The 50,916-nt window shown below is 68.7% G+C and carries 50 protein-coding genes; 20 read left to right on the plus strand and 30 right to left on the minus strand.

Features of this window, described 5'->3' with window-relative positions:
• Positions 1–90 precede the first annotated feature (90 nt).
• Together ACT6XY_RS07650 and ACT6XY_RS07655 are read left to right on the plus strand one after the other, a co-directional pair.
• Entirely contained in the window at positions 91–870 is a 780-nt protein-coding gene (locus ACT6XY_RS07650; RefSeq protein WP_444747741.1) for a WecB/TagA/CpsF family glycosyltransferase, read from the plus strand.
• A 72-nt stretch (positions 871–942) separates the two neighbouring features.
• Complete coding sequence (locus ACT6XY_RS07655) at positions 943–2,121, plus strand: hypothetical protein (protein ID WP_444747742.1); 1,179 nt, start codon at positions 943–945, stop codon at positions 2,119–2,121.
• A gap of 34 nt (positions 2,122–2,155) precedes the next feature.
• Here ACT6XY_RS07655 and ACT6XY_RS07660 read toward each other — a convergent pair whose 3' ends face one another.
• Complete coding sequence (locus ACT6XY_RS07660) at positions 2,156–3,583, minus strand: lipopolysaccharide biosynthesis protein (protein WP_444747743.1); 1,428 nt, start codon at positions 3,581–3,583, stop codon at positions 2,156–2,158.
• The gene (locus ACT6XY_RS07665) at positions 3,583–4,680 is read right to left on the minus strand and encodes an endo-1,4-beta-xylanase (protein ID WP_444747744.1); all 1,098 of its coding nucleotides are present in this window, start codon (positions 4,678–4,680) and stop codon (positions 3,583–3,585) included. The genes ACT6XY_RS07660 and ACT6XY_RS07665 overlap by 1 nt, the downstream gene beginning before the upstream one ends.
• A gap of 186 nt (positions 4,681–4,866) precedes the next feature.
• Here ACT6XY_RS07665 and ACT6XY_RS07670 point away from each other — a divergent pair, with 186 nt between their 5' ends.
• Positions 4,867–5,841, plus strand: coding sequence for a quinone oxidoreductase family protein (locus ACT6XY_RS07670; RefSeq protein WP_444747789.1), 975 nt, complete (start codon positions 4,867–4,869; stop codon positions 5,839–5,841).
• Positions 5,842–5,912: 71 nt separating this feature from the next.
• On the opposite strand, the gene ACT6XY_RS07675 is transcribed toward ACT6XY_RS07670, so the two are convergent.
• The 3 genes from ACT6XY_RS07675 to ACT6XY_RS07685 form a co-directional block, all read right to left on the minus strand.
• A complete protein-coding gene (locus ACT6XY_RS07675) occupies positions 5,913–7,427 on the minus strand; it encodes a TMEM43 family protein (RefSeq protein ID WP_444747745.1) in 1,515 nt (504 codons plus the stop codon).
• Between the two features lie 92 nt (positions 7,428–7,519).
• Positions 7,520–8,239, minus strand: a complete 720-nt coding sequence (locus ACT6XY_RS07680) for a response regulator (RefSeq protein WP_444747746.1) — start codon at positions 8,237–8,239, stop codon at positions 7,520–7,522.
• Positions 8,240–8,243: 4 nt separating this feature from the next.
• A complete protein-coding gene (locus ACT6XY_RS07685) occupies positions 8,244–8,801 on the minus strand; it encodes a MarR family winged helix-turn-helix transcriptional regulator (protein WP_444747747.1) in 558 nt (185 codons plus the stop codon).
• A 190-nt stretch (positions 8,802–8,991) separates the two neighbouring features.
• On the opposite strand from ACT6XY_RS07685, the gene ACT6XY_RS07690 reads away from it, so the two are divergent.
• Together ACT6XY_RS07690 and ACT6XY_RS07695 are read left to right on the plus strand one after the other, a co-directional pair.
• The gene (locus ACT6XY_RS07690) at positions 8,992–9,879 is read left to right on the plus strand and encodes a branched-chain amino acid aminotransferase (RefSeq protein ID WP_444747748.1); all 888 of its coding nucleotides are present in this window, start codon (positions 8,992–8,994) and stop codon (positions 9,877–9,879) included.
• Between the two features lie 184 nt (positions 9,880–10,063).
• A complete protein-coding gene (locus ACT6XY_RS07695) occupies positions 10,064–11,098 on the plus strand; it encodes an amino acid ABC transporter substrate-binding protein (RefSeq protein ID WP_444747749.1) in 1,035 nt (344 codons plus the stop codon).
• 22 nt (positions 11,099–11,120) lie between these two features.
• Here the strand turns inward: ACT6XY_RS07695 and ACT6XY_RS07700 are convergent, their stop codons facing one another.
• From ACT6XY_RS07700 to ACT6XY_RS07725, 6 genes are all read right to left on the minus strand, one after another.
• On the minus strand, positions 11,121–11,477 hold the full coding sequence (locus ACT6XY_RS07700; protein WP_444747750.1) for a tRNA-binding protein: 357 nt from the start codon (positions 11,475–11,477) through the stop codon (positions 11,121–11,123).
• A gap of 86 nt (positions 11,478–11,563) precedes the next feature.
• Entirely contained in the window at positions 11,564–12,313 is a 750-nt protein-coding gene (locus ACT6XY_RS07705; RefSeq protein ID WP_444747751.1) for a TetR/AcrR family transcriptional regulator, read from the minus strand.
• 50 nt (positions 12,314–12,363) lie between these two features.
• Entirely contained in the window at positions 12,364–13,206 is an 843-nt protein-coding gene (proC, locus tag ACT6XY_RS07710; RefSeq protein WP_444747752.1) for a pyrroline-5-carboxylate reductase, read from the minus strand.
• A gap of 53 nt (positions 13,207–13,259) precedes the next feature.
• Positions 13,260–13,763 (minus strand): YbjN domain-containing protein, encoded by a 504-nt coding sequence (locus ACT6XY_RS07715; RefSeq protein WP_444747753.1) that lies wholly within the window; start codon positions 13,761–13,763, stop codon positions 13,260–13,262.
• A 559-nt stretch (positions 13,764–14,322) separates the two neighbouring features.
• Positions 14,323–16,368: an elongation factor G gene (locus ACT6XY_RS07720; RefSeq protein ID WP_444747754.1), complete on the minus strand. Its 2,046-nt coding sequence runs from the start codon at positions 16,366–16,368 to the stop codon at positions 14,323–14,325.
• A 171-nt stretch (positions 16,369–16,539) separates the two neighbouring features.
• Entirely contained in the window at positions 16,540–16,704 is a 165-nt protein-coding gene (locus ACT6XY_RS07725) for a hypothetical protein (RefSeq protein ID WP_444747755.1), read from the minus strand.
• Between the two features lie 254 nt (positions 16,705–16,958).
• Here ACT6XY_RS07725 and ACT6XY_RS07730 point away from each other — a divergent pair, with 254 nt between their 5' ends.
• On the plus strand, positions 16,959–17,273 hold the full coding sequence (locus ACT6XY_RS07730; protein ID WP_444747756.1) for a hypothetical protein: 315 nt from the start codon (positions 16,959–16,961) through the stop codon (positions 17,271–17,273).
• Between the two features lie 11 nt (positions 17,274–17,284).
• Positions 17,285–18,454, plus strand: a complete 1,170-nt coding sequence (locus tag ACT6XY_RS07735) for a PQQ-dependent sugar dehydrogenase (RefSeq protein WP_444747757.1) — start codon at positions 17,285–17,287, stop codon at positions 18,452–18,454.
• A gap of 3 nt (positions 18,455–18,457) precedes the next feature.
• Here ACT6XY_RS07735 and ACT6XY_RS07740 read toward each other — a convergent pair whose 3' ends face one another.
• The 4 genes from ACT6XY_RS07740 to ACT6XY_RS07755 form a co-directional block, all read right to left on the minus strand.
• The gene (locus ACT6XY_RS07740; RefSeq protein ID WP_444747758.1) at positions 18,458–19,216 is read right to left on the minus strand and encodes a class I SAM-dependent methyltransferase; all 759 of its coding nucleotides are present in this window, start codon (positions 19,214–19,216) and stop codon (positions 18,458–18,460) included.
• Entirely contained in the window at positions 19,213–19,572 is a 360-nt protein-coding gene (locus tag ACT6XY_RS07745; protein ID WP_444747759.1) for a DMT family protein, read from the minus strand. The genes ACT6XY_RS07740 and ACT6XY_RS07745 overlap by 4 nt, the downstream gene beginning before the upstream one ends.
• A gap of 67 nt (positions 19,573–19,639) precedes the next feature.
• Complete coding sequence (locus ACT6XY_RS07750) at positions 19,640–20,047, minus strand: hypothetical protein (protein WP_444747760.1); 408 nt, start codon at positions 20,045–20,047, stop codon at positions 19,640–19,642.
• Positions 20,048–20,108: 61 nt separating this feature from the next.
• Positions 20,109–20,372, minus strand: coding sequence for a SemiSWEET family sugar transporter (locus ACT6XY_RS07755; protein WP_444747761.1), 264 nt, complete (start codon positions 20,370–20,372; stop codon positions 20,109–20,111).
• Between the two features lie 95 nt (positions 20,373–20,467).
• Between ACT6XY_RS07755 and msrP the strand changes: the two genes are divergently transcribed.
• Positions 20,468–21,421: a protein-methionine-sulfoxide reductase catalytic subunit MsrP gene (msrP, locus tag ACT6XY_RS07760; protein ID WP_444747762.1), complete on the plus strand. Its 954-nt coding sequence runs from the start codon at positions 20,468–20,470 to the stop codon at positions 21,419–21,421.
• A gap of 4 nt (positions 21,422–21,425) precedes the next feature.
• On the opposite strand, the gene ACT6XY_RS07765 is transcribed toward msrP, so the two are convergent.
• Positions 21,426–22,304: an MBL fold metallo-hydrolase gene (locus ACT6XY_RS07765; protein WP_444747763.1), complete on the minus strand. Its 879-nt coding sequence runs from the start codon at positions 22,302–22,304 to the stop codon at positions 21,426–21,428.
• Between the two features lie 243 nt (positions 22,305–22,547).
• Here ACT6XY_RS07765 and ACT6XY_RS07770 point away from each other — a divergent pair, with 243 nt between their 5' ends.
• Positions 22,548–22,901, plus strand: coding sequence for a septal ring lytic transglycosylase RlpA family protein (locus tag ACT6XY_RS07770; RefSeq protein WP_444747764.1), 354 nt, complete (start codon positions 22,548–22,550; stop codon positions 22,899–22,901).
• 146 nt (positions 22,902–23,047) lie between these two features.
• Here the strand turns inward: ACT6XY_RS07770 and carA are convergent, their stop codons facing one another.
• On the minus strand, positions 23,048–24,247 hold the full coding sequence (carA, locus tag ACT6XY_RS07775; RefSeq protein ID WP_444747765.1) for a glutamine-hydrolyzing carbamoyl-phosphate synthase small subunit: 1,200 nt from the start codon (positions 24,245–24,247) through the stop codon (positions 23,048–23,050).
• Positions 24,248–24,407: 160 nt separating this feature from the next.
• Between carA and ACT6XY_RS07780 the strand changes: the two genes are divergently transcribed.
• Both ACT6XY_RS07780 and ACT6XY_RS07785 read left to right on the plus strand, forming a co-directional pair.
• Entirely contained in the window at positions 24,408–24,860 is a 453-nt protein-coding gene (locus ACT6XY_RS07780) for a GatB/YqeY domain-containing protein (RefSeq protein WP_444747766.1), read from the plus strand.
• Positions 24,861–24,865: 5 nt separating this feature from the next.
• Positions 24,866–25,333, plus strand: coding sequence for a DUF6644 family protein (locus tag ACT6XY_RS07785; protein WP_444747767.1), 468 nt, complete (start codon positions 24,866–24,868; stop codon positions 25,331–25,333).
• Here ACT6XY_RS07785 and ACT6XY_RS07790 read toward each other — a convergent pair.
• The 5 genes from ACT6XY_RS07790 to ACT6XY_RS07810 form a co-directional block, all read right to left on the minus strand.
• Positions 25,326–25,688 (minus strand): DUF6152 family protein, encoded by a 363-nt coding sequence (locus ACT6XY_RS07790; RefSeq protein ID WP_444747768.1) that lies wholly within the window; start codon positions 25,686–25,688, stop codon positions 25,326–25,328. The genes ACT6XY_RS07785 and ACT6XY_RS07790 overlap by 8 nt on opposite strands.
• A gap of 101 nt (positions 25,689–25,789) precedes the next feature.
• Entirely contained in the window at positions 25,790–26,740 is a 951-nt protein-coding gene (locus ACT6XY_RS07795) for a YiiG family protein (protein ID WP_444747769.1), read from the minus strand.
• Between the two features lie 147 nt (positions 26,741–26,887).
• Positions 26,888–27,364: a transcription elongation factor GreA gene (greA, locus tag ACT6XY_RS07800; protein WP_444747790.1), complete on the minus strand. Its 477-nt coding sequence runs from the start codon at positions 27,362–27,364 to the stop codon at positions 26,888–26,890.
• 104 nt (positions 27,365–27,468) lie between these two features.
• Positions 27,469–30,798 (minus strand): carbamoyl-phosphate synthase large subunit, encoded by a 3,330-nt coding sequence (gene carB / locus ACT6XY_RS07805; RefSeq protein WP_444747770.1) that lies wholly within the window; start codon positions 30,796–30,798, stop codon positions 27,469–27,471.
• A 243-nt stretch (positions 30,799–31,041) separates the two neighbouring features.
• Complete coding sequence (locus tag ACT6XY_RS07810; RefSeq protein WP_444747771.1) at positions 31,042–31,608, minus strand: hypothetical protein; 567 nt, start codon at positions 31,606–31,608, stop codon at positions 31,042–31,044.
• A gap of 182 nt (positions 31,609–31,790) precedes the next feature.
• Here ACT6XY_RS07810 and ACT6XY_RS07815 point away from each other — a divergent pair, with 182 nt between their 5' ends.
• Together ACT6XY_RS07815 and ACT6XY_RS07820 are read left to right on the plus strand one after the other, a co-directional pair.
• Positions 31,791–32,510, plus strand: a complete 720-nt coding sequence (locus tag ACT6XY_RS07815; protein WP_444747772.1) for a response regulator — start codon at positions 31,791–31,793, stop codon at positions 32,508–32,510.
• On the plus strand, positions 32,510–33,841 hold the full coding sequence (locus ACT6XY_RS07820) for an ATP-binding protein (RefSeq protein WP_444747773.1): 1,332 nt from the start codon (positions 32,510–32,512) through the stop codon (positions 33,839–33,841). Before ACT6XY_RS07815 ends, ACT6XY_RS07820 begins: the two co-directional genes overlap by 1 nt.
• A 6-nt stretch (positions 33,842–33,847) precedes the next feature.
• Here ACT6XY_RS07820 and ACT6XY_RS07825 read toward each other — a convergent pair whose 3' ends face one another.
• The 4 genes from ACT6XY_RS07825 to ACT6XY_RS07840 form a co-directional block, all read right to left on the minus strand.
• Complete coding sequence (locus ACT6XY_RS07825) at positions 33,848–34,543, minus strand: SGNH/GDSL hydrolase family protein (protein WP_444747774.1); 696 nt, start codon at positions 34,541–34,543, stop codon at positions 33,848–33,850.
• A gap of 86 nt (positions 34,544–34,629) precedes the next feature.
• On the minus strand, positions 34,630–35,859 hold the full coding sequence (locus ACT6XY_RS07830; RefSeq protein WP_444747775.1) for an OpgC family protein: 1,230 nt from the start codon (positions 35,857–35,859) through the stop codon (positions 34,630–34,632).
• A gap of 91 nt (positions 35,860–35,950) precedes the next feature.
• Positions 35,951–36,850 carry an alpha/beta fold hydrolase gene (locus ACT6XY_RS07835; RefSeq protein WP_444747776.1) on the minus strand — a complete coding sequence of 300 codons (900 nt, stop codon included), beginning with the start codon at positions 36,848–36,850 and terminating at the stop codon, positions 35,951–35,953.
• A gap of 46 nt (positions 36,851–36,896) precedes the next feature.
• Positions 36,897–37,376, minus strand: a complete 480-nt coding sequence (locus tag ACT6XY_RS07840) for an Lrp/AsnC family transcriptional regulator (RefSeq protein ID WP_444747777.1) — start codon at positions 37,374–37,376, stop codon at positions 36,897–36,899.
• Between the two features lie 204 nt (positions 37,377–37,580).
• On the opposite strand from ACT6XY_RS07840, the gene ACT6XY_RS07845 reads away from it, so the two are divergent.
• From ACT6XY_RS07845 to ACT6XY_RS07855, 3 genes are all read left to right on the plus strand, one after another.
• Entirely contained in the window at positions 37,581–38,219 is a 639-nt protein-coding gene (locus ACT6XY_RS07845; protein WP_444747778.1) for a 2OG-Fe(II) oxygenase, read from the plus strand.
• Between the two features lie 201 nt (positions 38,220–38,420).
• Positions 38,421–39,383 (plus strand): thioredoxin-disulfide reductase, encoded by a 963-nt coding sequence (gene trxB / locus ACT6XY_RS07850; RefSeq protein ID WP_444747779.1) that lies wholly within the window; start codon positions 38,421–38,423, stop codon positions 39,381–39,383.
• Between the two features lie 33 nt (positions 39,384–39,416).
• Complete coding sequence (locus ACT6XY_RS07855) at positions 39,417–40,307, plus strand: LysR family transcriptional regulator (protein ID WP_444747780.1); 891 nt, start codon at positions 39,417–39,419, stop codon at positions 40,305–40,307.
• Positions 40,308–40,392: 85 nt separating this feature from the next.
• On the opposite strand, the gene ACT6XY_RS07860 is transcribed toward ACT6XY_RS07855, so the two are convergent.
• The 3 genes from ACT6XY_RS07860 to ACT6XY_RS07870 are packed head-to-tail and all read right to left on the minus strand — an operon-like array spanning position 40,393 to position 43,935.
• Positions 40,393–41,559 carry a M20 aminoacylase family protein gene (locus ACT6XY_RS07860; protein ID WP_444747781.1) on the minus strand — a complete coding sequence of 389 codons (1,167 nt, stop codon included), beginning with the start codon at positions 41,557–41,559 and terminating at the stop codon, positions 40,393–40,395.
• Between the two features lie 26 nt (positions 41,560–41,585).
• Complete coding sequence (locus ACT6XY_RS07865) at positions 41,586–42,749, minus strand: M20 aminoacylase family protein (protein WP_444747782.1); 1,164 nt, start codon at positions 42,747–42,749, stop codon at positions 41,586–41,588.
• A 22-nt stretch (positions 42,750–42,771) separates the two neighbouring features.
• On the minus strand, positions 42,772–43,935 hold the full coding sequence (locus tag ACT6XY_RS07870; RefSeq protein WP_444747783.1) for a M20 aminoacylase family protein: 1,164 nt from the start codon (positions 43,933–43,935) through the stop codon (positions 42,772–42,774).
• 118 nt (positions 43,936–44,053) lie between these two features.
• On the opposite strand from ACT6XY_RS07870, the gene argE reads away from it, so the two are divergent.
• Positions 44,054–45,217, plus strand: a complete 1,164-nt coding sequence (argE, locus tag ACT6XY_RS07875) for an acetylornithine deacetylase (RefSeq protein ID WP_444747784.1) — start codon at positions 44,054–44,056, stop codon at positions 45,215–45,217.
• 152 nt (positions 45,218–45,369) lie between these two features.
• On the opposite strand, the gene ACT6XY_RS07880 is transcribed toward argE, so the two are convergent.
• Positions 45,370–45,696 carry a ComEA family DNA-binding protein gene (locus ACT6XY_RS07880; protein WP_444747785.1) on the minus strand — a complete coding sequence of 109 codons (327 nt, stop codon included), beginning with the start codon at positions 45,694–45,696 and terminating at the stop codon, positions 45,370–45,372.
• Positions 45,697–45,988: 292 nt separating this feature from the next.
• Here ACT6XY_RS07880 and ACT6XY_RS07885 point away from each other — a divergent pair, with 292 nt between their 5' ends.
• From ACT6XY_RS07885 to ACT6XY_RS07895, 3 genes are all read left to right on the plus strand, one after another.
• Positions 45,989–46,615, plus strand: a complete 627-nt coding sequence (locus tag ACT6XY_RS07885; RefSeq protein ID WP_444747786.1) for a TetR/AcrR family transcriptional regulator — start codon at positions 45,989–45,991, stop codon at positions 46,613–46,615.
• Positions 46,612–47,760 (plus strand): efflux RND transporter periplasmic adaptor subunit, encoded by a 1,149-nt coding sequence (locus ACT6XY_RS07890; protein WP_444747787.1) that lies wholly within the window; start codon positions 46,612–46,614, stop codon positions 47,758–47,760. Before ACT6XY_RS07885 ends, ACT6XY_RS07890 begins: the two co-directional genes overlap by 4 nt.
• Before the next feature lie 12 nt (positions 47,761–47,772).
• Positions 47,773–50,916 (plus strand): efflux RND transporter permease subunit (locus ACT6XY_RS07895; protein ID WP_444747788.1); only part of this gene is annotated, 3,144 nt, incomplete at its 3' end.

Raw genomic sequence — 50,916 nt, forward strand, 5'->3', positions numbered from 1 at the left:
GCTGGGCCGTCGGCGGGCCGCGCCCGGCGACCGCCCCCGCGACGCGCCAGATCGCCAGCCGCCCGCCACTCGCCCGCCTGGTGCACTGACATGAGCGAGGCTTTCGATGCGGCCTTCGCCGCCATCCCCAAAGTGACGGTGGGCGGGCTGCCCATCGCCGTGCTCGACCGCGCAGAAACCGCCGACTGGATGATCCGGGCGGCGCGTGAACGGCAGCGGGGCCGGCCACCGCTCTATCTCACCTCGGCCAATGGCGAAGTCCTGGCACGGGTCGCGGCCGAGCCGGAGCTGGCCGCCCTCGTGCGGTCCGCAGACCAGATCGTCGCCGACGGCCAGCCGCTGGTCGTCGCCTCGCGGCTGAGGTGTCGCACGCCCCTGCCGGAGCGGGTCGCGACCACCGACCTCTTCCACGACGTCGCCCGCAGGGCGGAGCAGACCGGCACGACCTTCTACCTCTACGGCGCCACGGCGGAAGAAAACGCCCGTGCCGTCGCCAACGTCCGGCGCGCCTATCCGCGCCTCGTCATCGCCGGCCACAGCCACGGCTTCCTCGCCGGCGCAGCGCTGGAGGCGAAGATCGCCGAGATCGACGCCCTCGCTCCCGACATCCTCTGGCTCGCCATGGGCGTGCCGCACGAGCAGCGCTTCGTCGCCCGCCACGGCGACCGACTGACCCATGTCGGCATGATCAAGACGTCCGGCGGCCTGTTCAATTTCCTCTCCGGTACCAACAGGCGCGCGCCCACGTGGATGCAGCGCGCCTCTCTGGAGTGGGCCTACCGCATCTGGCTGGAGCCGCGCCGCCTGTTCTGGCGCTACGCGGTGACCAATCCGAAGGCCATCTACCTGATGGCCCGGCGATCGGCCTGACCCATGGGCGCACCCGGTTTGACAGCTCCCTTCGAGGCCCCTCATGGTCCCGCCCCCGCCGGGACCCGCACAGTGACGCCGAAGCAAGCCGACATCGCCATCGTCAGCCCCTCCCCGACCCTGCTGACGGATTTCAGCACGGCGCGCCGGCTCTCCGTGCGCCCCATGGAGGGACGTGAGGACGACTACGACCAGAAGTTCGACGCCGAGACGCTGTTCTTCGACGCCTTCATCGGTATCCGCGGCCGCATCGTCCTCGTCGGCCCGCCCTTCCTCAACCTGAAGGCGGCGTTCGAGGCGGCGACCATCGAGGCGAGGCCCTCGGGACGGACCTGTCCCTTCGAGCTGCGCGAGCTCGACCGTCACGGCCAGATCCATGTCGACGCGCCCGACGGCACCGAGACCCTCGTGGTCACCTCGGCGCTCGGACGTGTCGAGGTCGCGGTACAGCCGAGCGAGGTCGATATCTTCGCCGGCCGCAGGGTCATCTTCACCCAGTCGCGCAACAACGATCTCGCCTGGATCCAGGACTGGGTGCGCTATGCGCGCGACGCCCACGGCGCCGACGCCGTGCTGATCTACGACAACGCCTCGACCCGCTACGACGCCGCCGCCATCGCGGAGGCCCTCTCTGCCGTCTCCGGCATCGCCGCGGCGCGGGTGGTCGAGTGGCCGTTCAAGTATGGGCCGCAGGGGCTGGACGCGCGCCGCTTCTGGGATTCCGACTTCTGCCAGCACGGCGCCTGGGAACATGCGCGGCGCCGCTTCCTCGAGGCCGCGCGCTCCGTCCAGAACGCAGACGTGGACGAGCTCGTCGTCTCGACCGGCGGCCAGAGCGTTTTCGCCGCGGCCGAGGCCGACCCGTTCGGCATCCTGCGCTATCGCGGGCGCTGGGTGGTGGGAACCGGCGAACGGGCCGATGGTCCGGTGCGGCACGCCGACTTCGACACGGTGCAGCGCGAGAAGATCGCGCGGCGCTTCGGCGTGCTCCCCATGAACGTTCTCGCCTGCCCGCCGAAATGGACGCTGGTGCCCTGGCGCTGCCCCGACCGGGCGCAGTGGCGGGTTCACACGGTCGGACACTGGCCGGCTGCCCTCCGCACGACGTCGGATTTCGGCTACCGGCACTTCCGCGAGATCAACGACAACTGGAAGTACCAGCGCACCAGCGCCGACCGGTTCGATCCTGCCATCCATGAGATCGACGCGCCCCTGAAGGCGCAGCTCGCCCGCGTCGACTGGTCCGCCTGACGCTGCGGTCCCCGCAGCCGTCCATCCGTTCCGATCAGGACGCCCCGCCGCTCCAGCCCACCCGCTGCATCATCGCCGAACGGACGCCCGCGATGTCGAGGGCGAGTGCCGCGGCGGCATAGGTGACGATGCCGGTAACGACGGCGGTCGCGAAGACGGCGATGTCACCCGTTGCACCGGTCCGGGCGACCAGGGCGGTGGGCGCCGCCATGATGAGCACGGCAGCCACGACCTTGACGAGGGGCCGCCAGGCGAAGGGCAAGGGATGGGCCCACCGCGACAGCACATAGCCGGCGACGACGCCCGCCGCCTCCGCGATGACCAGCGACCAGGCCGCCCCCTTGAGGCCGAAGGGCGGCACGAGCAGGGCCATGGCCACCACGTTGACGACGAGGCTCGATAGGCCATGCGCCACCATAAGGAAGGGCTTCTTGGCGAGGTGGAAGCTGATCTGGACGAACTGCTGGGAGACCGTCTGGAACAGCCAGGAGAAGACGAGGATCGGGATGAGAAGCGCCGCCGTGTCGCGAAATTCCGGGCCGAGGATCAAGGCGGCGAAATGCGGCGCGACGATCGCCAGACCCACGACGGCGGGCATGACGACGGCGAGGAGAAGCTCGCCGCTGCGCGTCAGATGGATGTCCGCCGCGGCGGCTCCCTCCTCTGCCAGGGCGCGGATAGCCAGCGGCACCACCGCGGCGGCCACGGACAGTGCGGGGAACAGGATGATCTGCCGGACGAGATCGGCCGCCGCGCCATAGACGCCCGCGGCGGCGTCGCCCAGCAGGGCGGCGACGAGCAGCCGGTCGAGCGCGGCGTGAAGGGCGAAGACACCGCCCGACAGGGCCATGGGCACGCCGAAGCCGAGCATCGTCCGGAACGTGACGGCGTCGAAGGGCTTTCTCGGGCCCTTCCAGATGACGGGAGAAAAGGCGAGTGCCGCGATCACATAGGCGCCGGCGACGCCGGCGACGAGGCCGAAGCCGCCCCACCCCGCGTGAACGAGAGCAAAGGAAATCCCGATGGCCGCGAAGGCGCGCACCACGGTGGCGCGCATGTACGTGGTCGACTGCAGGCGAGCCCTGAGGATCTCCTGGCCGAGCTCGAAGAGGCCGAGCGCCGCGGCCAGGACGAGGGCTGCGAGGGCCTTGTCGAGCGGCACGGCGAGCGCCCAGACCGTGACGCCGAGGGCGAGCGGCAGGGTCGCGACGGACAGCGCATAGGCGGCGAGCGCCGTCAGGCGGATATCCGTCGCCTCGCCCTCCGACTCGAAGCGCAGCACCGACAGGCGGACCCAGGTGAAGAGCAGCGAGGAGACGATGCCGGCAACCGAGAGCGCCACGACATAGACGCCGTATTCGGCCGGCGTGAGCAGCCGCGTGAACAGGATCACCGACAGGAATCCGAGCGCCGACGAGGTGCCATGCGCAACCATGTAGGTGGAGGTCTGCCGGATCAGCATCAGCGGCGGTCCCGCAGGAAGTGCGCGATGACCCGCGCCAGGGGCTTCACCCGGTAGCCGGCGTCGAGCGGCAAGGGCCGGTTGGGCAGGCCGTCGGTGCGCCTGAAATAGGTCGGAACCCAGGTGTGCCTGTCGGTGATGCCCCAGGTGAGGATGGAATCGATGGGCGAGCCGGCGCGGACGGCGTCGAGGAACTCGTAGGCCTTCGCGGCGACGAGAATGTCGCGCACGTCGGGCGGGCCGGGCAGCTTGTCGTCGATGACGTCCAGCTCGGTGACGAGCACGGCGAGGCCCATGGCCCGGCACTCCGCGGTGAAGGCGGCGACGCCCTCGCGGTCGATCGCCAGGTCACCGCGCAGGTGGCCCTGCAGGCCGACGGCGTGCAGCGGCACGTTGCGCAGCTTCAGGTCGCGGATGAGACGCAGGAAGGCCTCCCGCCGGCGGCGATAGCGGTCCCCGACGAATTCCACGTCGTATTCGTTGATGACGAGCTGCGCGTCAGGATCGACGCGCGCCGCGGTGCGCAGGGCGAGCGCAAGATGGGCTTCCCCGAGGCGCTGCTGCCAGATGGAGGGGCGAATGTCGGAGCGACTGGCGGGATCGTCGGGGATCGCCTCGTTGATGACGTCCCAGCTCTTGATGCGGCCGCGGTAGCGGCCCATCACCGCCTCGATATGGCCGACGAGCAGCCGCTCGGCGTCCGAGGCGGACGCAATGGTCTTGGTCCAGTCGGGCATGGCGCCGTACCAGACGAGGGTGTGGCCCCGCAGCGTCATGCCGTTGGCGGTGGCGAAGGCCATCTGCTTGTCGGGCGAGTCGTAGACGAACTGCTCGCGGGTCGGCCGGATGTCGAACCATTTGAGGCCGCCCTCGCCGACGATCTGGCGGCAATGGCGGGCGATCGCCGCCCGGAACTCGGGCTCGACGGCGAGTGGCACGTCTCGGACCGCCGCGCCGTAACGCAGGCCCGCCAGGGGCGAGGCCTCGTCGGCGGCGGCAGTGCCAGCCAGCAGAGTCCCCAATGGGGACGCCGAGGCCAGGCCGAATCCGGCGGCGGCCTTCAGGGCGGTCAGGATCGTTTCGCGGCGGGACAGCATGGGGCCTCCTCGACCCGCCCTCGCAAGGGCCGTTCCGGACCCGGCCGAGAACAGTTCGCCGGCAAGGCTGGCAGGTGACGGAAGGGGTTGGAACGCACTACAACGAATCGTAACACGGTGGTGGCGTTGGAACGCATGGATCCGGCTGGCAACGGCGTGATCCGGCAGGACGAAGGGACAGGCGACATGGTGAAGGCGATCCGCATCCACAAGACCGGGGGACCGGATGCGATGGTCTACGAGGACGTGCAGGTGAAGCCGCCCGGTCCGGGCGAGGCCTATATCCGGCAGACCGCCATCGGCGTGAACTTCATCGACGTCTATTACCGCAGCGGGCTCTACAAGTTTCCCTCGCTGCCGCACGGGATCGGCATGGAGGCGGCCGGCGTGGTGGAGGCCATCGGGCCGGGCGTCACCGAAGTCGCCTTCGGCGATAGGGTCGCCTATGCCGGCGGACCGCCCGGCGCCTATGCGGAGAAGCGGATGATCCCGGCGGCGCAGCTCGTCAAGCTGCCCAAGGCGATCGACGACAAGGTGGCCGCCGCCATCATGCTGCAGGGCATGACGGCGCGCTACCTGCTGAAGGAAACCCACCCGGTGAAGAAGGGCGACACGATCCTCGTCCACGCCGCGGCGGGCGGCATGGGGCTCTGGCTCTGTCAGTGGGCGAAGGCGCTCGGCGCCACCGTCATCGGCACCACGTCCAGCGCGGAGAAGGCGGCGCTCGCCAAGAAGAACGGTTGCAAGTTCCCGATCATCTACACCGAGGAGGACTTCGTCGCGCGCGTGATGGAGATCACCGGCGGCAAGGGCGTGCAGGTGGTCTATGACGGCGTCGGCAAGGACACGTTCCTGAAATCGCTCGAATGCCTCGCCGTGCGCGGGCACCTCGTGCTGTTCGGCACTGCGTCCGGCGTTCCGGACCCGGTCTCGCCCGCAGTGCTCTCCGCGAAGTCGGCGACGCTGACCCGGCCCGGGCTCTACCACTACATCGCCACCCGCAAGGACCTCCTGGCCAATGCCAAGGACGTGTTCGACGTGGTGAAGGACGGCACGGTGATCGTCCAGAAGCCGCAGGAATATGCGCTGAAGGACGCCGTCAAGGCGCACAAGGACCTCGCCGGCCGCAAGACGACAGGGTCGATCATCCTCATCCCCTGACGGCAAGGGCCGCCCGATGCACGAACGCCCGGCCGCAAGGACCGGGCGCTCGCCATTTCAGGAAGGCGAGGTCAGCCGCCCTGCCCCGGCCTCAGGCCCGGGGGCACGTTGAGGAAGCCACCCTGCTGCTGCTGCTGCGGCGGCGCCGGCTGCGGCCAGCCCTGCGGGGGATGGCCGGGCTGCGGGGGATAACCGGGCTGCGGAGGATAACCGGCCTGCGGAGGATAGCCGGGCTGCTGCGAGTAAGCGGCCTGCGGAGGATAGCCGGGTTGGGCGGGATAGCCGGCGGGCGCGGCCTCGGCCGGCCAGCCCGCGGGCTGGGGCCCCGCCATCGGGTTCGCGACCATGGGGCCCCCCATCACCTGGCCGCCAGCGGGCGGCGCGGCGGCGCGGCGGCGCTCGCCGAGGAGCTTCAGGCCATAGGCGCCCGCGATCCCCGCTGCGATCAGCGCGATGGACATGACCGGGCGGTGCCAGAACCAGGCAATGGCGAAGGTCGGCAGCGCCACCACCAGGGTCAGCGCCAGGGCGACGATGCCGGCACCGGCCGCCATGGCCGAGCCGAAGAGCGGAATGACGTCGGCCAGGACCACGAAGGGCCGCAGGACGAGGTTGAAGCCGATCCACATGACGATCAGCGCGACCACACGGAGCACCCAGGTCAGGATCCGGTTGGACTCGTGGGCGTGGGCATAGAGCTCCTGCGCCGCCTTGGTCCCGGTCTCGCCGAGGAAGACCTCGCGGCCATTGGAGGCCTGGTAGGGACCGAAGCCCTGCGCGACCTGCTTCGCCACCACGGTCACCGGCCCCTCGGGGAGCACGGTGTAGGAGATGCGGACGTCACCGACGGCCGGGCTGCCTGCGTCGTAGCCGACATAGACGTTGCCGTCGGCGAGGCGCGCCTGGGAGCCGAAGCGCGTCTGGAAGGCGCGCAGCTGGGCGTCGGTCACCTCGAGGCGGCGCTCGGCCGAACTGCCGAACAGGCCGACGACGCGGCTCTCGGCGCGGAAGGCGCCGATGGTGGCGTTGGGCGCTGTCTGGCTGCGGCCGGTCACCGGCATGGCCGGGTTCTCGTGGCCGCCAGGACGGCGGAAGCGGCTCGAATCGATCGGCCTGTCAGACCAGACGCGGGTGTATTCGTACGTCGTGGTGCGCGTCTGCGAGCCGCCGGCATTGCTGCGCGTCTCGGTGCGCTGGTCTTCCTTCCACTGGTACATCTCGACCTTGCGGACCAGGCGCACGGCGTCAGTGGTGATCTGGAAGTCGGCGTCGGTCAGCCGGCCGCCGGAGCGCAGGTCGCCGGAGACGTGGACGAGCTTGCCCTCATTGGCGGGATCGACCCGCGTCGGCGGCACCGTGACGGTGATCCCGGCGCCCTCGTTCAGCGCCCGAGTCGTGCCGATCGCACGTCCCTCGTTCCAGAAGATGCCCCAGATGGTGGCGGCGACCAGGCCGAGCCCGATCAGGATGCCTGTGATCGACTGCCAGAGCCTCTCCAGGAAGCCGACATGTTCGGTCGTCGAGTCGCCCCCGACTTCGCCGCTCTCCGCCGGTCCCGCGCTCCAGCCGTCCTGATCCATGCTCATCCTGATTCCCCCTCACGTAAGGTGAGGGTAATCCGCCACGGCCGTGTTTCAACGCGCCCGCGCAGCCACGCACGACTGTTTCAGGCGCGCAATCAGGGCGTGGCGATAAGCCGGTAGCCGATGCCGCGCACCGTCTGCAGGTGCAAGGGATTGGCGGGGTCGACCTCGATCTTGCGGCGCAGGCGGTTGACCTGGACGTCGACGGTGCGCTCGTTGATGTCGCCGCCGGGCGCCGCGAGGTCGTAGCGCGGCACGGTCTCGCCGGGCTTCACGGAGAGGACGCGCAACATTTCCTTCTCACGGTCGGTGAGGCGCACGACCTCCTCGCCCTTCTTCAGTTCCAGCCGGCTGATGTGGAAGTGGAAGTCGCCGAACTTGACGGCCTCCACCACGGGCTGCGGCGAGGGCATGGCGCGGCGCAGGATGCCGCCGATGCGCAGCAAGAGCTCGCGCGGCTCGAAGGGTTTGGGCAGATAGTCGTCGGCGCCGATCTCGAGGCCTGTCAGGCGGTCGGAGAGGTCGGCCCGGGCGGTGAGCATGAGAATGGGGATGTCGCGCGGTCCCGCGGTGCCCGCGCGGATCGCCTTGGCCAGATCGAAGCCCGTCTCGCCCGGCATCATCACGTCGAGAATCAGGAGGTCGAAAGTCAGGCCGTCGAGCTTCTTGCGCGCCGCGGCGGCGTGGCCGGCGGTGGTGATCCGGTAGCCGTTGTTGGTGAGGTAGCGGGCGAGCGTCTGGCGGATGACGCGGTCGTCGTCGACGATCAGGAGGTGCGGCGCGTCGTCGGCCGGCGGTTTCAACGACGTCGACATCGCGTCAGCGCTCCTTGCCGCGCTGGAGGGCGCGATCGGCCTGGGTGATCATCCGGGTCACGTCCTCGCGCCCTTCCGGATCGATCATCGCATAGAGGAACCGCACCGCCTGGTCGCGGGTGGTGCCGGACTGGGCGATGGCGCGGGCGAAGCGCTCGGTCTGCAGCTTGGCGAGTTCAAGGGCCAGCACCCTGCCCTTCTCCGTCACCGCGAGCAGCCGCTGGCGGCGGTCGACCTGGCCCTCCTTCTGCAGGATGAAGCCCTGCTCGACCAGTTCCTTGAGCACCCGCGCCAGGCTCTGCTTGGTGATCTTCAGGATGTCGAGGAGGTCGGCCACCCGGATCTCCGGATGGCGGAAGACGAAATGCAGCACGCGGTGATGGGCGCGGCCGAACTGATAGCGCTCCAGAACGTGGTCCGGATCGCCGACGAAGTCGCGATAGGCGAAGAACATCAGCTCGATGAGTTCATAGGCGGGGTCGCGGCCGGTCGGCTCCGCACCCGCCGCCGCGGTGCCGGACGTGGTGCGGCGCTGGGCCGGAGAGACATTTATGTCAGCCATGTTGACATATTCGATGCCGATTGTTACTCATCTGCCCGCATTCACGAAACGATCGTACCCAAAGGCTGCTCACCCCGTCGGGAATCGCCGCTCAGCGCCGGCTCTCGCATGACAAGGTTAGCCGGACCCGGCCCAGTTCGCAAAACGCGATGTGGACGCCCGAGAAGCCCGGAGAGTACAGGAGGAAGACATGTCTCTGGTCCCGTTCCACGACCGCGATGGCTTTATCTGGATGGACGGCAAGCTCGTCCCCTGGCGCGACGCGCAGGTGCACGTGCTCACCCACGGCCTGCACTACGCTTCGGCGGTGTTCGAGGGCGAGCGGGCCTATGGCGGCGCCATCTACAAGTGCACCGAGCATTCGGCCCGCCTGCGCAAGTCGGCCGAGCTCCTCGACTTCGAGATCCCCTTCTCGGTGGCCGAGATCGACGCGGCGAAGATGGCGACGCTGAAGGCCAACGGCCAGACCGATGCCTATGTGCGCCCCGTCGCCTGGCGCGGCTCGGAAATGATGGGCGTCTCGGCCCAGCACAACAAGATCCACCTCGCCATCGCCACCTGGGAATGGCCGAGCTATTTCGATCCGGCGACCAAGATGAAGGGCATCCGCCTCGACATCGCCGAGTATCGTCGCCCCGATCCGGCGACCGCGCCCTCGACCTCGAAGGCGGCGGGTCTGTACATGATCTGCACCATCTCCAAGCACAAGGCGGAGAAGAAGGGCTATGCCGACGCCCTGATGTTCGACTGGCAGGGCCGGGTCGCCGAGTGCACAGGCGCCAACGTCTTCTTCATCAAGGACGGCCAGGTGCACACGCCCATCGCCGACTGCTTCCTCGACGGCATCACGCGGCGCACCGTCATCGACCTCTGCCGCAAGCGCGGCTTCGAGGTGATCGAGCGCCGGATCATGCCGGAGGAGCTGTCGAGCTTCAACGAGTGCTTCATCACCGGCACGGCCGCCGAGGTGACGCCGGTCTCCGAGATCGGCCCCTACCGCTACACGCCGGGCAACATGTCGAAGACGATCATGGACGACTACACGGTCGAGGTGACGCCGAAGGCCGCCGCCGCCTGAGCCGCACCGCCCTCACCGACTGCCGCGAAGGCCGGGCTCGCCCCGGCCTTCTTGCTTTCCGGATCGGTGATGCGCCCGACCTGTCGCTTTCCGCCGGGTCCCTGCTAGGCTGCTCAGGAGCGGCGTCCGTACGGATGGCGGGCGTCGCAACCAGACAACATCCAGAGCGGAAAGCACCACCACCATGAAACGGATCGTCTCGTCCCTCGCGCTCGCCGCTGCTCTCGGCATGGGAGCGGCCAGCGGCACGGCGCTCGCCCAGAGCGGCGGCGCAACGCTGCGCAACATCCAGAGCGCCGGCGCGGTCAAATGCGGCGTCAGCCCCAGCCTCGCAGGTTTCTCGCAACCCGACAGCGCCGGCACGTGGACCGGGCTCGACGTCGACCTCTGCCGCGCTGTGGCCGCCGCCATCTTCAACGACCCGACCAAGGTGCGGTTCTCGCCGCTCTCGGCGAAGGACCGCTTCACGGCGCTGCAGTCGGGGGAGGTCGACCTCCTGTCCCGCGTCACCACCTGGACGCTGCAGCGCGACACGGCGCTCGGCCTGAACTTCGCCGGCGTGAACTACTATGACGGCCAGGGCTTCATGGTGCGCAAGTCGCTCAACGTGAAGACGGCGCGCGAACTCTCCGGTGCCTCGGTCTGCGTGCAGACGGGAACCACGACCGAGCTGAACGTCGCCGACTATTTCCGCACCAACGGGATGCGCTACGAGCCGGTCGTGTTCGCCACCGCCGACGAGACGCTGAAAGCCTATGAATCGGGCCGCTGCGACGTCTTCACCACCGACGCGTCGGGCGTCTATTCGCAGCGCCTCAGCCTCGCCAAGCCCGACGACCACCTCGTCCTGCCGGACATCATCTCGAAGGAGCCGCTCGGGCCGGTCGTGCGCCACGGCGACGACCAGTGGTTCGACATCGTCAAGTGGACCCACTTCGCCATGGTCACCGCCGAGGAGCTCGGCATCAACCGCGGCAATCTCGACCAGATGCTGCAGTCGACCAATCCGGAGATCCGGCGCGTGCTCGGCGTCGAGGGCAATGGCGGCGAGGCCCTGGGCCTGACCAAGGACTGGGTCGTGCGCATCGTCCGCCACGTCGGCAACTATGGCGAGAGCTTCGACCGCAACCTCGGCGCCGGCTCGCGCCTCGGCATCGCCCGCGGGCTGAACGGCCTGTGGAACGCCGGCGGCCTGCAATACGCGCCGCCCATCCGCTGAACCGCGCGGACGGCGGGCGCCTTCAGAAGAGGCGCCCGCCGATCGGCACCTGATGGCCCGGGCCGATCAGCACGACCTCGCCGTCGGCGTCGGGGACGCCGAGGGTGAGCACCTCCGACATGAACTTGCCGATCTGCCGCGGCGGGAAGTTGACCACCGCCAGCACCTGTCGGCCGACGAGTGCGGCCGGCTCGTAGTGGCGGGTGATCTGGGCCGATGACTTCTTCCGGCCGATCGTCCCCCCGAAGTCGATGACGAGCTTGATGGCGGGCTTGCGCGCTTCCGGAAACGGCTGGGCCTCGACGATCTCGCCGACGCGGATGTCGACCTTCAGAAAATCGTCGTAACCGATGATCGGGCTGGGCTCGGCTGGCAGCATGACGCACTCGCGCTCAGGAAAAAGGCCGGGACGGGACCCGGCCTTTCTCGCCTATCGGCGCGTGAGGTCAAGCGGTCTGCCGATCCTCAGACCGGGGTGACCTTGGGGTCGCGGAAATCATCCCCCCGCCAGCCGCGCTGCGGCGCGTCGCGGTCCTCCGCGTCCGGGCCCCAGGAGGATGACCGGCGACGCCACCCGAACGGGGCGCACAAGAGGCTCTTCAGCGGTGCGGTGAGCTGCTCGACCGATTTCAGGGTCTTTGCCGCACGGCCGGCCTTGGCGAGTTCCTCGTCCAGCACCCGCATGGTGCGGGCGAGCGCGGGATCATCGTCGTCGAGCCAGGCACGCACCACCTTGGCGAAGGCTATGGCGAGCCCCTGGGCGCGGATCATGCCGCCGGCGCCAGGGACCTCGACGCCGGCTGCCGCCAGCATCCAGCGCTGCGACCGCCGCGCCACGCCGTTGAGCGCGATGGCGAGGCCCGGATCGCGCATGGCGGCACGCGACAGGTTGCGGATGGCGGGCTTGTGGGGCGCGAGGAGGTCGAGCCGCCGCATCAGCACGTCGAAGAGCTTCTCCTTCGTGTCCTGGTCGGCGAGATCGGCGTCGATGCCGTCGAGAACCGCCTTGTCGATGCCGGCGACGAAGGCGTCGACGATGGCGAAGCGCGACTCGAAGAGTGCGCGAATGTCGCCGAGGGAGACGCCTGACCGCATGGCGATGTCGGACAGCGTCACCGCCTCGAAGTCGCGTTCGGCCAGCAGGGCCATGAAGGCCGCGACCACGGCCTCGCGGCGGCCGGTGGTTGAGGTGGTGGTCTCGGTCGCATCGGTCATGGCCGTCTCCATCGGTGGAATGCCCCGCCCCGAGAGATAGGTCGTTCCGCTCAGCCCGCCAGTTCCCGCGAGCGTTTCGTCGCAGCCGCGATGGCGGCGACGAAGGCGGAGTCGATCCCGTCCGCTCCCATCAGCACCTGAAGCGCCGCGTGGGTGGTGCCATTGGGCGAGGTGACGTTCTGCCGGAGCGTCGCCGGCTCGACGTCGGGCGAGCGATACATGAGTTCGCCGGCCCCCTCGACGGTGGCGCGGGCGAGGCGCGCGGCGAGGTCTGCCGGCAGGCCGGCGGCGGCCCCCGCCCTGGCCAGCACCTCGGCGAGGAGGAAGACATAGGCCGGGCCGGAGCCGGAGACGGCGGTGACGATGTCGATCCAGTTCTCCTGGAACAGCCACTCGACCCGGCCGACGGCGGAGAGCAGGGTTTCCACCGCGGCACGCTGGGCCGGGGAGACGTGATCGTTGCCGGCGGCGCCCGTGATGCCGCGGCCGACGGCCGCGGGCGTGTTGGGGATGGTGCGGACGACGGCCGTCCCGGCGCCGAAGATTTCCTCCAGCCGGGCGATGGTCTTGCCGGCCATGACGGAGACGACGACCGTGCGCGGACCGACGAGGTGGCGCACGAGCGGCATGACGTCCTCGGCGATCTGCGGCTTGACGGCGAGGATCAGCACGTCGGCGACGGCGGGCGCAGGCGGATCAAGGGCGATGCCGTGCGCGTCGATGATCGCTTGGACATTGGCCGGCGGGCGCGGGTCGACCACGGTGATGCGGGCCGGCGCGAGCCCGTGGCCGAGCCAGCCGCGCAGCAGTGCCCCGCCCATCTGGCCGGCGCCGACCAGCACGACGTGTCCGGCGAAGGCGGCGAGGGATCGGGGGGCGGTGGCGTCGGTCATGGCGTCCTCGGGAAGCTGGGTGCCCCCACGGATAGCCGCACCGCCCTGCCCTGTCACGCCTCTCCGGCGGTCTCGAACAGCGCCGAATCCATCGCCTCACGCGCCGACTTGCCGGCCCAGACGACGAACTGGAAGGCCTGGTAGTAGCGGTCGCAGGCTTCCATGGCCGCGTCGAGCTGGGCCTCGCACTGGCGGCCGGAGGCCTCCGCCCCACCGGCGAGCAGCAGGGCGTGGCGGAACATCACCACGCCTTCCTGCGGCCAGAGGTCGAAATGGCCGAGCCAGAGCTGCTCGTTGATGAGCTGAATGAGCTCCTTGACCTCCGACCTCCGGCGGTCGGGCACCTTCAGGTCGAAGGCGCAGGCCAGATGCAGCGACTCGATGTCGTCCATCCAGGTGAAGGAGGCGTGGTAGTCGGACCACCGGCCGGTGACGGAGAGGGTGATCTCGTCATCCCCCGAACGGTCGAATGACCACTCGTTGAGAGACGCCAGGTTCTCCACCAGATCGACGGGATTGACCTGCCGGTCCGTGCTTTCAATATCGATCAAGGACATTCCGCCCCCGTGCGGTTCGCTCGGTTGTCGGACAGACGCGACGGGACGCAACTGGACGCGAGACCGGCGGGCGGCAGGCTTTCTGAAGCCGGCTGCAAGCTTTTGATTCGACTGTTCGAATCGATCTCTGACCCAGACCCTAACGCAGGATGGCGGCGCTGCCTACTGACCCCACCAGCGATCTTGGATTCGCGTTCCGGCCGCAATCGCACGGGCCTCCTTATCCACACGGGAAGGGCCGCGGCGAGCCCGTCCTCCACCGTTTGCCGCCGCGAACGGCGGAGCGGTGTTCCGCCGCATTTTGCTCAAAATGCGGGCATGCTGCCGAGGCGTGCGGCAGGTGAAATCCAGCCATGCAGGCACTCCGGTTGTGCGCTGCACACGAACACGCCATCTTCGGGTGGTCGATAGCATTTTTTGGGTCACGTCCTCCCTGTGACCCTCGCGTCGCTGTCGGCGTTCCCCTCTGGAAGGCGGCTTCCTGGTGTTCGTCATCGGAAGCCGAAACTCAAAAGGCCGGGCTCGTCGAGCCCGGCCCTTTTTTTGTCGTTCGCAGTCGTCAGGCGGCGCGGCTCTGCACGATCTTCTCAGCATCGCGACCCGTCAGCTCGGCGAGATGGTCGAATTCCGACGTGAAGGAGCCGACCCCCGCCGTCGCCGAGCGGATCTCCACGATGAGTTCGCCGATCTCCGCCTCCGGCATGAGGGCGCTCACGAGGTCCCAGCCAGGCCAGCGGTCGCGGGCATCGAAGCCGAGAATCTGGCCGCGCCGCGCCGAGACGATGGCATTGACCCTCGCTGTGGCCTCGGCGGGCACCGCCACCTGGATGCGCAGGACCGGTTCCAGCAGCACCGGCTGGCAGGCTGCGAGCGCCTCCTGGATGGCGATCCGGCCGGCCTGCTGGAAGGCCATGTCGGAACTGTCCACCGTGTGGAAGCTGCCGTCGGTGAGGGTGACCGCGAGGTCGACCACGGGAAAGCCGAGCGGCCCCTTGCGCAGGGCGTCGGCGACGCCGTCACGCACCGCCGGGATGTACTGCTTCGGCACCACGCCGCCCGTGATCCGGTCATCGAAGACGAAGCCGCTGCCGCGGGGTGACGGCCTGACGTCGATGACCACGTCGCCGAACTGGCCGTGGCCGCCGGATTGCTTGCGGTGTCGACCACGCACGCCGGTCACCGCCTTGCGGATCGTCTCGCGGTAGCCGATCGCCGGGCGTGCCTGGTTCACCGCCACGCCGTAGCGGTTGGCGAGCCTGGCGATGGCGACGCGCAGGTGCATCTCCCCCTGCCCCGCCAGGATGATCTCGCCCGTCTGCGCATCGTGGGTGACGGCGAGCGAGGGGTCCTCGTCGACGAGCTTGCCCAAGGCGAGGCCGAGGCGGACGTCGTCCTTCCGGTCGCGGGCCGCGAGTGCGGCCGAGAGGACGGGCTGCGGGGCCGCGACCGCAACCAGCGGCGCGGGCGCGGCGCGGCCGGTGGTGATCGACTCGCCGGTCGCGACATGGTCGAGCTTGCCGAGCGCGACGGTATCCCCGGCCCGGGCCTCCCGCATCTTCTCGACGCCCGGGCCGAAGAGCCGGAACAGGCCCGAGGTGCGTTCGGCCACACCCGCCGGCCCCGTGAGCACGGCGCCTTCCGCGAGCGAGCCGGCCAGCACCCGCGCGACGGAGATCTTGCCGCCGTGGGGGGTGTGGATGGTCTTCATCACCTGCGCCACCGCCTCGCCTGGCGCCGTGCCAAGGCGATCGGCCGCGGCGGCCACCGTCGGCACATCGTGGCGGAGCGCCTTGAGCAGACGCAGGACGCCGTGGGTCTGCAGCGCCGAGCCGAAGAGCACGGGCACGACGAGCCCTGCAGCGAGTTCGCGGCCGAGGTCGTCGAAGACGCGGTCGCGTGGCGGCTCGAGGTCGGAGAGCAGGGTCTCCATCAGTTCGTCGTCATGGTCGGCGAGCGTCTCCAGCATGGAGAAGCGCGCCTCCTTCTCGCGGTCGAGATCGGCGCCGTCGAGGGGAATGACCTCGGACGCCGCGTGCTCGCGATAGACGAAGGCCCGCTCCAGGGCGAGGTCGACGAAACCGGAGACGATGCCGTTCCTCCAGATCGGGATCTGCCGCAACAGCAGGGGCACCCGCGAGGCCGGCCGCAGCACTTCCAGCGTCTCGCGCAGGCGGCGGCTGGCCTTGTCGATCTTGTTGATGAAGAGGATGCGGGGAATGCCGCGATCCTCGAGCTCGCGCAGGATGACCCCGAGCGCCGGCACCTTCTTCTCGTCGGCTTCGCAGATGACCACCGCCGCGTCGACGGCGGGGATGACGGTGCGCATGTCGTGCAGGAAATCGACCGATCCGGGGCAGTCGACGAAGGTGTAGTCGTCACCCATGAAGGTGGTCGTGGCGAAGCCGGCCTCGACGCTCATCTTGAACTGCCGGGATTCGGCACTGGAATCGGACACCGTTGTGCCGCTGTCCGTGGCGCCCATCCGGGCGATGGCGCCGGTCCGTTCCAGCACCGCCTCCAGCAATGTGGTCTTGCCGCTCTGGAACGGGCCCACCAGCGCAATGCACCGGGGACCCGACTGTCTTCTGCCGGCTCGATCGCCCATGTCTGCAACCCATCGTGTCGGGGCCCGGGCGAGAAGGTCGACCCGGAAGTGACAGGCCAAACGGAGGATCTTGTTCGGGGACCTCGCGTGGGAGGCATGGTCCTCCCGCAGGAGGCCGGGCGCAAGGGTGCCGTCTCGCGCTGCAACGTCGCTATGTGACTCTGCCGCGCCTCAGCGCTGCGGCGGGCGGCGGACCGAACCGGTGCGGATATCGTCGTCGGAGACCGGCGCACGCGCCGTCTGCAGGCCTTCGGCGAGGTCCTTGGAACCGCGATCGACGAATTGCGCGAGAAGGACGGAGCCGGCGGCGACCGCGATCAGGACCCAGCGGGACATTGGAACCTCGGCACCTCTGCAAGCGACGACGTCTTGTCGCATGGGCGTGGTTAAGGTCGGGTTTACCTTGTGAAAGAGCAGAGCGACCCCACATCCATCACGCAACAGTGAGACGTTGCCGCATTTTCGCCCGGAACCATCGTGTTGCCACCATGGTTTCCGTCACTGTCGTTCACCGGACGACCGGCCGAAGTCCAACCGATTCCCATCTTCGGAAAGACCCTGGCCGACAGACATCAGGACGGAGCTGCCGAATGTTGCGTTCGCCTCAATCCTTCCGTATCGGCGCCCCCCGCGCGGGCTTCGGACGTGGCTATCCGCGCGTCCCCACCATCGTTTCTGCCGGCATCGTCGTGGCGCTGATCATCGCGCTCCTGGTCGCCGGGATTTCGCTCACGTCGGAGCTGTTCGATGCGGCCGGGCTCGAGGAGGGTTCCGAGGCCGAGACGCTGGTCCTTTCCGGCACGGTGATCGTCCTGACGCTCGGCCTTGGCGTGCTGCTCGTCGCCATGCTCCGCCGCTACGTCTCCGTCAGCCAGGATCGCAAGGATCCCCCGGTCGCGGCGTGACGGGGCGGCGCATGTCCGGGACGCGTGTCCATCGCCGCACCGTTCTAGCTTCCGGCCTCGCCGCCGTTGCCGCGGCGGGGTTGCCGCGGCGGGCGGACGCCCGCACGGTCCGGGCCGATGCGCCAAACCAGCCGCTTGCGGTCACCACCGTCGCAACCGGCCTCGAAAATCCCTGGGGCCTCGCGTTCCTTCCCGACGGATCCCTGCTCGTGACCGAGCGTCCCGGCCGGCTGCGCCGCGTCACGCCAGACGGCGAGGTATCGCAGCCGCTGGAGGGCGGCCCCCGCGTTCTCGCCCGCGGACAGGGCGGGCTCCTCGGCATTGCGCTCGACCGCGACTTTGCGCGCACCCGGCACGTGTTTCTCAGCTTCGCCGAATCCCGTGAGGGCTCGACCAACGGCACCTCCGTGTTCCGCGCCCGCCTCTCGGCGGCCGGCGACGGGCTGGAGGACGGCCGCGTCATCTGGCGCCAACAGCCGGCCTTCGCCAGCAGTAACCATTTCGGCTCCCGGATCGTTCTCGACCGGTCCGGCCATCTCCTGGTCACGACCGGCGACCGCTTCAGCCAGATGGACCTCAGCCAGGATCCGTCGAACACGATCGCAAAGGTCGTCCGCATCACGACGAACGGCGAACCGGCAGCCGACAATCCCCGGGCGGCGGGTCGGGGCGACTGGGCGCCCGAGGTCTGGGCCATCGGCCTGCGCAACGTCCAGGGCGCTGCGCTTCATCCCGAGAGCGGCCTCCTCTGGGTCAGCAACCACGGGCCACGCGGCGGCGACGGGCTCTATGCCGTGAGGCCTGGCGAGAATTACGGCTGGCCGCTGATCTCCTGGGGCACCCATTACGACGGCAGACCGGTGAACGGCGGCCTGCGCGAACGCCAGGGGCTGGTTCAGCCGCTGGTGCACTGGACCCCGTCCATCGCGCCCTCGGGCCTCACCTTCTACACCGGCGATCTCATGCCGGCCTGGAAGGGCAGCGCCTTCTCCGGCGCGCTGGCGGGCCGGATGATGGTCCGCCTCGTGCTGGAGGGCGAGCGCGTCGTGCGGCAGGAGCGCCTGCTGACGGAGCTCGGCCACCGCTTCCGCGACGTCCAGGCGGGCCCGGACGGGGCGCTCTGGGCCCTGACCGATGCCCGTGACGGCGCCCTGCTGCGCCTCGCCCCTCCTGCAGCCTGAGCCTCAGACGTTGGCGATCCGCGGATGCGGTGTCAGCACGACACAGTGGTGGCCCATGGCGTCCCCTCCGAGAACGAAGTGCTGGGCAGAGAAGCTCGTCATCAGATCGTTCTCGTAGAGCTTCACCGCATCCCGGCGGCATATGAGGAATTTCGCCGCGGCGACGATGTCCTCGCGGTCGATCACGCACATCAGGCACATGTCCGGGTGGGCCGTCAGATAGGCATGCACCGTCACCACCAGGAACGGGTAACCCGGGTGCAGCATGTCGTCGAGGCAGATCAGGCCCTGGGGATGCAGCCGGGCATGGGCGAGCGCGAGGTCGTGGCCGAGGGCCTCGGGTGAGTGCTCGCCGTCGATGTGGATGAAGCGCAGCAGTCCCCGCCCGGTCAGGCCGGCGAATTCGTCGGCGGTGAGCTTGCCGGTGTCGAACGGGCGCGGCGTGAAGCGTTCGGCCGGCAGGCCGCAGCGCGCCGCATTGGCGACGAAACGGTCCAGGACGTGATCGTCCGGCCAAGAGAAGATGTCGAAGCCGTAGGCGTGTTCCCCCGGCGCCAGTGCGTGGCCCATGGCGATGAAGAACCGGCCCTCGAAGGTGCCGATCTCGGCGAGGCTGCCGCGGATGCCCATCTCGCTCTGGCGACGCAGGAGATGGCCGCAGATGGTGGCCGCGAAGTGCGAGGACATGCCCGGCACCGTCTCGTAGCCCTCGGCGAGATAGGCATCGAGGGCGGGAATGCCGCTGACGAAGGCCGTGGTCATGCGGTTCTCCCCTGGAAAATGAAGAATGCCCCGGCGGCGATCAGGGCGAAACCGATCGCATGGTTCCACGACAGCTGTTCCTTCAGCACCACCACCGAGAAGACGGCGAAGACGAGAAGGGTGATCACCTCCTGGATCGTCTTGAGCTCGGCGGCGCTGTAGACGGCGTGGCCGATCCGGTTGGCCGGCACGGCGAGGCAGTATTCGAAGAAGGCGATCCCCCAGCTCACGAGAACGACGGTGACGAGCGGGGCCGCCTTGAACTTCAGGTGGCCGTACCACGCGACGGTCATGAAGACGTTGGAGGCCAGAAGCAGCAGGATGGGGGAGACGAAGGGCGATGTCAGCGACGCCATGGGGAACTCCGGTGGGACGGAGCATGGCTAGCACGAACCGGGCCGCGGCAGCACGACACCGCGACGATCAGGGCGTGCAATTGGTGACGCTCCAGACGCCGTCGAGCGGACCGCCTCGGACGATGAAGCTTTCGCCCAGGTCCCAGCGCCCTGCCCGCTCCCAGCGCAGTGGCGCGGGCGGGCTGTCGAGACGGTAGGCGAGATGGTGGTTGGGGCCGGAGGTGCCGGGAATCTCGTCGAAGGTGAGATAGGTCGTGCGGGCACCGATCCGGCCCCGCCAGATCTGCCGCCCGTAGCTCCGCATCCGCCCGTCGGAGGCGCGCTGACGCCAGACGGGATGGGCGAAGGCGTCGGCGGTGAAGACGAGGCCCTTGTCCGAGCGGATGACGGGCATGGCCGGATTGCAGGCGGTCGCCGGGGCGGCGGCGGTCATCAGCGCGAGAGCGGCCAGGGGCAGGACGGGCGTGCGGAACATGGAAACCTCCCGCCGCACGGTGTGCCCGGCGATCGTTTCAATCCCGATCCATCCGGCAGCCTCACCCGTATCTGACCTTGAGACCGACGATGGTGAGCTGGAGGCACAGGCTCACCGTGTTGGAGAGGATCAGCGGCAGATCGCCCAGCGAGATGCCATAGACCAGCCAGAGCGCAATGCCGCAGGAGAAGGCGGCATAGGCCGGCAGCGAGATGGCGCGGGTGTCGCGGGTCCGGATAATGCGGAGCGCCTGCGGCAGCCAGCAGAAGGTCGTAACGAAAGCGGCAGCCAGGCCGATATAGGGAACGAGGGTCTGCGGCAGCACGTTGGCCTCCGGGCGTGTCGGGTCGACTCGCCATAGCGTGATTGGATGACGGGCCGGCCGGCCTATAGCCTGTCGTAACGACGAAGGGAGCCCCCATGCTGATCAAGTCGAAGCGCGGATGGGAATTGCCGGAATCCGCGGTGACACCGGAGAACATCTTCCTGTCGCGTCGGGCGCTGGTGGCGGCAGGCGCCGGCCTCGCCACGACGGCACTCGCCGGCCGGGCGGAAGCACAGGCGGCTGATCCGACCGCCGACCTCTACCCGGCGCGGCGCAACGAGACCTACACGGTCGAGCGACCGCTGACGGCGGAAAACGTCGCCGGCAGCTACAACAATTTCTACGAATTCGGCACCTCGAAACAGATCGCGCGCGCCGCCCAGGCCCTGCCCATCCGCCCCTGGACGGTGAAGATCGACGGCCTCGTCGAGAAGCCGCAGACGATCGACATCGACAAGCTGATCCGCGCCATGCCACTCGAGGAGCGCGTCTATCGCTTCCGCTGCGTCGAGGCCTGGGGCATGACCGTCCCCTGGACGGGTTTCCCCATCAAAGCGCTGATGGACATGGTCCAGCCGCAGGGCTCGGCGAAATATCTGCGCATGGAGACCTTCGACACGCAGAGCTGGGCGCCGGGCATGCGCTCGCCCTGGTATTCCTGGCCCTATGTCGAGGGCCTCGCCATCGACGAGGCGGCGCATGACCTCGCCATCCTCGTCACCGGCATCTACGGCAAGCCGGTGCCGCGCCAGCACGGGGCGCCGCTGAGGCTCATCGTGCCGTGGAAATACGGGTTCAAGTCGGTCAAGTCGATCGTCCGCATCTCTTTCGTCGAGCAGCGCCCGCAATCATTCTGGGAGCGGCTGCAGGGCGGGGAGTACGGCTTCTGGGCGAACGTGAACCCGGCCGTCGCCCATCCCCGCTGGAGCCAGGCGACCGAGGAACTGATCGGTGGCGGCGGGCGCGTGCCGTCCCAGCTCTTCAACGGCTACGGCGAATATGTCGCGCCGCTCTACCGTGGCCGCGAGCGCGAGCGCCTCTGGGCCTGAGGCGTCAGCTCCCGCCCCCCGCGACACAGCGGAATCCGTCCCGCCAGGGGCGGATTCGCCCGACCGAGGGCGAGGGGAAATGCGCCATGCAGCACAACGTGTCGGTGTCGGTGTAGCGTTCGAGGAAGTCGCGGCGGGTCCTCGCCGCCTCGACTCTGTCGACGTCGAACTTGGTCGAGAGGTCGGGAAAGAGCGCCTGCAGCGGCGAATGAATGAGGTCACCAGGCGCGACCGCCGCGTCGCGGCCCTTGCCGAAGACGATCGAGACGTGGCCGGGCGTGTGGCCCGGCGTCGGCATCAGCCTGACATGGTCGCCGATGGCGTGGTCGCCGGCGACGAGATCGGCCCTTCCCGCCTCCACCACCGGCAAGACGCTGTCCTGGAACGGAAAGACGGGCGCCTTCGCGTCTGCCGCCTGCCAGTGGGCAAACTCGCGTGCGCCGAACACGTAGCGCGCCTTCGGGAAGGTCGGCACCCAGCGGCCGTTCTCCAGCCGCGTGTTCCAGCCGACGTGGTCTGCATGGAGATGGGTGCACATGACGTAGTCGACGTCGTCCACCGACACACCAGCCGCGGCGAGCCCGTCCATGAAGCGCGTGTCCGTCTTGCCGTGCCAGTCCGGCCGCGTGGGCCGGTGCTTGTCGTTGCCGATGCAACTGTCCACCAGCACGACGTGGTGGGGCGTGCGCACCACATAGGTCTGGAAGGCGAGGCTCAGCCGCCCGTCGGGGGCAAGGCCACCGGCCGCCGTCAGCCAGTCGCGCTCGGCGGCCATCGTCTCGACGGTCAGATCCGGCAGCATGTCGAAGGGGTCGAGGAAGCCGCCCTCCTGCTCGACGATACGGTGGATGACGAGATCGTCGGCGCGAAACGTGTCGGTCACTCTGGCCTCCCCTGATACCCGTGGCGCGAGGATCGGGCTTCGCCGGGCGCGGGGCAATCGCCATTTGCTGATGGCGACGATCGGCGCCGCTGATCGGGCCCATGGCCGTCAGGCCGCATTCTGGTCCCATTTCACCTCTAGCTCCCGTCCATCGCTTGGTGGCCGGCGTGACACTCGTCCCGGCTGCTGGAACCCACCCGGGTAGTGGCGCGTTCGCCCACCCGAGAGCCGAGATCCCCACCGATGACGTTTTCCATTCGCCTTGCCGCGATCGGCGCCGCATTTTTTGCCCTCGCCCCCTTGAGCGAGGCCCGTGCTGCCGACGGCGTCGGACTCGCCTCCTGGTACCAGCTCCCGGGCCGGACCGCCTGCGGCGGACGCCACAACCCCGAGGCCATGACCGCCGCCCACCGTTCGCTCCCCTGCGGCTCGGTCATCACCGTGACCAATCTCGCCAACGGCCGCTCCACCGCCGTCACCATCGTCGACCGGGGCCCCTTCGTCCGCGGCCGGATCGTCGACGTCTCGCGCGGAGCCGCCCGCCGCATCGGCCTCATCGAGCGTGGCGTCGGCCGGGTACGCATCGCCCGCCACTAAAGTCGGATTGCTCCCACGGCGCATGAAAAAAGCCTCGCAAGACATTGCGAGGCTTTTTCTTTGCTCATCTGGACCGGATCGGTCTCAGCGCCTGTCCGCCGCCGATCCGCCTGTGGATAACGTGGATAAAGATGCCGCGCCGCCGGTCAGGCGGGAGACTTGGCCTTGGCCTTTTCCATCATCGCGACGAAGCGATCGAAGAGGTAGTGGCTGTCCATCGGGCCGGGGCTGGCCTCGGGGTGATACTGCACCGAGAAGGCCGGCTTGTCGGTCAGCGCAATACCGGCGTTGGAGCCGTCGAACAGGCTGATGTGGGTCGGGCGGGCATTGGCCGGCAGCGTCGCCTCGTCCACGGCAAAGCCGTGGTTCATCGAGGTGATCTCGACCTTGCCGGTGTCCATGTCCTTTACAGGGTGGTTCGCCCCGTGATGGCCCTGGTGCATCTTCTTGGTCTTCGCACCGACGGCGAGGCCCAGCATCTGGTGGCCAAGGCATATGCCGAAGGTCGGGATCTGCTTGTCCAGCACGGCGCGGATCACCGGAACGGCATAGTCGCCGGTGGCGGCGGGATCGCCGGGGCCGTTGGAGAGGAAGACGCCGTCCGGCTTGAGGGCCATGACCTCGTCGACCGTCGCGCTGGCGGGCACGACCGTGACCTTGCAGCCGGCATTGGCGAGGAGGCGCAGGATGTTGCGCTTGACGCCGTAGTCCAGCGCCACGACGTGGAAGCGCGGCTCGCCGGCGGTGCCGTAGCCCTCGTCCCACTCCCAGACCGTCTCCGACCAGGGATAGCGCTGGGTGGAGGTGACGCCCGGCACGAGGTCCAGCCCGTCCATGGAGGGAAGGCCGGCGGCGCGGCGCTTCAACGCCTCGACGTCGAACTCGCCGCTCGGCGAATGGGCGATGACGGCATTGGGCATGCCCTTCTCACGGATGAGCGCGGTGAGCGCGCGGGTATCGACCCCGCACAGCCCGACGATGCCGCGGCGCTTCAGCCAGAGGTCGAAATGCCCGCCGGAGCGGTAGTTCGAGGGGCTGGTGATCGCCGCCTTCAGCACCACGCCGCGCACGCCCGAGGCGGCGGCCATGTTGACCGTCTCGATGTCCTCGTCGTTGGCGCCGACGTTGCCGATATGCGGAAAGGTGAAGGTGATGATCTGCCCGGCATAGGAGGGATCGGTCAGAATCTCCTGGTAACCGGTCATGGCCGTGTTGAAGCAGACTTCGCCGTCGGCGATGCCGTCCGCTCCGAGTCCGAAACCTTCAATCACCGTTCCGTCCGAGAGGACGAGCAGGGCCGTCGGCTTGGGATCCGTCCAGCCGGATTCGTATTGTCTGTGTGTCATGAGGCGCCTACATAGCGACGACTTGGGCGTCGGTCAAAAGGAATGCGGGCTCCCGCCTGCGGAAATCCACCGCCGCCTCCGGCTTTTTCGACGCAGTCGGCCCTGCCCTGCTCTTTCCGGGCCCGGGCCGCCGCCCGCGTCTCACCTTAGGATTTTCCGCATGCTGCGCGACCGTTTCATGAGCGATCTGAAAGAGGCCATGAAGGGCGGCGACAAGCCGCGCCTCGGCACGATCCGCCTCATCCAGGCCGCGCTGAAGGACAAGGACATCGAGGCCCGCGGCGCCGGCAAGGGGCCCATCTCGGACGACGAGATCCTGCAGCTCCTCCAGAAGATGGTGAAGCAGCGCCAAGAGAGCGCCAAGATGTATGGCGAGGGTGGACGGCCCGAACTCGCCGACCAGGAGAATGCCGAGATTGCCGTCATCTCCGCCTATCTGCCGAAGCAGATGGACGAGGCGGAGGCCAAGGCCGCCATCGCTGCCGTCATCGCCGAGACGGGCGCCACGGGCGTGAAGGACATGGGCAAGGTCATGGGCGAGCTGAAGGCGCGCTATGCCGGCCAGATGGACTTCGGCAAGGCGAGCCCGCTCGTCAAGCAACTTCTCGGCTGAGCCCCGTGGAGACGCTGGTCGGCCTCTGGACCGATCTCGGCCGGATCACCGGCGTCGCCCTCTCGACACCCGTCTATGCCGCGGTGTCGGCCCTCCACGTGGTCGGCCTCGCGCTGCTCTTCGGCCCCATCGCCCTGGTCGATCTCAGGATCGCGCGGCTTCTTCGCTCCCTCGATGTCTCCGCACTGGCGCTGCTGCGCGCCACCGCCAGGATCGGCATCGCCCTCGCGGTCGCGACGGGCGTGCTGCTCGCTGCGGCCCGGCCGGACGAATATCTCGCCAACCCGACCTTCCTTGCAAAGCTCACGGTGGTCGGGCTCGGCCTCGCCAATGCGCTGGCCTTCGAGGTCGCGGCGCGGCGGACGGGGATCGCCGCAATGCTCGACCAGCCCCTCGCCCGCGCGAGCGCCCTCGCCTCGCTCGCCCTGTGGCTCGCGGCGATCGGTCTCGGCCGCTGGATCGCTTTCACCTGAGCTCGACGCGACGGCCGGCCACCTCGACCCATTCGGCGCGATAGACAGTCGGATTGCCGCGGTTCTGATAGGCGTAGACACGCACGGTCTTGCCCGCCGCGATGTCCTCTGCCGTCAGCCCGCGGGCCTGCATCCGCGAGGTCGGCGCGAGCTCGATGGTGAGTTCCTGGCCGTCCTTCTGCATGAACAGCGTGCCGTGGGGGTTGGCATAGGTCGAGCGGGCGACCGGGCCGGAATGGTCGAGGACCTTGTCGCGGTCGAAGCCGCCCCAGCCGTGATGGGCCAGGGCGGCGCCGGACACGAGGGTCGCGCCGGCGATGGCGGCGGCGCTCAGGACGGTGCGGCGGTTCGGCATGGTCGGTCTCCCACGAGCGGCGGATGCACCAGACTAACGCAGGGTCCCGCGGGCCGGACACCGACGGGCGCTCACGCCTGCGTGAGGGAGCCTGCGACCCTTTATCGCCCGATCCGCAGGCGCGTCTGCGCCATGGAGACCATCATGTTGTAGTTGTTGACGATCCACATGCGCTCGTGGCCGCCGGCCCGCCGCGCGTCGCCGCGGACGCGGCCGAGCTTCTGGCGGTATTCGCGCAGGCTGCCGAGCCAGGACCCGGCCTGGCTGTCGATGACGGAGGCGCCGGAGGGATCCGTCTCCTTCAGCTTGTCGAGGTCGCGGAGCGCCGCGGAATAGCGGCCGATGGCGGCGTCGAAGGCGGCGAGATCGACCACGGGCCGCTCATCCGACGGCATCAGGTCCATGACGGCGCGCGCGGCGATCATCACGTTGCGCACGTTCCAGCGGGCCGAGCGCCCTTCCCGCCGCTCGATGTCCGCGAGTTCGCGGCCATCGAGGTCGGCGCGCATCGCCCGCATGTGCTGCTCGACCTCTGCGCGATCCTTGAGGAAGGCCTCGGCGGCCGGCACCATCTCGCGGTGCAGTTCGCGGCCCAGCGCCGCGCCGTCGTCCTGGTAGTCCTTGCGCTCGTAATAGACGTTGGCGCGGGCAATGAGCGGCGCCAAGGTCGCATAGGACTGGATGTAGCGGCGCATGGCGTCGTCCAGGTCCGGCATGGCCGGCTCCTGGACCACCGCCTGCTCGGCCTTCTCGATCTCGCTGCGAACGTCATAGAGGCTGTAGAGGCCATAGGTGATGTAGCGCTCGCGCCCCGTCGGGCCGCGCCGCAGGTCGACCCAGCTGCGGTAGCGGTTCCACGAGTCCACGGCCCGCAGAGTGCGGTTGAGCAGCGCGGTATAGGCGTTGGACTTGACGATGGCGGCCTGTAGCGCGGCATCCGGTGCGGCCCTGTCCTGCGCGAGGGCCGGCGCGGCGCCGAGGATCACCGCTCCGAGCCCGAGAAGAAGCGCGCGGCGGCGGTCGGGCCGATCGGTCGGGCAAGGCATCGTCATGGCGGAACGTCCTCTCCTGGTGACCGCCATGATGGCCGGAGGGCGTTTCAGTCCGTCAGCGAGGCTTCGGGTCCATCGTTTCAGCGGCGCGAAAAAGGCGCCGCCCGCCCGGACGACGCCTTCCCACGCCTTGCCTTTGCGCAGGCCTCAGCCCCAGCGGATCTCCAGGACCTCGTAGCTCTGGGCGCCCTTGGGCGTATTGACCTCGACGACGGTGCCGGCGGCCTTGCCGATGAGGGCGCGCGCCAGCGGCGAGGAGATGGAGATACGGCCGGCCTTGGCGTCCGCCTCGCTGTCGCCGACGATCTGCCAGACGCGCTCCTCCTCGGTGTCCTCGTTGACGAGCTTCACCGTGGCGCCGAACTTCACCGTATCACCGGAGAGCTTGGTGACGTCGATCACCTCGGCGCGCGCGATGAGGCTCTCGAGTTCCGCGATGCGGCCCTCGTTGAGCGACTGCTGCTCCTTGGCGGAATGATATTCGGCATTCTCCGAAAGATCGCCGTGGGAGCGCGCCTCCGAAATCGCCGCGATGATACGCGGGCGCTCGACCTGCTGGCGTTCCTTCAACTCGGCTTCGAGCTTGGCGAAACCGCCGACGGTCATCGGAACCTTTTCCATGATGCTCGCCCTTGCCTTTCAATGACGAATAAAGGTCCGCGGGCCGAGGACGCCGGCCCCGCGAACCTTCATGGTGAACCCTTGCGTGTTCCGGCAGTGGCCGGAAATCAGGCCTTGCCGAAATAGCTCTGCAGCGCGCGCACCTCGAGGTCCCCCTCGAGATAGGCCTTGATGCCCTGTGCGGCGGCCACAGCACCTGCAAGAGTGGTGTAATAGGGGACCTTCTGCAAGAGGGCCGCACGGCGCAGGGACCTGGAGTCCGAGAGCGCCTGGGCACCCTCCGTCGTGTTGAAGACGAGCTGGACCTCGCCGTTCTTCAACGCGTCGACGATGTGCGGCCGACCCTCCAGCACCTTGTTGATCTTGCCGCAGGGGATGCCCTGCTCGACGAGATAGCGCTGGTTGCCGGAGGTGGCGATGATCCTGAAGCCGAGGCCGTGCAGCATGCGGATGGCGTCGAGGATGCGCGGCTTGTCGTCATCGCGCACCGAGACGAAGACCGTGCCGGAGACGGGCACGATGGTCCCCGCGCCCAGCTGGCTCTTGGCGAAGGCCGTGGCGAAGGTGCGGTCGAGGCCCATGACCTCGCCGGTGGAGCGCATCTCGGGCCCGAGCAGCACGTCGACGCCGGGGAAGCGGGCGAAGGGGAAGACCGCCTCCTTGACGCCGACATGGTCGAGAACCTTGGGCTTCAGGCCGAAGGACTCCAGACTCTCGCCCGCCATGATCCGCGAGGCGATCTTGGCGATGGGCTCGCCCACCACCTTGGCGACGAAGGGCACGGTGCGGGAGGCGCGCGGATTGACCTCGAGGACGTAGATGTCGCCGTCCTTGATGGCGTACTGGACGTTCATCAGCCCGCCGACGTCGAGGGCGATGGCCAGCGCCTTGGTCTGGCGCTCCAGTTCGGCCAGCATCTGCCCGGGCAGCGAATAGGGCGGCAGCGAGCAGGCGCTGTCGCCGGAATGGATGCCGGCCTCCTCGATGTGCTCCATGATGCCGGCGACATAGCTGGTCTTGCCGTCGGCGAGGCAGTCGACGTCCACCTCGATGGCGTCGGAGAGGTAGCGGTCGAAGAGCAGCGGGTTCTTGCCGAGGACCGTGTTGATCTGGCCGGTCTTGTCGTTGGGATAGCGCGCCTTGACGTCGGCGGGTACCAGCTCCGGCAGGGTCCCGAGCAGGTAGTCGCCGAGCTGGCCCTCCTCGCGGATGATCTGCATGGCGCGGCCGCCGAGCACGTAGGACGGGCGCACGACCAGCGGATAGCCGAGCTCGCCGGCGATCAGGCGGGCCTGCTCGACCGAATAGGCGATGCCGTTCTTCGGCTGCTTCAGGCCGAGCTTGTCGAGGAGGCGCTTGAACCGGTCGCGGTCCTCGGCGAGGTCGATGGCGTCCGGCGAGGTCCCGAGGATGGGGATGCCAGCCTCCTCCAGCGCGCGGGCGAGCTTCAGCGGCGTCTGCCCGCCGAACTGGACGATGACGCCCTTCAACGTGCCGTTCTGCTTCTCCCGCTCCATGATCTCGATGACGTCCTCCGCCGTCAGGCTCTCGAAATAGAGCCTGTCCGAGGTGTCGTAGTCGGTGGAGACCGTCTCCGGGTTGCAGTTGATCATGATCGTCTCGAACCCGGCGTCCGAGAGCGCGAAACAGGCGTGGCAGCAGCAGTAGTCGAACTCGATGCCCTGGCCGATCCGGTTGGGGCCGCCGCCGAGGATGACGATCTTCTCACGCCCCGAGGGCTGCGATTCGTCGGCGAGCGCGCCGGCGAAGGGCGTCTCGTAGGTCGAGTACATGTAGGCGGTGGGGGATGCGAACTCCGCCGCGCAGGTGTCGATCCGCTTGTAGGCGGGCCGCACGCCGAGGGCCCGGCGGGCGCGGGCGACCTCGCCTTCCGTCTTCTCGGTCAGCACGGCGAGGCGGGCGTCGGAGAAGCCCATGGCCTTGAGGCGGCGCAGCGCGCCGGCCGTGGTCGGCACGCCCTTGGCGCGCACCTCCGCTTCCATGTCGACGATGCCGCGGATCTGCTCGAGGAACCAGGGATCGATGCGGCAGTAGGCGTGGATCTCATCGTTGGAGATGCCGAGCCGCATGGCCTGGACCACCTTCAGGAGGCGGTCCGGCGTCGGCGTGCCGAGGGCGGCGCGGATGGCGTTCTTGTCGTCGCCCTTGCCGAGGCCCTCGATCTCGATCTCGTCGAGGCCGGTGAGGCCGGTCTCGAGGCCGCGCATGGCCTTCTGCAGCGATTCCTGAAAGGTGCGGCCGATGGCCATGACCTCGCCGACCGACTTCATCGAGGTGGTGAGGACAGGGTCGGCGCCGGGAAACTTCTCGAAGGCGAAGCGCGGCACCTTGGTGACGATGTAGTCGATCGTCGGTTCGAAGGAGGCCGGGGTGGCGCCGCCGGTGATGTCGTTCTTCACCTCGTCAAGCGTGTAGCCGACGGCGAGCTTGGCCGCGACCTTGGCGATGGGGAACCCCGTCGCCTTGGAGGCGAGCGCCGAGGAGCGCGACACGCGCGGGTTCATCTCGATGACGACCAGGCGGCCGTCGGCCGGGTTCACGGCGAACTGGACGTTGGAGCCGCCGGTCTCGACCCCGATCTCGCGCAGGACGCGGATCGAGGCGTCGCGCATCATCTGGTATTCCTTGTCGGTCAGCGTCAGCGCCGGCGCGATGGTGATCGAATCGCCGGTGTGGACGCCCATCGGGTCGAGATTCTCGATGGAGCAGACGATGATGGCGTTGTCGGCGCGGTCGCGCACGACCTCCATCTCGAATTCCTTCCAGCCGAGCACGCTCTCCTCGACCAGGACCTCGGTGGTCGGCGAGGCGTCGAGGCCGCGTTCGACGATCTCGATGAACTCGGCCTTGTTGTAGGCGATGCCGCCGCCCGTGCCGCCCATGGTGAAGGAGGGGCGGATGATGGCGGGAAGGCCGATGTCGTCGAGCACGTCGAGGGCGGCGCCGAGCGACTGGACCACGTGGCTCTTCGGCGTCTGCAGGCCGATCTTGGTCATGGCCTGGCGGAAGCGCTCGCGGTTTTCCGCCTTGTCGATGGCGTCGGCCTTGGCGCCGATCATCTCGACGTCGAACTTCGCGAGAACCCCCATCTCCTCGAGCTTGAGGGCGGTATTGAGCGCGGTCTGGCCGCCCATCGTCGGCAGCAGGGCGAAGCCGCCGGGCGTGACGTTGCGCTCCTTCTCGATGATTTTCGCCACGATCTCGGGCGTGATCGGCTCGATATAGGTGGCGTCCGCCATGTCCGGGTCGGTCATGATGGTCGCGGGATTGGAGTTGACCAGGACGATCCGGTAGCCCTCCTCCTTCAGCGCCTTCACCGCCTGCGTGCCCGAATAGTCGAACTCGCAGGCCTGGCCGATGACGATCGGGCCGGCGCCGATGATCAGGATGGAGGAGATGTCGGTGCGTTTCGGCATGAGGCTCCGGCCCTTTGAAGGCTCGTCTGGATCTTCGGGGACGCCCGGCGCAAAAAAAGAGGCCGGACTCGCTTCGAGCCAGCCTCCCGCAACCGCATCCCCTGAACATCGGGTCGCGTGATTAAGCGGCCCCTATAGACGGCTTTCCCGCCGATGGGAAGCCGCGACGACGACGCGGGCGGCAGCCGCCCGGTCGCGGAGTTGAAACGCCGCCGCGCCGGGGTGGGCGCGGCGGCTTCCGGCTCACGCCGAGACGTCGAACAGGAGCGAGGTCGTGCTTCCGGAGGTCGATTGGCCGGAGGTGCCGTAGCCCGACCCGAGCTTCTCCTGGAGCTGCTTCAGGAAGTCCTGGAGCGCCGTGCTCACCGCCGAATCGTTGGTGGTGATCGTGAGGCTGGTGGTGCCGGAGCTCTCGCTCTCCTCGCCCGGGGGCGGGCCGGGGGGCGGACCGCCCGGACCACCGGGGCCGCGCCCCCCGCCAGGGCCGTTGGCGAAGGTCTCGGAGAAGATCTCCTTGAGTTCGGCCGCCTGGTCCTCGGTGAGCGTGCCGGCCTCGACTTGCTCGGCGATCAGGCTGTCGATCTTGGACTTGGCCTCGTCGGGACTCGGAGGGGCGGTGCGCGTGGCGGAGAAGCTGCCGCGCTCGGCCTTCATCGCCTGGTCGATCTGGTCGAGCGCGGACGAGAGCGCGCTCGCGTCCGTCGAGGATACCTCGCCGGACGAAACCTGTGCGGCGAGGGTGTTTTGCAGCATGTCGCGCGGCGAGGGTCGCTGCGCGGCGTACGAGGACGATGAAATCGTCGTCGTCATGGGTGCCTCCTTCGGTGGCGGTAACAGGACTACACTGACAACCGCAGGACGCGCCGATATGCTTAATGCGATCTTAGCGCCCCCGCCGACTTGGTTTCGAACTATTTCCGCAGCCCCGCACCGAAACAGACCGAAACAAATTTCTGTTTCTCCACCCGTCTCCCCTCACCTATCTGTCCGCCATGTCGAGCGAACCCCACATTCTCATCGTCGAGGACGACCGCGAGATTCGCGGCCTGATCGCGCGTTTCCTGAAGTCCAACGACTTCCGCGTCTCCACGGCCGGCGACGGCCGCGAGATGGACAGGATCCTGGTCGACAGCCGGATCGATCTCGTCATCCTCGACGTCATGCTGCCGCACGAGGACGGCCTTTCGATCTGCCGCCGGCTGCGATCGCAGACCAAGCTGCCGATCATCATGGTCTCGGCCAAGGGCGAGGAACTCGACCGGGTGCTGGGCCTCGAGCTCGGCGCCGACGACTACCTCGTCAAACCCTTCGCCTCCCGCGAGCTGCTGGCGCGGGTGCGGGCCGTCCTGCGACGCTCCAACGGGCAGCAGGACGAGCCGCCGGCCGACGCGTCCCACCGGTTCCAGTTCCACGGCTGGACGCTGGATGCGCTGCGCCGCAGCCTCACAGATCCGGGCGGCGCCCGCGTCTCGGTCACCGACGGCGAGTTCGACCTCTTGCGCGTCTTCTGCCAACGGCCGGGCCGCCTCCTCAGCCGCGACCAGCTCATCGACCTCACCCAGGGTCGCGCCGCCGGCCCCAATGAGCGCAGCATCGACATCCTGGTGGTGCGCCTGCGTCGCAAGATCGAGACAGATCCGCAGCGTCCTGATCTCATCAAGACCGTCCGGTCCGGCGGCTACATGTTCACGCCCGACGTCGAGGCGCAGTGATGGCCGACCGGCCGGGACCACTCTGGGCACGGCTCCTTCCCGACAGAATCGCCGGCCAGATTGCCCTGCTGGTCATCCTCTCCGTCTGCGCGCTCCATCTGGTCTTCTTCATCACGGTGATCTGGTCGCGGCAGGATCGGGCCGAGCATCCGGCCGAGACGACCGGCCGCGTCGCGGGCTTCGTCCGTCTGCTCGACGTCACGCCGCCCGCCGAACGGCCGCAAGCGATCGCCCGCATCCGCAGCAGCACGCCCGACCTGGGCATCGAGCTTCCGGCGGCTGAAACGCCGGCCGCCCCTTCCGTCCCAGACCACCGCGCGATGCACCTGAGGCGCCTGCTGGGCGAGGGTTTCAACGTCGGCGAGCCGGTGGAGGCCCGGGGCCAGGCAGGAGGCGACCGTGTGCGGATCGTCATCGGGCTGAGGGATGGCACGCCCGCGGCGGTGACGCTGCTGAGGGACAGGCCGCCGCCGCCCCCGGGCGGTCCTGTGCGGGCGACGATCATCTTCGTTCTGGTCAGTCTGGCCATGCTCGGATCATGGGCGGCGCTGTCGCTCACCAAGCCGCTGCGCGCCATCGAGGCGACGGTGGAGTCCTATGGCTTCGGGCAGACCGTTCAGCCGCTGCCCGAGAGCGGGCCGCGCGAGATCCGCACCGTGGCGCGCGCGCTCAATCGCATGCAGGAGCGCATCACGAAGCTGGTCGACGACCGGACCAAGACCCTCGCCGCGGTCGGCCACGACCTGCGTACGCCCATCACCCGGCTGCGGCTGCGGGCGGAGATGCTCGATGAAAGCCCGGAACGCAGCCGCATGCTGGCCGATCTCGACCAGATGGACGCGCTGGTGCAAAGCGCCCTCACCCATCTGCGCGACGGCCGCAGCGACGCCGCGTCCACCACCTTCGACCTGCAGAGCCTGCTCCAGACGATCGCCGACGGCTATGCCGACATGGGCAAGCCGGTGACCATGACCGTCTCGGGCCGCCTGCCGGTCCGCGGCCGGCCGCTGGACGTCGAACGCGCGGTGGCCAACGTGGTCGACAACGCGATCAAGTACGGCGGGGCGGCGGAACTGTCGCTGACCCGCGAGGGCGACATGGCGGTGATCGTCGTGGCGGATCACGGCCCCGGCATTCCGGCCGCCCGGCGCGCAGCGATGCTGGAGCCATTCGTGCGCGGCGAGGACGCACGGACCATGAATGACACGGACGGCTTCGGCCTCGGGCTGACGATCGCCCGCTCGGTGATGGAAGCCCATGGCGGCGGCATCGCCCTCGGCGACAACACCCCGACAGGCCTTGTCGTCAGGCTCAGCCTGCCGATGTCCTGATCGCCTTCAGGGGCGGACGGTCGCCGCGCGCGGGGAGAGTTTCTCGGCGAGCGTGCGGGCGAGGTTGACCCCGAGGCAGTGATAGCTGCCATCCACCATGTTGTCGCCGGCTGTCGGCAGCATCTCGTCCGGGCGGAGCCGGCCTTCCGTGATCAGGGTCGAGAACAGCTCGCTGCGACGGAACACCGGCGTGTCGGTTTCCACAGCCACCTCATGGAGGGCGGCGACATAGCCGGGATAGGCCGGGAAACGATCGGCGCGCGGCAGCGGCAACTGGTCCATCAGCAGGACGTCCGCCCCGCCCTCGCGGATCATCGCAATCCCTTTGCGCAGGATGCGCTTGAACTTCTCGATGCCGATATCGTGGATCGCGTCGAAGACGCCGGCCTGCCAGATGACGAGCTTCGGCTGCTCCGACAGCACGTCCGCTTCGATGCGCTGGTACATCTGGTGGGCGGAATTGCCGCCGACGCCGGAATTGATCACGTCGATCTCGTGCCCCTGCAGCAGGGACGCCAGAGCGGCGCGCATGACGGCGGGATAGGCGCGCTCCTCGGAAGAGGCGCCGGTGCCGAGGGTCGACGAAGAGCCAAGCGCTACAATCGTAAGCTTCTGCCCGTCGGCGATGGCGGCACGGGCACGCGGCAGGTCGGCCGGGAAGCTGCGGAGCGCGGCGGGCACGGGGCATGACACATCGGCCACCACGCGCGTCTCCGACCCCTGGGCAGGGCCCAGGAGGACCGACAGGGCCAGAAGCGGCCCCAGGGCACGGGACGACCGGAAGGATCTCACGCCGTCTTCACCTCGCTGACGCCGGATGCGGCCTTGGCCGGCACCTTGGCTGTCGCACTCTTGTACCATTCAAGCACGGCTGCCGTGGCAAGCAAGAGGGTGATGCCGACGAAGTTCACGAGGACCTGCATCACCGGACCTCGCCCGATCTCGGTGAAGGCGAACGTGCCGAGGAGCGAGAGGATGACGCCGAAGCAGAACAGCGGCAACGAGTGCCGGCCTGCCTGTTCCAGCAGCCGGGCCGGCGCGGCGGCGAGCCAGGCGGCCGTGCGCGGCACATGGGCGGCGACGAGATAGGCGAGCGAGAGGGCGTGAGCGAAGCGCCACAGCGAGAGATTGGTCTTGTCGAGGTCGAGACGCCACTCGTCGGGCAGGACGACGCTCTCGAACCCGGCGATGACGGCCCAGGGCGCGGTGCTGACGAGGCCGAAGAGGACCACCGCGAGCGCCGCCACGGTGATGACCGGCGAGCGCGGCAGCGCGACGCCGCGCAGCACCGCCTGGCCGGCGATCAGTCCGGTGGTGAAGAGGAGCTGCCAGGCGAAGGGATTGAAGAACCAGGAGCCGCCCGTGGACATGTTGGGGATGGCGAGCTCCAGCAGCCAGGAGCCGGCGTAGAGGGCGGCGGAGGTGGCGAGCGCCAGGGCGGGCGCGATGCGGGCAAGCAGCCACAGCACCGGCAACATGGCCAGGAGAACAATGTACAGCGGCAGGATGTCCAGGTAGTTCGGCAGGAAGACCAGCGCCGCGGTCTGCAGCAGGGTCGTGGCAGGGTCCTGGAAGAAGGGCAGGATCGCGACGTGCTCGTAATAGACCGGGTTGCCGAAGCGCACGGCCATAAAGGCAACGGCAACGGCGGTGAAGACGAAAAGGCCGAGATGGGCGAGATAGAGCTTCCAGATGCGCGCGACGATCTGGGCGGTGCCGGTCACGAAGCTGCGCCGGTCCATGACCGTGCCGTAGGCGAGCGCTGCGGAGAAGCCGGCGAGCAGCACGAAATATTCGGCCGCGTCGGAAAAGCCCATGGAGGTCGGCGTGACGCGGGTGAGCACGTTGCCGGCCACGTGGTCGACGAAGATGATCAGAAGAGAGAGCCCGCGGAAGACGTCGACGCGCACGTCCCTCTCCACGCGCACCGCCGAGGCGGGTGACGCGCCGAGCCAGAACCAGGAGCCGAAGGACAGTGGAGCGGGCATGGAGACCGGGGCGGGAGGGAGACGGGGCATGGCGGATGCACGTCTGCGGTTGGACGCTGCGTCTCTACGCGCAAATCATGGCTAAAGTTTCCACAATGCGATCACGATCACCCACGGGCGATCACGACTGCGCGAGCGTCTCCACCAGCACCTCCCGGACGCGCTCGGGGCTTTCCATCGGGAAGAAATGGGTTGTGTCGGGAAGTGTTTCCACGCGCACCCGCGGGGCGACGCGGGCGATCCGCGCGGCCCCGCCATAGACCGTCGACCGGTTGCTGCCGGCGAGGATGGTGACGGGCACGCGCACGCGCCCGAGCGCGCCCCAGGGGTTCTGCGTCTGGGTGGCGAAGTTGGCGGCCTCCCACGCGGGCGCGCAGGCGAGGCGCACGCCGGCGGGATCGTCCACGAAACCGCCCTCGACATAGCCCTCGAGGAAGCCCGGCTGCCAGGAGGCGAAGGTCTTGCGCGTGCGATAGGTGGCGACAGCCTCCGCCTTTGACGGAAACACCGCGCGGCGCTTCGCCGCACCGACGGCGAGGTCGAAGCGGCGCATGCGGGCGGCGCCCCACGGCGTGCGCGCGAAGAGCCAGAGCCAGGGGTGCATCATGACGGGGTCCAGGAGGACGAGCGAGCGGACCCGCGCCGGCCGCCGCGCCGCCGCGATGAGGGCCGCGACCGAGCCCATGGAATGGCCGGCGAGCACGGGCGGGCGGGCACCGTCCGGCACGATGCGGTCGAGGACCTCGACGAGGTCGTCCGCATAGGCGTTCCAGTTGGTCATCCGCTCCGGGTCCGCCGGGAGGGTGGAGAGGCCGTGGCCGCGCATGTCGAGGGCGACGATGCTGCGATCGGCCGCGAGCGGCGCGAGCAGCGGCCCGTAGGTGGCGGCGTTGAAGCCGTTGGCATGGAGGAAGACGAGATCAGGCGGCATGCGCTCCGCCCCCCAGCGCAGCCCGGACATGGCGCCGTCCGTCAGGGTGACCATCAGGCGATCGCCGGGTTCGGCCAGGGTCGTGGTCATGATGCCATCCGCAATGCTCGTGCCCTGCCCTCTCGCAGCGCCGCCCCTAGTCGGCGGGCGCGATCTCGAGGGGAACTGCCGCCTCGTCCTTCACCTGGCCGAGGGTGAGGACCGTGCGCACGTTGCGCACGTTCGGGGTGGCGGTCAGATCGGAGACGAAATGCTGGAAGCTCGCGAGATCGGGCGCGACGCATTTCATGACGAAGTCGAAATCGCCCGATACCGTGTGGCACTCGCGGATCACGGGCCAGTGGCGGACCTTTTCGGCGAAGGCGTTGAGGTCGGCCTCGGCCTGGCTCGCCAGGTGGACCATGGCGAAGACGGTGACGCCGTAGCCGAGCTTCTCGGCCGCGAGCAGCGCGCGATAGCCGCGGATGACGCCCATCTCCTCGAGCGCGCGCACGCGCCTGAGACAGGGCGGCGCGGAAATCCCGACCCGGCTCGCCAGTTCCACATTGGTCATGCGTCCGTCGGCCTGGAGTTCCCTCAGGATCTTCCAGTCGATGGCGTCCAGGCGGGCCTTCACGGGGGCACGTCTCCACTGTGGCGGCAGGTTGCAGCGCGGTATCCGCCGGATAGCCCAGCCCCCCTCGCCACGCAACAAAATTTCGCCGCATCGGCCCGTCACGACAGGATCGCGAGACGGTGCGCCGGCGTCGTTCGCGCGTGGACAGCACCCCCGGTCCCGGCCATATAACGTCGACGTGTTGAAAGACTCTGCGAGGCCCTGATGAGCTTTATCGATATGGAGCGCCTGCGCGCGACCCCGCTCGAAACCGTCCCCTACGACTACCTGGTGGTGCCCAACTTCGTCCGGGCCGACCGCCTGCAGGACGTCCTCAAGGACTATCCGGACGTTCCCGGCCCGGGCTCGCATCCGCCGGCCGTGCTCGACATCCGCGGGGACTTCAAGGCGCTGATGGATGAACTCGACCAGGAGCCGTTCCGGAAGGCGATCGAGGAGAAGTTCGGCGTCGACCTGACGGGGCGGCCGACCATGTACACGGTGCGTGGCTTCACCCGGGCGACGGACGGCAAGATCCACACCGATTCCGAGACCAAGATCATCACCGTCCTTCTCTACATGAACGACGCCTGGGATTCGGACGGCGGCCGCCTGCGCGTCCTCAACAACGGCACCGACCTCAACGACTACGCCGCGGAAATCCCGCCGGACGGCGGCACGCTCCTCGTGTTCAAGCGCTCCGACAAGTCCTGGCACGGCCACGAGCCCTTCGCCGGCAAGCGCCGCGCCATCCAGATGAACTGGGTGACGAGCCAGGCCGTGGTCGACCACGAACAGGGTCGCCACGCCCGGTCCAGCCGATTCAAGAAGTTCATCCGGATGATCACCGGAAAGGCGGCCTGATCCGCAGGAGATGCATCGCAGCCCGCCCCGCGGGTATCGCCTTGCGATGCATCCCATTCAGATTTGTGAGGATTTCCATCAACGCATTTCGTTGAGAACGCCAAGAAGTCGCAGGAATGAGCCTTGCGCCATGCGCATGGCTGTTCCAGATTGCCGGTCCGCAGGGAACTTTTTTCCACCCCCATCCCGCGGCTGGACATCATGGGTATCCACAGCGAGCGCGTCGTCATCATCGGTTCCGGCCCGGCCGGATATACGGCCGCGATCTACGCGGCCCGTGCCATGCTGAAGCCGGTGCTGATCCAGGGCATCCAGCCCGGCGGGCAGCTCACCATCACCACCGATGTCGAGAACTATCCCGGCTTCGCCGACGTCATCCAGGGCCCCTGGCTCATGGAGCAGATGGAGAAGCAGGCGGCCCATGTGGGCACCCGCATCGTCTCCGACCACGTCGCCTCGGTCGACCTGAAGCAGCGACCCTTCCGCATCACCTGCGAGTCCGGCGACGTCTACGAGGCGGAATCGCTCATCATCTGCACCGGCGCGCAGGCAAAGTGGCTTGACCTGCCCTCGGAGCAGAAGTTCCGCGGCTTCGGCGTCTCGGCCTGCGCCACCTGCGACGGCTTCTTCTACCGCAACAAGGAAGTCCTGGTCGTCGGCGGCGGCAACACCGCGGTCGAGGAATCGCTGTTCCTGACCAATTTCGCCTCGAAGGTGACGGTGGTCCACCGCCGCGACGCCTTCAAGGCCGAGCGCATCCTCCAGGAGCGCCTCTTCGCCCACCCCAAGATCGAGGTGGTGTGGGACAGCGCACTGGACGAGGTGATCGGCCGCGACGACCCGACCGCCGTCACGCGAGTCAGGCTGAAGAACGTCAAGACCGGCGAGACGCAGGAGCGCCCCGTCGACGGCGTCTTCATCGCCATCGGCCATGCCCCGGCCGTCGAACTCTTCGAGGGTCAGCTCCGCAAGAAGCCGTCCGGCTACCTGTGGACCGCCCCCGATTCCACCGCCACCGACGTTCCCGGCGTCTTCGCCGCCGGTGACGTCACCGACGACACCTACCGCCAGGCGGTCACCGCCGCCGGCATGGGATGCATGGCCGCCCTCGAAGCCGAACGGTTTCTCGCCCACCACGCGACGATCCGCCAAGCCGCCGAATAAGACGGACAGAGCAGCCGGCTCCGGGAGACAGTGATGGACTGGGACAAGCTGAGGATTTTCCACGCCGCCGCAGCGGCCGGAAGCTTCACGCACGCGGCCGATACGCTGGGACTGTCCCAGTCGGCGGTCTCACGCCAGGTGTCCTCGCTCGAGCAGGACCTGAAGGTCCCTCTCTTCCACCGCCACGCCCGCGGCCTCGTTCTCACCGAGCAGGGCGAGCTTCTCTACCACACGGCGCAAGACGTGCTGATGAAGCTCGAGAGCGCCAAGATCAAGCTGACCGATTCGAAGGAGCGGCCGAACGGCGAGCTGAAGGTGACGACCACGGTCGGCCTGGGCACGGCCTGGCTCGCCCCCCGGCTCGGCGAATTCCTCGACCTCTACCCCGACATCCAGATCAAGATGATCCTCACCGACGAGGAACTCGACCTGTCGATGCGCGAGGCCGACGTCGGCATTCGCGTGCGCCAGCCGGTGCAGCCCGACCTCATCCAGCGCAAGCTCTTCCAGATCAAGTTCCACGCCTTCGCCTCGTCCGACTACCTGAAGCGGCACGGCTCGCCGAAGAACGCGACGGAGCTCGACGGCCACCGCATCCTCGCCTTCGGCGGGCGGGCGCCGAACTACATGCAGAACGTCACCTGGCTGTCGACGGCCGGTCGCAACGGCATGGCGCCGCGCTCTTTCGCCATGACGATCAACAACATCTCGGGTCTGGTGGCGGCGGTGGAGAACGGCATCGGCGTCGCCGTGCTGCCGGTCTATCTCATCCGCGACGGGTCGGGCCTGGTGCAGATTCTCGATGACGAGGAGATGCCGGTGCTCGATGCCTGGTTCGTCTATCCGGAAGAGCTGAAGTCGGTCGCCCGCGTGCAGGTGTTCCGCGACTTCCTGGTCTCCAAGGCCTCTCGCTGGCCGGGCTGAGCCCCCCCGTCACGATGCCCACCATCGTCCGGCAGCTTCGGCGGGGCGCCTTCCAGTGCGGAAGGCGCCCCGCCCTTTTACGGGTTCAGGCCGCGAGACGGCTCTCGACGAGCTTTGCCCAGTAGCTCATGCCGATGGGGATGATCTCGTCATTGAAGTCATAGGCCGGGTGGTGGACGGAGGCCGTGTCGCCCTGGCCGATGAAGATGAAGGCGCCGGGGCGGGCCTCGAGCATGAAGGAGAAGTCCTCGCCGCCCATCACCGGCACGGTGTCGCGGTTGACGCCGTCCTCGCCGACCACCGAAGCCGCGGCGTCGCCGGCGAACACGGCGTTCTCGGCGTGGTTCCGGGTCACCGGATAGTCGCGGTAGTAGGTGAGCTTGGCGGTGCCGCCATAGACAGCTGCCGTGCCCTCGACGACGGCATGCAGGCGCTTCTCGACGAGGTCGCGCATTTCCGGGGTGAGCGTGCGCACCGTGCCGAGCAGCGTCGCCGTCTGCGGAATGACGTTGTCGGTGAAGCCGGCGTTGAAGGCGCAGATGGAGACGACGGCGTTGCCGAGCGGGTCGACGTTGCGCGAGACGATGGACTGCACCGCGTTGACGATCTGCGAGGCGATGAGGATCGTGTCGATGGACTGATGCGGACGCGCGGCATGGCCGCCCTTGCCCTCGACGTCGATCTGGATGCGGTCGGCAGCCGCCATGAGCGGGCCGGCGCGTAGCGCGAACTTGCCGACCGGCAGGCCCGGCGCGTTATGCATCCCGTAGACCTCCTGGATGCCGAAGCGGTCCATCATGCCGTCGTTGACCATCTCGCGGCCGCCGCCGCCGCCCTCTTCCGCCGGCTGGAAGATCACGGCCACCGTGCCGTCGAAGTTGCGCGTCTCGGCGAGGTACTTGGCGGCGCCCAGCAGCATGGCGGTGTGGCCGTCATGGCCGCAGGCGTGCATCTTCCCCGGAACCTTCGAGGCGTGCGGCAGGCCGGTGATCTCGCTGAGCGGCAGCGCGTCCATGTCCGCGCGGAGCCCGATCACCTTGCCCGAGCCGGTGTTGCGGCCCTTGATGATGCCGACGACGCCGGTCTGGCCGATGCCGGTGACGACCTCGTCGCAGCCGAACTCGCGCAGCTTGTCGGCGACGACGCCGGCGGTGCGGTGCACGTCGAACATCAGCTCGGGATGCTCGTGGAGGTCGCGGCGCCAGGCGGTCACCTCGTCGTGGAGGGCGGAAATGCGGTTGACGATGGGCATGGTGGTCTCCGGGAAGGCGACGCCGGTCAGGCCGGCAGGCGGGTCTCGACGAGTTTGGCCCAATAGCTCATGCCGATGGGAAGAATTTCGTCGTTGAAATCGTAGGAGGGGTGGTGGAGGCCAAAGGCCCCGCCCTGGCCGATGCCGATCATGCAGCCCGGCCGCTCCTCCAGCATGAAGGCGAAGTCCTCGCCGCCCATGGCCGGGTCGACGTCGCGCCAGACTGCGGCCTCGCCGAGCACGGAGGCCGCGGCGCGCGCGGCATGGCCGGATTCGGCCGCCGTGTTCATCACGCTCGGGCAGGCGCGCTCATAGGTCAGGGTGGCGGTGGCGCCGAAGGTCGCCGCGACGCCGGCGACGATCTGGTGCAGCCGCTCCTCGACCAGGTCCTGGACCGCCTTCGACAGCGTGCGAACCGTGCCGCGCAATTCCGCATTCTGCGGGATGACGTTGAAGGCCGAGCCCGCATCGACATGGCAGAGGGAGATGACGGCATTGGCGAGCGGATCGACGTTGCGTGCCGCGACCGACTGGGCCGCGGCGATGACATGGGCGGCGACGAGCACGGTGTCGACGGCCAGGTGAGGCCGCGCCGCGTGGCTGCCCTTGCCTTCGATGGCGATGCGGATCCAGTCGACGGCGGCGCTGGCGGCGCCGGAAATGACCGAGATCGTTCCGACCGGGTCCTGGCTGTTGTGCATGCCATAGACCTCTTGGATGCCGAAGCGGTCCATCAGGTCGTCGGCGATCATGGCGCGGGCGCCATGACCCCCCTCCTCATCGGGCTGGAAGATCAGGACCGCGGTGCCGTCGAAGTTGCGGGTCTCGGCGAGGTATTTCCCGGCGCCGAGCAGCATGGCCATGTGCCCGTCATGGCCGCAGGCGTGCATCTTGCCCGGCACCGTGGAGGCATGGTCCGCGCCGCTGGTCTCGTGGATGGGAAGCGCGTCCATGTCGGACCGCAGCCCGACAACCCGGCCCGAGGTCGTCCGCGCGCCGCGGATGATGCCGACGACGCCGGAGTGGCCGATGCCGGTGATCACCTCGTCGCAGCCGAAGTCCCTGAGCTTCGCCGCGACCAGCGCCGAGGTCCGCGGCAGGTCGAAGCCGAGCTCCGGGTGGCGATGGAGGTCCTGCCGCCAGCCGGCGACCTCCTCGTGCAATGCGGCGATGCGGTTGACGATCGGCACCCTGGTCTCCGGTGGCAGGCGGTCAGGCCGGCATGCGGGTTTCGACGAGGCGGGCCCAATAGCTCATGCCGATGGGGAGGATCTCGTCGTTGAAGTCATAGGCGGGATGATGGACGCCGAATTCGCCGCCCTGGCCGATGCCGATCATGCAGCCGGGCCGCTCCTCCAGCATGAAGGAGAAGTCTTCGGCGCCCATGGTCGGCGGCTTGTCGCGGCGCACGAGGCCCTCGCCGACGATGGAGGCGGCCACCGCCGCGGCATGCTCGGCCTCGGCGGCGTGGTTCACCACCATCGGGCAGCCGTAGGTGTAGGTGAAGGTCGCCTTGGCGCCGTAGCTTTCGGCCGTCATCTCGACCACCTGCTGCAGCCGCTGCGCGACGAGGGTCTGGATGTCCTTGGTGAGCGTGCGCACCGTGCCGAGCAGTTCCGCCGTCTGCGGGATGACGTTGTTGGCATGGCCGGCATTGAAGGCGCAGATCGACACGACGGCCGAGCCCAGGGGATCGATGTTGCGGGCGACGACGGACTGCACGGCGATGATGATCTGGGCGGCGACGAGGACCGTGTCGACAGCCAGATGGGGCTTCGCCGCATGGCCGCCCTTGCCCTCGACGAGGATGTGGATCTTGTCGGCCGCCGCGCTGGTCGGCCCGGGGCGGACCGCGAGGGTGCCGGCGGGGTCGAGGTTGTTGTGCATGCCGTAGACCTCCTGGATGCCGAAGCGCTCCATCAGGCCGTCGGCCACCATTTCGCGGGCGCCGCCGCCGCCCTCCTCCGCCGGCTGGAAGATGAGCGCGACGGTGCCGTCGAAGTTGCGGGTCTCGGCGAGGTATTTCGCCGCACCCAGCAGCATCGCCATGTGGCCGTCATGGCCGCAGGCGTGCATCTTTCCCGGCACGGTGGAGGCATGGGGAAGGCCGGTGATCTCGGTCATCGGCAGCGCGTCCATGTCCGAACGCAGGCCGATCACCTTGCCGGACGTCGTCCTGGCCCCGCGGATGAGGCCGACGACGCCGGTGCGGCCGATGCCGGTGACCACCTCGTCGCAGCCGAAGGTGCGCAGCTTGTCCGCCACGATGGCGGAGGTGCGCGGCAGGTCGAAGAGCAGTTCGGGATGCTGGTGGAAGTCGCGGCGCCACGCCGTGGCTTCCTCATGCAGCCCGGCAATCCGGTTCACGATGGGCATGGATGCGTTCCGAGGGGAGAAAGACCCACAGAACCGGAGCCCGGGCGGCGGGTCAACCGGGCTGCCATGCGGTCGGCTCCTCTTGACGCGCATGGCTCCTGTCGGCTCCCTCGGTCCCATGACACTCACCAGCATCGAACTTCTCGAACGCCTCGTCGGCTTCCCCTCGGTGTCCGACGCCAGCAACCTCGATCTCGTCGCCTTCATCGGCGAGTACCTGACCGCGCACGGCGTCGCCTACGAGGTGATCCACCAGCCCGACGGCCGCAACGCCAACATCTGGGCGACGGTCGGCCCGCGCATCGACGGCGGCGTCGTGCTCTCGGGCCATCTCGACGTGGTGCCGGTGGAAGGCCAGCCCTGGACCTCGGACCCGTTCACCCTGACGCCGAAGGGCGACAGGTTTTACGGCCGCGGCACCTGCGACATGAAGGGGTTCGACGCCTGCGTGCTGGCGGCGGTGCCGGCCATGGTCGCCGCCGACCTGAAGCGGCCGATCCACATCTGCCTCACCGCCGACGAGGAGATCCGCATGGACGGCGCCCGCGCCGTCATTTCCCGGCTGGGCAAGGACTGGACGCGGCCCTCGCTCTGCATCGTCGGCGAGCCGAGCCGCATGAAGGTGGTCACCGGCCACAAGGGCTACATGCGCATCGACACCCATGTGCGCGGCCACGAGGTCCATTCCTCCAACCGCTATGCCGGCGTCTCCGCCATCTTCGTCGCCGCCCGCCTCGTCAGCTGGATCGAGGAGCGCGACCTCAAGAACAAGGCCGAGGCCGAGGCGAATGGCGGCGCGCCCTATTTCGACCCCGGCTGGACCATGCTGCATGTCGGCACCCTGTCGGGCGGCACGGCGCACAACATCACCGCGCTGGACTGCCACTTCGTCACCGGCATCCGCGTCGTGCCGGGCGACGACGGCATGCGCTACGTCAGGGAATACCAGGACTTCGTCCGCCGCGAGATCGAACCGGCGATGAAGGCGGTGCATCCCGACGCCGGCGTGAACATCACCTGGCGGGTCGGCGGCGAGCCGCTGGTGCGAGAGGAGGATGGCGAGGCCGAGCGCCTCGCGCGCCGGCTCACCGGCGACAACGGCATCCAGGTGGTGCCCTACGGCGCCGAGGCGGGCCTGTTCCAGGCGGCCGGCATTTCCACCGTCATCTGCGGCCCGGGCGACATCGCGCAGGCGCACCAGCCCGACGAGTGGGTCGAGGTGTCCGAACTTGCCAAATGCGACGCCTTCATCGCCGGCGTGATCCGCGAGTGCTCGGCCTGAGGGAGGCACCGGGACGGCTTCCCCTGCACGGATCACGTACGTCCTTCGTCAGGAGGCGAGCCTCGAAGGACGCACTCGGGTCGTGCAGGCAATCACCGAATTACGACCGCACCGCCCGCGCCTCCCGGCGCGGACGGTGACGAGCCTGCGGATCAGCGCTGGCGGGCGATGATGCGCGCCTGGATGCCGTCATAGACGCCCTGCGGCACGATGTTCTTGCGGACCAGCTCGTCCTTGCCGCGGTAGGGCCGGCCGGCGATGATCGCGCGGGCCCGAGCCTCGCCGATGCCCGGCAGCACGCGCAATTCGGCCTCGGTCGCCGAGTTGATGTCGATGAGGGCCGCGGCCGGGGTCGTCGCGGCAGGTGCCGGCGTCGTCGCGGGGGCCGTGGGCCGGGTCGCCGGCTGGGTCGCGGTCTGGGCCATGGCGGCGGTGCCGGCGAGAGCGAGGGAGGCGGCGAGCATCAGGGTCTTCAGCATGGGCGTGTCCTTCCGTGGTGCCGGTTCCAGGGGGCCTCGCAACGCTGCGCCGCTCCTGCCGACCATGCGAGGTCACCATCCGTTGATGGCGCATGCAAGACGGCTTTTCGCTGCGACCGTGTTCCTGCGATGAACGCCGGCCGAACATGCCGTTGAGGCATCCGTCAGAAGCCACATCCGACGGGCGCTGCCTTACGGGCGGTCTTATAAAAATGAATGTTCATTCTCTTTTTTGTTGCAGTGCGTTTCGCCCTGCCCTATGGAGACTGCGCCCCGAGGATCGCCCGTCGCCATGCCGCGGATCGACATAGCCCAACGCATCGACCGCAAGACGGCCATCCTCGACGCCGCCGAGCGCTGTTTCGTGCGCTCCGGCTTCCACGGCACCTCGATGAGCGAGATCTGCGCCGAGGCCGGGATGAGCCCGGGCAACCTCTATCGCTATTTCCCCTCGAAGGAGGCGATGATCGAGGGTCTGTGCGAGCGCGACTTCGCCGAGGTCGGCGAGGGTTTCGCCGCCCTCGCCCAGGCCCCCGACATCTGGGGCGCCTTCGAGGCGCTCGCCCGCTTCCACATGATCGAGGAGCCGCGCGAGAGCTGCCAGCTCTGGGTCGAGATCATGTCGGAGGCGACGAGAAATCCGCAGATCGGCGCGCTCCGTAAGAAGATAGACGCATTCATCGAGGCCAAGATGCGCTTTGCGATGGATGTGGCCCGCGACCGCGGCCAGACCCATCCCGGGGCTGATCTGGAACGTGCCGTGCAGTTCCTCATCACCTTCGCCGACGGACTCATGCTGCGCCGCGCCCGCGATACCCGCTTCGATCCCGAGCCGCATGTCGCACTGATGTTCACCATCCTGCGTTCCATGCTGCTGCCACCCGCCACGCCGGCCGATGATAGGCTGATAACACCATGACCGCCCCCGCCCGCACCTTCCTTCTCGTCGGCATCCTCGCAGGCGCCCTGGCCGGGGCTGCGGCCGCCCAGTCGGTGGCGCCCGCCATCACGGTGGCCGCCGCCTCGCGCACCGAGCTGCGCGAGACGGTGATCGTCACCGGCTCCTTCGTCGCCCGCGACGAGGTCATGGTGTCGCCCGAGGTCGACGGACTGACCATCGTCGAGATCATGGCCGAGGAAGGCGACAAGGTCTCGGCCGGCCAGGTGCTGGCGCGACTCAACCGCGAGATGCTGGACGTGCAGCTCGCCCAGAACGCCGCCCAGATCAGCCGTGCCGAGGCCGCCATCGCCCAGGCGCGCGCCTCGATCGTGGAAGCCACCTCCGCGCGCACCCTCGCCCAGCAGCAGCTCGAGCGCACCCAGCAGCTCCAGCGCAGCGGCGCATCGACCGCCGACGCCCTCGACCAGCGGACCAGTGCCGCCCGCACCGCCGGCGCCCGGGTCGAATCCGCGACCAACGCCCTCGCCCTCGCCGAAGCCGATCTCGTGCTCGCCCGCGCCCAGCGCCGGGACATCGAGCTGCGCATCGCCCGCACCGAGATCAAGGCCAAGGTCGGCGGCACCATTTCCCGCCGCACGGCCCGTCTCGGGGCCCTCGCGGCGGCGGCCGGCGATCCGCTCTTCCGCATCATCGCCGACTCCGAGGTCGAGCTCGAGGCCGACGTGCCGGAGACGACGCTCGCCCGCATGCGTCCCGGCCAGCCGGCGACGGTCGAGGCGGCGGGCTATGACAAGCCCTTCGCCGGCACGGTCCGTCTCGTGGCGCCGGAGGTCAACCGCACCAACCGGCTCGGCCGCGTCCGCGTCACCCTCACCGCCGACGAGCGGCCGCCGCTCGGCGCCTTCGGACGCGCCACGGTCGAGGTCGCCCGCTCGACCGGGCTCACCGTGCCGCTCTCGGCGGTGATGTTCGGGCCGACCAGCACCATCCAGGTCGTGAAGAACGGCGTGGTCGAGACCCGCGAGGTCGTGGTCGGCCTGCGCGCCCAGGGCCGCGTCGAGATCCGCGGCGGCATCGCGGAGGGCGACGAGGTCGTGGTGGTCTCGGGAAGCTTCGTCCGCAACGGCGACCGGGTCACCCCGGTCGCGGCCACCCAGCGCTGAGGAGGCCGGGTCATGTCCTCCTTCAACATCTCCGCCTACTCGATCCGCCAGCCGGTCCCCTCGATCGTGCTGTTCATCGTGCTCTGCTTCCTCGGCTGGATGAGCTACAACAACCTGCCGATCACGCGCTTTCCCAACATCGACGTGCCGCTCATCCAGATCCGGGTGACGCAGGCAGGCGCGGCGCCGGCCGAGCTCGAAAGCCAGATCTCCAAGCGTGTCGAGGACGCGGTCGCCAACATCACCGGCGTCAAGAACGTCATCTCGAACCTGACCGACGGCCAGTCCTCGACCGTGGTCGAGTTTCGCCTGGAGGTGAACACCGACCGGGCGCTGAACGACGTCAAGGACGCCATCGCCAAGATCCGCGCCGATCTGCCGCGCAACATCGACGAGCCGATCATCGAGAGGCTCGACATCGAGAACCAGGCCATCATGACGGTGGCCGTCGCGGCCCCCGCCAAGACGTTGGAGCAGCTCTCCTGGTTCGTCGACGACACGGTGAAGCGCGAGCTGCAGGGGCTGCGCGGCATCGGCCGCATCAGCCGCAACGGCGGCGTGCTGCGTGAGATCCGCGTCGCCCTCGATCCCAACAGGCTGATGGCGCTCGGCATCACCGCCGGCGACGTGAACAGGCAGCTGCGCGCCACCAACGTCGACCTCGCCGGCGGCCAGGGCGACATTGGCGGCCAGCAGCAGTCGATCCGCACGCTCGCCGGCGCCCAGACGGTGGAGGAACTCGCCGCCACCCGGATCGTGCTCCCGGGCGGGCGACAGGTCGTGCTCTCCGACCTCGGCACCGTGACCGATCTCTACGAGGAGCCGAAGAGCTTCACCCGCCTCAACGGCGAGACCCCGACGGTGGCCTTCCAGGTCTTCCGCTCGAAGGGCGCCTCGGACGTGCGCGTCGCCGCCCTCGCCCGGGCCAAGATCAACGAGCTGCGCACGGCGCATCCCAACATCACCTTCACCGAGATCGACAATTCGGTGAACTACACGGCCGGCAACCACACCTCGGCCATGACCATGCTGCTGGAAGGCGCCGGCCTCACGGTCATCGTCGTCTTCCTGTTCCTGCGTGACTTCCGCGCCACGATCATCTCGGCGGTGGCCCTGCCGCTGTCCATCATCCCGACCTTCTGGGTAATGGACATGCTCGGCTTCTCGATGAATCTCGTGTCCCTGCTGGCGGTCATCCTCGTCACGGGCATCCTCGTCGACGACGCCATCGTCGAGATCGAGAACATCGTCAGACACATGAAGATGGGCAAGTCGCCCTACCGCGCCTCGATGGAGGCGGCGGACGAGATCGGTCTCGCGGTCATCGCGATCTCGCTGACCATCGTCGCCGTCTTCGCGCCGGTGTCGTTCATGGGCGGCATCGCCGGCCAGTACTTCAAGCAGTTCGGCCTCGTGGTGGCCATCGCGGTGCTGTTCTCGCTGCTGGTGGCACGCTTGATAACACCCATGCTGGCGGCCTATTTCCTCAGGCCCCACGAACACAAGGAAGCCCGTGACGGCGTCCTCATGCGCGCCTACTTGCGCTTCCTGTCGGGCACGATCCGCTTCCGCTACCTCACGCTGCTCGCCGGCATCGGCGTCTTCGCGGTGTCGATCTGGGCGGTGAAGTTCCTCCCCACGGGCTTCATCCCGTTCCCGGACGAGGCGCGCTTCGTCATCTCCATGGAACTGCCGCCAGGCTCGACCCTGGAGGACACGCGGGCACGCTCCGACCAGCTCGCCAAGCTCATCCGCGAGAAGACGCCGGAGGTGGAATCGGTCCTGGTCATCGGCGGCTCCAACCCGGTGGGCACGCTGGAAATCCGCCGCGCCACGGTCATCGTGCGCCTGGTCCACAAGACCAAACGCGAGCGCAAGCAGCGGCAGATCCAGCAGGCGACCTCGCCGCTCTTCACCCAGATCCCGGATATCCGCGCCTGGTACGTCAACGACCGCGGCGAGCGCGAGCTGTCGATCATCGTGCGCGGCGACAATGCGGCGAACCTGTCGAAGGCGGTCGCCTCGCTGGAAGCCGAGATGCGCCAGCTTCCGGGCTTCGTGAACGTCGCCGCCACCGCCGGCCTCGACCGGCCGGAGATCCGCGTCGTGCCGAAGACGGACGAGGCGGCCCGCTACGGCATCACCACCGACCAGATCTCGGAAGCCGTGCGCATCGCCACGATCGGCGACGTGGCGGCGAACCTCGCCAAGTTCAACGCGGGGGACAGGCTGGTGCCGATCCGCGTGCAGCTCGACACGGACGCCCGCGCCCGCCTCGACATCCTCTCTGCGCTGACGGTGACCACGCCGTCCGGCCAGCAGGTGCCGCTGACCGCGGTGGCCGACATCACCTTCGGCCAGGGCCCCTCCTCGATCGAGCGCTACAACCGGGTGCGCCGGGTGAACATCGGCACCGATCTCGGCCGCGGCCTCGAAATCGGTCCGGCGCTCGAGCAGGTCTTCGCCCTGCCGGCAGCCCGCAACCTGCCTGCCGGTGTGTCGTTCCAGCGTGGCGGCGACGCCGAGGTCATGGAGGAGGTCTTCCAGGGCTTCGCGGTCGCCATGGGCACGGGTCTGCTCATGGTGCTCGGCGTGCTCGTGCTGCTGTTCCACTCGGTTTTCCAGCCGCTGACCATCCTCATGTCGCTGCCGCTCTCCCTCGGTGGCGTCATCATCGCGCTGCTGCTCACCAACAACGCGATCTCCATGCCGGTGGTCATCGGCATCCTCATGCTGATGGGCATCGTCACCAAGAACGCGATCATGCTGGTCGACTTCGCGGTGGAGAAAACGCGGGAGGGCATGCCGCGCCGCGAGGCGATCCTCGACGCCGGCCGCAAGCGCGCCCGTCCGATCATCATGACCACCCTCGCCATGGGCGCGGGCATGATCCCGCCGGCTCTCGGCGCGGGCGACGGCGGCGAGTTCCGCGCGCCGATGGCCATCGCGGTGATCGGCGGCCTGCTGGTGTCGACCGTGCTCAGCCTCGTCTTCGTCCCGTCATTCTACACGGTGATGGATGACGTCGGCCGCATCTTCGGCTGGATCTTCGGCCGCTTCGTCGGCCCGACCGACGAGCCCGACGCGGCGACCGCCGGCCATGGCGGGCACGGCGCGCCGCCGCTGCTGCTGCCGGCCGACGCCCCGCCTCCCGGC

The sequence above is a fragment of the Phreatobacter sp. genome, from assembly GCF_052440005.1.
In the GTDB taxonomy this organism is placed as follows: Bacteria; Pseudomonadota; Alphaproteobacteria; order Rhizobiales; family Phreatobacteraceae; genus Phreatobacter.

Coding starts and splice junctions, on each gene's coding strand:
- ACT6XY_RS07860 (WP_444747781.1), bottom strand. CDS start 41,559: ATGCCCATCGTCAACCGCATTTCCGCCCTCCACGACGAGGTGACCGCC.
- trxB (WP_444747779.1), top strand. CDS start 38,421: ATGGGTATCCACAGCGAGCGCGTCGTCATCATCGGTTCCGGCCCGGCC.
- ACT6XY_RS07675 (WP_444747745.1), bottom strand. CDS start 7,427: ATGAGCATGGATCAGGACGGCTGGAGCGCGGGACCGGCGGAGAGCGGC.
- argE (WP_444747784.1), top strand. CDS start 44,054: ATGACACTCACCAGCATCGAACTTCTCGAACGCCTCGTCGGCTTCCCC.
- ACT6XY_RS07670 (WP_444747789.1), top strand. CDS start 4,867: ATGGTGAAGGCGATCCGCATCCACAAGACCGGGGGACCGGATGCGATG.
- ACT6XY_RS07740 (WP_444747758.1), bottom strand. CDS start 19,216: ATGACCACGGCCTTCGTCAGCGGCATTCCCGCCCTCGATGCCTATCTC.
- ACT6XY_RS07795 (WP_444747769.1), bottom strand. CDS start 26,740: ATGACGATGCCTTGCCCGACCGATCGGCCCGACCGCCGCCGCGCGCTT.
- ACT6XY_RS07685 (WP_444747747.1), bottom strand. CDS start 8,801: ATGGCTGACATAAATGTCTCTCCGGCCCAGCGCCGCACCACGTCCGGC.
- ACT6XY_RS07720 (WP_444747754.1), bottom strand. CDS start 16,368: ATGGGCGATCGAGCCGGCAGAAGACAGTCGGGTCCCCGGTGCATTGCG.
- ACT6XY_RS07660 (WP_444747743.1), bottom strand. CDS start 3,583: ATGCTGATCCGGCAGACCTCCACCTACATGGTTGCGCATGGCACCTCG.
- ACT6XY_RS07780 (WP_444747766.1), top strand. CDS start 24,408: ATGCTGCGCGACCGTTTCATGAGCGATCTGAAAGAGGCCATGAAGGGC.
- proC (WP_444747752.1), bottom strand. CDS start 13,206: ATGACCGACGCCACCGCCCCCCGATCCCTCGCCGCCTTCGCCGGACAC.
- carA (WP_444747765.1), bottom strand. CDS start 24,247: ATGACACACAGACAATACGAATCCGGCTGGACGGATCCCAAGCCGACG.
- ACT6XY_RS07725 (WP_444747755.1), bottom strand. CDS start 16,704: ATGTCCCGCTGGGTCCTGATCGCGGTCGCCGCCGGCTCCGTCCTTCTC.
- ACT6XY_RS07700 (WP_444747750.1), bottom strand. CDS start 11,477: ATGCTGCCAGCCGAGCCCAGCCCGATCATCGGTTACGACGATTTTCTG.
- ACT6XY_RS07745 (WP_444747759.1), bottom strand. CDS start 19,572: ATGGCGTCGCTGACATCGCCCTTCGTCTCCCCCATCCTGCTGCTTCTG.
- ACT6XY_RS07810 (WP_444747771.1), bottom strand. CDS start 31,608: ATGACGACGACGATTTCATCGTCCTCGTACGCCGCGCAGCGACCCTCG.
- ACT6XY_RS07870 (WP_444747783.1), bottom strand. CDS start 43,935: ATGCCCATCGTGAACCGGATTGCCGGGCTGCATGAGGAAGCCACGGCG.
- ACT6XY_RS07835 (WP_444747776.1), bottom strand. CDS start 36,850: ATGACCACGACCCTGGCCGAACCCGGCGATCGCCTGATGGTCACCCTG.
- ACT6XY_RS07715 (WP_444747753.1), bottom strand. CDS start 13,763: ATGTCCTTGATCGATATTGAAAGCACGGACCGGCAGGTCAATCCCGTC.
- ACT6XY_RS07830 (WP_444747775.1), bottom strand. CDS start 35,859: ATGCCCCGTCTCCCTCCCGCCCCGGTCTCCATGCCCGCTCCACTGTCC.
- ACT6XY_RS07885 (WP_444747786.1), top strand. CDS start 45,989: ATGCCGCGGATCGACATAGCCCAACGCATCGACCGCAAGACGGCCATC.
- ACT6XY_RS07815 (WP_444747772.1), top strand. CDS start 31,791: ATGTCGAGCGAACCCCACATTCTCATCGTCGAGGACGACCGCGAGATT.
- ACT6XY_RS07735 (WP_444747757.1), top strand. CDS start 17,285: ATGTCCGGGACGCGTGTCCATCGCCGCACCGTTCTAGCTTCCGGCCTC.
- ACT6XY_RS07855 (WP_444747780.1), top strand. CDS start 39,417: ATGGACTGGGACAAGCTGAGGATTTTCCACGCCGCCGCAGCGGCCGGA.
- ACT6XY_RS07880 (WP_444747785.1), bottom strand. CDS start 45,696: ATGCTGAAGACCCTGATGCTCGCCGCCTCCCTCGCTCTCGCCGGCACC.
- ACT6XY_RS07770 (WP_444747764.1), top strand. CDS start 22,548: ATGACGTTTTCCATTCGCCTTGCCGCGATCGGCGCCGCATTTTTTGCC.
- carB (WP_444747770.1), bottom strand. CDS start 30,798: ATGCCGAAACGCACCGACATCTCCTCCATCCTGATCATCGGCGCCGGC.
- ACT6XY_RS07820 (WP_444747773.1), top strand. CDS start 32,510: ATGGCCGACCGGCCGGGACCACTCTGGGCACGGCTCCTTCCCGACAGA.
- ACT6XY_RS07890 (WP_444747787.1), top strand. CDS start 46,612: ATGACCGCCCCCGCCCGCACCTTCCTTCTCGTCGGCATCCTCGCAGGC.
- ACT6XY_RS07690 (WP_444747748.1), top strand. CDS start 8,992: ATGTCTCTGGTCCCGTTCCACGACCGCGATGGCTTTATCTGGATGGAC.
- ACT6XY_RS07790 (WP_444747768.1), bottom strand. CDS start 25,688: ATGCCGAACCGCCGCACCGTCCTGAGCGCCGCCGCCATCGCCGGCGCG.
- ACT6XY_RS07705 (WP_444747751.1), bottom strand. CDS start 12,313: ATGACCGATGCGACCGAGACCACCACCTCAACCACCGGCCGCCGCGAG.
- ACT6XY_RS07680 (WP_444747746.1), bottom strand. CDS start 8,239: ATGTCGACGTCGTTGAAACCGCCGGCCGACGACGCGCCGCACCTCCTG.
- ACT6XY_RS07695 (WP_444747749.1), top strand. CDS start 10,064: ATGAAACGGATCGTCTCGTCCCTCGCGCTCGCCGCTGCTCTCGGCATG.
- ACT6XY_RS07665 (WP_444747744.1), bottom strand. CDS start 4,680: ATGCTGTCCCGCCGCGAAACGATCCTGACCGCCCTGAAGGCCGCCGCC.
- ACT6XY_RS07730 (WP_444747756.1), top strand. CDS start 16,959: ATGTTGCGTTCGCCTCAATCCTTCCGTATCGGCGCCCCCCGCGCGGGC.
- ACT6XY_RS07845 (WP_444747778.1), top strand. CDS start 37,581: ATGAGCTTTATCGATATGGAGCGCCTGCGCGCGACCCCGCTCGAAACC.
- ACT6XY_RS07750 (WP_444747760.1), bottom strand. CDS start 20,047: ATGTTCCGCACGCCCGTCCTGCCCCTGGCCGCTCTCGCGCTGATGACC.
- msrP (WP_444747762.1), top strand. CDS start 20,468: ATGCTGATCAAGTCGAAGCGCGGATGGGAATTGCCGGAATCCGCGGTG.
- ACT6XY_RS07650 (WP_444747741.1), top strand. CDS start 91: ATGAGCGAGGCTTTCGATGCGGCCTTCGCCGCCATCCCCAAAGTGACG.